At 70.4% G+C, this 42,169-nt stretch carries 44 protein-coding genes and 1 tRNA gene (1 of these 45 only partly in view); 25 read left to right on the forward strand and 20 right to left on the reverse strand.

Features of this window, described 5'->3' with window-relative positions; all coding sequences use genetic code 11:
* On the forward strand, positions 1–15 hold the final stretch of the coding sequence (locus ACTIE9_RS05255) for an exodeoxyribonuclease III (RefSeq protein WP_439564527.1). Its footprint begins 822 nt before the window's first position; 15 of the gene's 837 nt are visible here — the last part of the coding sequence; its start codon lies beyond the left edge, outside the window; the stop codon is at positions 13–15.
* A 39-nt stretch (positions 16–54) separates the two neighbouring features.
* Positions 55–705 (forward strand): DedA family protein, encoded by a 651-nt coding sequence (locus ACTIE9_RS05260; protein ID WP_439564528.1) that lies wholly within the window; start codon positions 55–57, stop codon positions 703–705.
* Here ACTIE9_RS05260 and ACTIE9_RS05265 read toward each other — a convergent pair.
* On the reverse strand, positions 702–1,628 hold the full coding sequence (locus tag ACTIE9_RS05265) for an AEC family transporter (RefSeq protein WP_439564529.1): 927 nt from the start codon (positions 1,626–1,628) through the stop codon (positions 702–704). The genes ACTIE9_RS05260 and ACTIE9_RS05265 overlap by 4 nt on opposite strands.
* Positions 1,629–1,723: 95 nt before the next feature.
* Here ACTIE9_RS05265 and ACTIE9_RS05270 point away from each other — a divergent pair, with 95 nt between their 5' ends.
* A complete protein-coding gene (locus ACTIE9_RS05270) occupies positions 1,724–2,194 on the forward strand; it encodes a hypothetical protein (RefSeq protein WP_439564530.1) in 471 nt (156 codons plus the stop codon).
* 110 nt (positions 2,195–2,304) lie between these two features.
* On the opposite strand, the gene ACTIE9_RS05275 is transcribed toward ACTIE9_RS05270, so the two are convergent.
* A complete protein-coding gene (locus tag ACTIE9_RS05275) occupies positions 2,305–4,881 on the reverse strand; it encodes a LuxR C-terminal-related transcriptional regulator (RefSeq protein WP_439564531.1) in 2,577 nt (858 codons plus the stop codon).
* Positions 4,882–5,140: 259 nt separating this feature from the next.
* Between ACTIE9_RS05275 and ACTIE9_RS05280 the strand changes: the two genes are divergently transcribed.
* From ACTIE9_RS05280 to ACTIE9_RS05335, 12 genes are all read left to right on the forward strand, one after another.
* Positions 5,141–6,613 (forward strand): DUF6421 family protein, encoded by a 1,473-nt coding sequence (locus tag ACTIE9_RS05280; RefSeq protein WP_439564532.1) that lies wholly within the window; start codon positions 5,141–5,143, stop codon positions 6,611–6,613.
* Complete coding sequence (locus ACTIE9_RS05285) at positions 6,610–7,266, forward strand: SDR family NAD(P)-dependent oxidoreductase (RefSeq protein ID WP_439564533.1); 657 nt, start codon at positions 6,610–6,612, stop codon at positions 7,264–7,266. Before ACTIE9_RS05280 ends, ACTIE9_RS05285 begins: the two co-directional genes overlap by 4 nt.
* 40 nt (positions 7,267–7,306) lie before the next feature.
* Positions 7,307–8,689, forward strand: a complete 1,383-nt coding sequence (locus ACTIE9_RS05290) for a sensor histidine kinase (protein ID WP_439564534.1) — start codon at positions 7,307–7,309, stop codon at positions 8,687–8,689.
* Entirely contained in the window at positions 8,686–9,366 is a 681-nt protein-coding gene (locus tag ACTIE9_RS05295) for a response regulator (protein WP_439564535.1), read from the forward strand. Before ACTIE9_RS05290 ends, ACTIE9_RS05295 begins: the two co-directional genes overlap by 4 nt.
* Before the next feature lie 89 nt (positions 9,367–9,455).
* Complete coding sequence (locus ACTIE9_RS05300; protein ID WP_439564536.1) at positions 9,456–10,337, forward strand: ABC transporter ATP-binding protein; 882 nt, start codon at positions 9,456–9,458, stop codon at positions 10,335–10,337.
* A complete protein-coding gene (locus ACTIE9_RS05305) occupies positions 10,337–11,452 on the forward strand; it encodes an ABC transporter permease (protein ID WP_439564569.1) in 1,116 nt (371 codons plus the stop codon). Before ACTIE9_RS05300 ends, ACTIE9_RS05305 begins: the two co-directional genes overlap by 1 nt.
* A gap of 43 nt (positions 11,453–11,495) precedes the next feature.
* Positions 11,496–12,569 carry a threonine aldolase family protein gene (locus tag ACTIE9_RS05310; protein ID WP_439564537.1) on the forward strand — a complete coding sequence of 358 codons (1,074 nt, stop codon included), beginning with the start codon at positions 11,496–11,498 and terminating at the stop codon, positions 12,567–12,569.
* Positions 12,570–12,758: 189 nt separating this feature from the next.
* Positions 12,759–13,238, forward strand: a complete 480-nt coding sequence (locus ACTIE9_RS05315) for a DUF2975 domain-containing protein (RefSeq protein ID WP_439564538.1) — start codon at positions 12,759–12,761, stop codon at positions 13,236–13,238.
* A complete protein-coding gene (locus tag ACTIE9_RS05320; RefSeq protein ID WP_439564539.1) occupies positions 13,238–13,450 on the forward strand; it encodes a helix-turn-helix domain-containing protein in 213 nt (70 codons plus the stop codon). Before ACTIE9_RS05315 ends, ACTIE9_RS05320 begins: the two co-directional genes overlap by 1 nt.
* A gap of 51 nt (positions 13,451–13,501) precedes the next feature.
* The gene (locus ACTIE9_RS05325; protein ID WP_439564540.1) at positions 13,502–13,882 is read left to right on the forward strand and encodes a PGPGW domain-containing protein; all 381 of its coding nucleotides are present in this window, start codon (positions 13,502–13,504) and stop codon (positions 13,880–13,882) included.
* 10 nt (positions 13,883–13,892) lie between these two features.
* Positions 13,893–14,882 (forward strand): LLM class F420-dependent oxidoreductase, encoded by a 990-nt coding sequence (locus tag ACTIE9_RS05330; RefSeq protein ID WP_439564541.1) that lies wholly within the window; start codon positions 13,893–13,895, stop codon positions 14,880–14,882.
* Between the two features lie 43 nt (positions 14,883–14,925).
* Positions 14,926–15,582 carry a LysE family transporter gene (locus ACTIE9_RS05335; RefSeq protein WP_439564542.1) on the forward strand — a complete coding sequence of 219 codons (657 nt, stop codon included), beginning with the start codon at positions 14,926–14,928 and terminating at the stop codon, positions 15,580–15,582.
* 14 nt (positions 15,583–15,596) lie between these two features.
* On the opposite strand, the gene ACTIE9_RS05340 is transcribed toward ACTIE9_RS05335, so the two are convergent.
* Entirely contained in the window at positions 15,597–16,649 is a 1,053-nt protein-coding gene (locus tag ACTIE9_RS05340; protein WP_439564543.1) for a zinc-dependent alcohol dehydrogenase family protein, read from the reverse strand.
* A 228-nt stretch (positions 16,650–16,877) separates the two neighbouring features.
* Positions 16,878–19,034 (reverse strand): ATP-dependent Clp protease ATP-binding subunit, encoded by a 2,157-nt coding sequence (locus tag ACTIE9_RS05345; protein ID WP_439564544.1) that lies wholly within the window; start codon positions 19,032–19,034, stop codon positions 16,878–16,880.
* A gap of 172 nt (positions 19,035–19,206) precedes the next feature.
* Between ACTIE9_RS05345 and ACTIE9_RS05350 the strand changes: the two genes are divergently transcribed.
* Entirely contained in the window at positions 19,207–19,857 is a 651-nt protein-coding gene (locus ACTIE9_RS05350; RefSeq protein ID WP_439564545.1) for an NADPH-dependent F420 reductase, read from the forward strand.
* Positions 19,858–19,868: 11 nt separating this feature from the next.
* Here ACTIE9_RS05350 and ACTIE9_RS05355 read toward each other — a convergent pair whose 3' ends face one another.
* On the reverse strand, positions 19,869–20,978 hold the full coding sequence (locus ACTIE9_RS05355; RefSeq protein WP_439564546.1) for a class I SAM-dependent methyltransferase: 1,110 nt from the start codon (positions 20,976–20,978) through the stop codon (positions 19,869–19,871).
* Positions 20,975–21,343 carry a response regulator transcription factor gene (locus tag ACTIE9_RS05360; protein ID WP_439564547.1) on the reverse strand — a complete coding sequence of 123 codons (369 nt, stop codon included), beginning with the start codon at positions 21,341–21,343 and terminating at the stop codon, positions 20,975–20,977. The genes ACTIE9_RS05355 and ACTIE9_RS05360 overlap by 4 nt, the downstream gene beginning before the upstream one ends.
* 43 nt (positions 21,344–21,386) lie before the next feature.
* Here ACTIE9_RS05360 and ACTIE9_RS05365 point away from each other — a divergent pair, with 43 nt between their 5' ends.
* Positions 21,387–23,426 (forward strand): ATP-binding protein, encoded by a 2,040-nt coding sequence (locus ACTIE9_RS05365; RefSeq protein ID WP_439564548.1) that lies wholly within the window; start codon positions 21,387–21,389, stop codon positions 23,424–23,426.
* Positions 23,427–23,450: 24 nt separating this feature from the next.
* On the opposite strand, the gene ACTIE9_RS05370 is transcribed toward ACTIE9_RS05365, so the two are convergent.
* The 4 genes from ACTIE9_RS05370 to dnaK are packed head-to-tail and all read right to left on the reverse strand — an operon-like array spanning position 23,451 to position 27,340.
* A complete protein-coding gene (locus ACTIE9_RS05370; protein ID WP_439564549.1) occupies positions 23,451–23,867 on the reverse strand; it encodes a heat shock protein transcriptional repressor HspR in 417 nt (138 codons plus the stop codon).
* A gap of 5 nt (positions 23,868–23,872) precedes the next feature.
* On the reverse strand, positions 23,873–24,844 hold the full coding sequence (locus ACTIE9_RS05375) for a DnaJ C-terminal domain-containing protein (protein WP_439564550.1): 972 nt from the start codon (positions 24,842–24,844) through the stop codon (positions 23,873–23,875).
* Between the two features lie 7 nt (positions 24,845–24,851).
* Positions 24,852–25,463 (reverse strand): nucleotide exchange factor GrpE, encoded by a 612-nt coding sequence (locus ACTIE9_RS05380; protein ID WP_439564551.1) that lies wholly within the window; start codon positions 25,461–25,463, stop codon positions 24,852–24,854.
* Positions 25,464–25,465: 2 nt separating this feature from the next.
* Positions 25,466–27,340, reverse strand: a complete 1,875-nt coding sequence (dnaK, locus tag ACTIE9_RS05385) for a molecular chaperone DnaK (protein WP_439564552.1) — start codon at positions 27,338–27,340, stop codon at positions 25,466–25,468.
* A 196-nt stretch (positions 27,341–27,536) separates the two neighbouring features.
* On the opposite strand from dnaK, the gene ACTIE9_RS05390 reads away from it, so the two are divergent.
* Entirely contained in the window at positions 27,537–28,118 is a 582-nt protein-coding gene (locus ACTIE9_RS05390) for a DUF2165 domain-containing protein (protein ID WP_439564553.1), read from the forward strand.
* Between the two features lie 109 nt (positions 28,119–28,227).
* Positions 28,228–29,619, forward strand: coding sequence for an MFS transporter (locus ACTIE9_RS05395; protein ID WP_439564554.1), 1,392 nt, complete (start codon positions 28,228–28,230; stop codon positions 29,617–29,619).
* 7 nt (positions 29,620–29,626) lie between these two features.
* Here the strand turns inward: ACTIE9_RS05395 and ACTIE9_RS05400 are convergent, their stop codons facing one another.
* Together ACTIE9_RS05400 and ACTIE9_RS05405 are read right to left on the reverse strand one after the other, a co-directional pair.
* Positions 29,627–30,910, reverse strand: a complete 1,284-nt coding sequence (locus ACTIE9_RS05400; RefSeq protein WP_439564555.1) for an ATP-binding protein — start codon at positions 30,908–30,910, stop codon at positions 29,627–29,629.
* Between the two features lie 70 nt (positions 30,911–30,980).
* Entirely contained in the window at positions 30,981–31,475 is a 495-nt protein-coding gene (locus ACTIE9_RS05405; protein ID WP_439564556.1) for a MarR family winged helix-turn-helix transcriptional regulator, read from the reverse strand.
* A 126-nt stretch (positions 31,476–31,601) separates the two neighbouring features.
* On the opposite strand from ACTIE9_RS05405, the gene ACTIE9_RS05410 reads away from it, so the two are divergent.
* The 3 genes from ACTIE9_RS05410 to ACTIE9_RS05420 are packed head-to-tail and all read left to right on the forward strand — an operon-like array spanning position 31,602 to position 33,231.
* Positions 31,602–31,940: a hypothetical protein gene (locus ACTIE9_RS05410; protein WP_439564557.1), complete on the forward strand. Its 339-nt coding sequence runs from the start codon at positions 31,602–31,604 to the stop codon at positions 31,938–31,940.
* On the forward strand, positions 31,937–32,734 hold the full coding sequence (locus tag ACTIE9_RS05415) for an isocitrate lyase/PEP mutase family protein (protein ID WP_439564558.1): 798 nt from the start codon (positions 31,937–31,939) through the stop codon (positions 32,732–32,734). Before ACTIE9_RS05410 ends, ACTIE9_RS05415 begins: the two co-directional genes overlap by 4 nt.
* Positions 32,731–33,231 (forward strand): hypothetical protein, encoded by a 501-nt coding sequence (locus ACTIE9_RS05420; RefSeq protein ID WP_439564559.1) that lies wholly within the window; start codon positions 32,731–32,733, stop codon positions 33,229–33,231. The genes ACTIE9_RS05415 and ACTIE9_RS05420 overlap by 4 nt, the downstream gene beginning before the upstream one ends.
* Before the next feature lie 9 nt (positions 33,232–33,240).
* Here the strand turns inward: ACTIE9_RS05420 and ACTIE9_RS05425 are convergent, their stop codons facing one another.
* From ACTIE9_RS05425 to ACTIE9_RS05450, 6 genes are read right to left on the reverse strand one after another with little or no spacing between them, the layout of a single operon-like run.
* A complete protein-coding gene (locus tag ACTIE9_RS05425; protein WP_439564560.1) occupies positions 33,241–34,104 on the reverse strand; it encodes a prenyltransferase in 864 nt (287 codons plus the stop codon).
* Positions 34,101–34,418, reverse strand: a complete 318-nt coding sequence (locus ACTIE9_RS05430) for a lycopene cyclase domain-containing protein (RefSeq protein ID WP_439564561.1) — start codon at positions 34,416–34,418, stop codon at positions 34,101–34,103. Before ACTIE9_RS05430 ends, ACTIE9_RS05425 begins: the two co-directional genes overlap by 4 nt.
* Positions 34,415–34,777: a lycopene cyclase domain-containing protein gene (locus tag ACTIE9_RS05435; RefSeq protein ID WP_439564570.1), complete on the reverse strand. Its 363-nt coding sequence runs from the start codon at positions 34,775–34,777 to the stop codon at positions 34,415–34,417. The genes ACTIE9_RS05430 and ACTIE9_RS05435 overlap by 4 nt, the downstream gene beginning before the upstream one ends.
* Before the next feature lie 23 nt (positions 34,778–34,800).
* Positions 34,801–36,390 carry a phytoene desaturase family protein gene (gene crtI, locus ACTIE9_RS05440; RefSeq protein ID WP_439564562.1) on the reverse strand — a complete coding sequence of 530 codons (1,590 nt, stop codon included), beginning with the start codon at positions 36,388–36,390 and terminating at the stop codon, positions 34,801–34,803.
* Positions 36,387–37,292 (reverse strand): phytoene/squalene synthase family protein, encoded by a 906-nt coding sequence (locus tag ACTIE9_RS05445; RefSeq protein ID WP_439564563.1) that lies wholly within the window; start codon positions 37,290–37,292, stop codon positions 36,387–36,389. Before ACTIE9_RS05445 ends, crtI begins: the two co-directional genes overlap by 4 nt.
* On the reverse strand, positions 37,289–38,359 hold the full coding sequence (locus tag ACTIE9_RS05450) for a polyprenyl synthetase family protein (protein ID WP_439564564.1): 1,071 nt from the start codon (positions 38,357–38,359) through the stop codon (positions 37,289–37,291). The genes ACTIE9_RS05445 and ACTIE9_RS05450 overlap by 4 nt, the downstream gene beginning before the upstream one ends.
* 20 nt (positions 38,360–38,379) lie before the next feature.
* Between ACTIE9_RS05450 and idi the strand changes: the two genes are divergently transcribed.
* Positions 38,380–38,919: an isopentenyl-diphosphate Delta-isomerase gene (gene idi / locus ACTIE9_RS05455; protein WP_439564565.1), complete on the forward strand. Its 540-nt coding sequence runs from the start codon at positions 38,380–38,382 to the stop codon at positions 38,917–38,919.
* On the opposite strand, the gene ACTIE9_RS05460 is transcribed toward idi, so the two are convergent.
* Positions 38,901–40,934, reverse strand: a complete 2,034-nt coding sequence (locus ACTIE9_RS05460) for an ATP-binding protein (RefSeq protein ID WP_439564566.1) — start codon at positions 40,932–40,934, stop codon at positions 38,901–38,903. The two genes, idi and ACTIE9_RS05460, sit on opposite strands and share 19 nt — an antisense overlap.
* Before the next feature lie 80 nt (positions 40,935–41,014).
* Here ACTIE9_RS05460 and ACTIE9_RS05465 point away from each other — a divergent pair, with 80 nt between their 5' ends.
* Positions 41,015–41,380: a response regulator transcription factor gene (locus ACTIE9_RS05465; protein WP_439564567.1), complete on the forward strand. Its 366-nt coding sequence runs from the start codon at positions 41,015–41,017 to the stop codon at positions 41,378–41,380.
* A 9-nt stretch (positions 41,381–41,389) separates the two neighbouring features.
* On the opposite strand, the gene dcd is transcribed toward ACTIE9_RS05465, so the two are convergent.
* A complete protein-coding gene (gene dcd, locus ACTIE9_RS05470; RefSeq protein ID WP_439564568.1) occupies positions 41,390–41,980 on the reverse strand; it encodes a dCTP deaminase in 591 nt (196 codons plus the stop codon).
* A 62-nt stretch (positions 41,981–42,042) separates the two neighbouring features.
* Between dcd and ACTIE9_RS05475 the strand changes: the two genes are divergently transcribed.
* A tRNA-Gly gene (locus ACTIE9_RS05475) sits at positions 42,043–42,113 on the forward strand.
* Positions 42,114–42,169: the final 56 nt, after the last annotated feature.

Consider the following 42,169-nt stretch of genomic DNA (forward strand, 5'->3'; position numbering starts at 1 on the left):
CCGATGATCTTCTAGACGCGCACGGCTCTGCCGGGCCGGGTAGGGTCGAACCCCGTGAGCATCGACCAGTGGGCCATCAGCGTCATGGAGACCCTCGGCGTGGCCGGGGCTGCTCTCCTCGTTGCGATCGAGAGCCTGTTCCCGCCGATCCCGAGCGAGCTGATCCTGCCGCTCGCGGGCTTCACCGCGAGCCAGGGCTCGTTCGACCTCGTGAGCGTCATTGTCGCTGCGACGATCGGGTCGGTATCGGGAGCGCTCGCGCTCTACTATCTCGGCTACGGGGTGGGCGCCGAGCGTCTCGCGCACTTCTCCGATCGCGTCCCGCTCATGAGCGGTGCCGACGTGCACAAGGCGATGGCGTGGTTCCACCGCTTCGGCCCGATCGCGGTGCTCATCGGGCGCTTCATCCCGATCGTGCGCAGCCTCATCTCGATCCCGGCCGGCGTCGACCGCATGCGGCTGTGGCTCTTCCTACTGCTCACGACCATCGGCAGCGGCATCTGGAACACGATCTTCGTCGTGCTCGGCTACGTGCTCGGCGAGAACTGGGTCGTGGTCGAAGACATCGCCTCGCGCTACAGCCGCGCCGTGCTCGTCATCGCGATCATCGTCGTCGTGGCGTTCATCGTCTGGCGAGCGGTGCGGGTCGTGCGGCGCCGGCGGGCCGCCGAGCAGGCGGGGTCGGCGACCGACGAGCAGGTCTAGCGCGGGGCGAGCAGGGCGGCGATCACCACGAGCGCCGGAACCGAGAGCACGGTCGTGATGAGCACGGCATCCCGCGCCACCGGAACAGCGCGTTCGAACCGCACCGCGTAGTTGAAGACGTTCTGGGCGGTCGGCAGTGCCGCGAGCACGACGACCGCGAAGAGCGGCAGCCCGGTGAGCCCCACCACGAAGGCGCCGATCACCCACGCGATCACCGGCATCGCGACGATCTTGAGACCGACGGCGAGCAGGATGTCGCGGCGGCCCGATCCCGGTTCGAGGATGCGCCGACCGTGGAGGGACATGCCGAAGAGCAGCAGCACGGTCGGCACCGCTGCCGCGCCGATGAGGTGGAACGGCTCCATGACCGGCTCGGGCAGCACCACGCCCGTGACGGAGAGCACGAGACCGAGCGCCGAGCCGATGATGAGCGGGTTGCGGATGGGCTGGCTGAGTACGCGACCGATCGAGAGCGTGCCGCTCGTCGTCACGTCGAGGATGGTGAGCGCGATCGGGGTGAGGATCACGAGCTGCAGCAGGATGATCGGCGCGGCGAACGCCGGATCACCGAGCACGTAGGCCGCGATCGGCAGCCCGATGTTGTTGGCGTTGGCGTATCCGGAGGCGAGAGAGCCGATCGTGGTCTCCGGAACGGCGCGCCGCCAGACGAATCGTGCGACGATCGCGAACACCGCCATGCAGCTGAGGGCGGCGATGGCGGAGACCGGAAGGAGCGCGGAGAACAGCTGCCGCGCGTCGGCCTCGGCGAGCACGGTGAAGAGCAGCGCGGGTGAGAGCACGAAGAAGGCGAAGCGGCCGAGGACGAACTCGGCGTGCGGGCCGAGGATGCCGAGCCGGCCCACGAGGTAGCCCGCGGCGATCACTGCGCCGATGATCGCGAACCCGATGAGCACCCCAGCCATAGGGACAGTGTCTCGCAAGTAGTGACTACTCATGGAATCGCGCGTCGTTGAGGAGCACACTGGGAGCACAGCATCCCGAACGACTGGAGTCCGCCATGCGTCGCACCGTTCCCGCCATCGCCGCTCTGAGCCTGGGCGTCGCCCTCACGCTCAGCGGCTGCTTCGCCAACCCGCTCGAGCAGCTCACCGACGGTCTTGTCGAGGGCGGCGTCGAGCAGATCATCGAAGACCAGACCGGTGTCGACGTCGACATCGACGGCACGGGCGCGAGCCTGCCGGACAGCTGGCCGGCCGACGTTCCGACGGTGCCGGGCGAGGTCGTGTTCTCGGCGGCCGCTAACGACACCTACACCGCCGCGATCACAGTCGCGAGCCTCGCCGACGCACAACAGGCCTTCACCGACCTTCTCGACGCCGGCTACACCCAGGTCTCCGAGATCCAGCTCGGTGACGGCGCGGAGACTCGCGCGTTCGAGAACGGAACCTGGAACGTTGCCGTCATCATCGCCGAGAACGCCGAAGGAACGGGCCAGGTTCAGTACACCATCGCGCCCGTCTCGCAGTAGCGCCCAGCGCGCTCCGAAAGCCCGGGGGCGCGGGCGGCGATGACACCCGTCAGAGCCGCCCGCGCAGCTCGACCGCGCTGATCGGCGTCACCCCGCCGGGCTCGCGTCGGCTAGAGCCGCCCGCGCAACTCGTCCTCGAGCTCGGCCCGACCGCTGATGCCGAGCTTGCGGTACACGCTCGCGAGGTGGTTGTCGACCGTGCGCACCGAGACGCCGAGCCGGTCGGCGATCTCCCGGCTGCGCTCGCGACGCGCCGCCGCCTGAGCGATCACCCACTCCCGCTCGGTCAATCCCGTCTCGCTGCGCGCCGAGCGCGCCGTGCGCACGGGCACGATCGTGAGCCCCAGCTCGGCGGCCCGCACTCGCGCGCGCCGCTCGAGCATGCGGTCGTCGCCCGCCCACTCCGCCGCCCGCTCGAGCGTCGCCTGCACCGTTGCGACGAGCCCCGCGCGTTCCAGGTCGGGCGCCAGGTCAACCACCGCGCTTGCATCGCGATCGGCCGCGGCCGCGGCAAGCTGCGCAACGCCGGTGATCAGCGGCGAACCGGATGCGGAGGCCGCGGCCGCGAGAAGCCCGCGCACCTCTGCCGCCGGGCCGATGCGCACAGCCACCGAGGCCGTCAGGGCTGCGAGCAGCAGGTGGCCCAGCTCGACGCCGCGCGCGACGGCGGGTACGAGCATCCCCGTCGCCCGACCGGGATCGTCCGCGACGACGGCGAGCCACGCCTCGGCCTCCGCCGCCTGCAGCACGACCTTGACGTCGTCGCGGTGCGCGGGTTGCAGCGCGTCGAGCAGCGCACGAGCAGGCTCGACCTCGCCGAGCTGTGCGTGCACCGTCGCGCCCAAGGCGATCGCCGGGCCGACGAGACCGGTGAAATCGCGCCAGCGCAGCTGCTCGATGGCGAGCAGGGCGAGCGGCAGCGCGTCGTGCAGGCGGCCGGCGTGGAGGTGCACGAGGGCGAGGGCGTACGACCAGACACCGGCCGAGTCGGCGAACGGCTGACGTCGGCGCTGCTCGGCGAACTCCCGGGCCTCGGCGATGCGACCCTCGGCGACATGCGCCAAGAACTCGGAGAGGTCGAGCAGCCCGCCGGCGAAGGGCTGCACGGCGGCGAAGCGGTCGGCGAGCGGTCGCCCGGCAGCGACGGCCTGGCGAGCGTCGTCGACGCGCCCGGCCATCGTCGCCATCATGGCCATGCCGATCGCCGCATTGAGGGCGGCGGCCGGGTCCGCGTCGGTCTGCGGGGCGAGCGGGGTGTCGAGGGCGGTCGCGTCGCCCGCCATGAGGCGCCACTTCGCGAGGTCCGGCGTGAGCAGGCCCGCCGCGTCGCCGAGCGCGGGCAGCACGGCGCTCGCGCGCTCGACCGCGCGCGCGGGGTCGTGAGCGCGCAGCGCCGTGTGCTGACCCCAGCGCACCTCGACACGCGCGCGCGCCTCGGCATCGACGGCGAGCTCGGCGGCCTGGGCGAAGGCGGCATCGGTCGCGGCGGGGTCGCCGCCCAGGGCGCTCAGAGCGCTCGCGCGGATGAGCGCGGCGTGGGCATCCGGAGCGAGATCGAGGGCACGTTCGGCCGCCTGCACGGCGCGACCGTGGTCGCCCGCGAGGTGCGCGTACTCGGCGGCCCAGACCAGGTCGGCCGGGCTCAGCACGCCGCCGCCGTCGCTCAGCAGGCAGAGGGCCGTGAACCGCAGCGGCTCCTCGTCGAGAGCGAGCAGCCGCGTCGCGGCCGTGCGCCGGCGCTCGGCCCGCTCGTCGGCGCTGAGGCCCGCGAGCAGCGCCTCGACGTAAACCGGGTGAGCGAGGTGCAGGTATCCGGCGTCCGCCGGCTCGGCGAGCGCGAGCACGCCCGCGTCGAGCAGATCGCTCACGATGCCCTGCTCGTCCGGCCGCGTCGCGGCAGGCGGCCACGGCTGCGCGAGGGCGATGAGCTCGGCGAGCCGACGCTGCTCGGGGCGCAGGTCGGCCAGGCGGCCCGCGACGGTCTCGAGCACGTGCGCGGGCAGGCGCACCGGGTCGATCTCGATGCCGTACGGCCCCGGGCGCACGCGGTCAGATCGCTCGGCCGCCAGCGTGAGCTCGCGCAAGAAGAGCGGGTTGCCCGACGTCGCCCCGAAGAGCCGTTGCAGCGACTCGGGTCGCGGGTCGGCCCCGAGATGACGGCGCAGCACCGTGCGGGTCTCGTCGAGCGACAGCCCCTCGAGCTCGGTCACGGTCACGAGATCCTCGTGCAGCAGGCGGGCGGCGGCGCCGGTGAGAGCATGCTCATCCCGCGCCGTGAGCAGGGTCGGCACGGCGAACACGCGCACCAGCTGGTACAGCGCCGCCGCCGACGCGGGGTCGAGCAGCGGCGCATCGTCGACGACGAGCAGGTACGAGTCGGCGTGCCGCCCGACGATCGCGACGAGCTCGCTCAGCCGCACGGCGATGTCGGCGTGCTCGGCGACGCTCGACGATGCGAGGAGGGGAGCGAGCGCACCGAGCGGCACCTCACGCAGTTCGGCGAGGGCGACGACCGGCACGATCGTGCGGCCCCGCGCGGCGAGAGCAGCGGAGACCGCAGCGGCGAGCGTGGTTTTGCCGACGCCGCTCGGGCCGCGCAGCAGCTGCGAGCGGGGCGGCGTGCGCGTGAGCCCCTCGACGAGCGTGTCGAGCAGCGCGCCGCGCGCAACGATCGGCCACGTCCCCATCCCGCGTCTCCTCCGGGTGCCTGCCGTCGTCGAGGTGGGCTGAGAGGTGCTTGTCGCCCGCTGGGTCACGCTAACACGGGGCGTCGATTTCCGGCTGAGGCGAGCATCCTGCGCCCTCTCGGCTGCTCCGCACGGATTGCACGCGCGAATCCCGGCGTCTGCGCACGTTTCGTGCGTTGATCACAACCACGTGCGGCGATCGCCTGCATAGGCTCGAGAGGCACGTCATCCGCGCGATCTCGACGAAGGAGGGAACCCCATGACCGACACCGCCGCCGCTGGCACCCGCACCATCATCGGAGAGCCCGAGGTCGTCGAAGACACCGCTCGTGCGCACGGGGATGCCGCCCTCACGAGCGCACAGATCGTCGCCGACCCCGCGTGGTCGCGCCTCAAGCGCGCCGCCGAGGCGCTGCGCCCGATGCAGGTGCACGACGGCAGCATCCCCGAGTCGGTTCACCACGCCGAAGCCGCCCAGCACGTCGCCGAGATCGCGAGCGCGCTGCGTCACTTCGGCCCCCTGATCCCCTACGACGCCGCGTACCTCACGGCGTGCGCGCTCGACTTCGAGCGCTGGGCCGATGGCGGCTTCACCGTGCCCGACTTCTACGACGCCCTCGACGCGTTCCGGCCGGCCGCTGAGCGCCGCGACGGCGTCGCGCACCTCGTCGTCTTCCCCATGTACACGCAGAACGGCTCGGCCGACCGGCTCGTCGAAGCCGTCGTGTTCGAGGTCATCTGGCCCGACTTCATCGCCGAGCTGGAAGCGAGCGCCTACGGCAACGCGCTGTACCTCGGCCTTCGGTTCGCCGACTTCACGCCCGGCTACGACACGAACTCGGCCGTGCTGTTCCCCGAATCGGTCGCGGTCACCCCGCGCGTGCCCGCCGGCGCCCCGGAGGGCACACCCGCCCAGCTGCCCGTCTTCACGTGGGGCGCGATCTTCGCCGACCGCGAGGCCGCGCGCTACCGCCGCGTCGTGCGCGCTGCCGCCGAGATCACCAAGCTCGCCCTGCCCGACGATGCGCTCGCCCTGCTCGACGACCAGGCGCTCGCCGAGCGCACCTTCGTGATGTGGGACATGATCCACGACCGGGCGCACATGCGCGGTGACCTGCCGTTCGACCCGTTCATGATCAAGCAGCGCATGCCGTTCTTCCTCTATACGCTCGAAGAGTTGCGCTGCGACCTCACGGCGTTCCGTGAGGCCGTCGCGCTGTGGCGGGCCGACGGCACCGACGAGGTCACGCGCCAGCACGCGCGCCTCGTGCAGTATGCCGTCATCTTCGACCGCATCTTCCGGTTCGCGATCACGGGCACGCGCGTGCGCAACTACGACGGTGTCGGCGGTCAGCTGCTGTTCGCGTGGATGCACCAGAAGGGCGTGCTGCACTGGACCGACACGCAGCTCGCGATTGACTGGGAGGCCGTGCCCGACGTCGTCGTCGCGCTCTCTGACGCGATCAACGACCTCTACTGGGCGTCGATCGACCGGCCCAAGGCGGTGCACTGGCTCACGGCCTACGAGCTCGTCTCGAGCACGCTCGCGCCGCACCCCGCGAGCGTCTGGGCGCGCGGCCTAAGCGACGAGGTGCTCGCCGGCCCGCTCAAGGGCTACACCGATCTCGTGCACGATGACGAGTTCCCCCTGTCGATGTTCTACGAGGCCCTGCACAAGAAGATGGCGCAGGTCATCGAATCGACGGCGGGCATCACCGGTCGCGACGCGTGAGCGGCGCGACCGACCGCACGGTCGTCGTCGCGGGCGCGGGCGGCATCGGGGGGCGCGCGGTGTGCGCGGCCCTGACCGCCGCGGGCGCCCACGTCGTGGCCGTCGGCTCGCGTGCCGAGTCGCTGACCGACGTGGATGCGGCCGAGACTGCGGTCGTCGACCTCGCCGACCCGGCCGCCGTCGCCGAGTGGGCGGATGCACTGCGCGCCCGGCGGCCGAGCATCGACGGCCTGCTGCACCTCGTCGGCGGGTGGCGCGGCGGCTCGGCACCCGACGACTGGGAGTGGCTCGAGCGCCGCGTTCTCACGACCCTGCGGGTCGCCAGCCGCGAGCTGCGCGACGACCTCAGCGCGTCGAGTGCGGGGCGTCTGGCGATCGTGAGCTCCGCATCCGTCGCCCAGCCGAAATGGGGCATGGCCAACTACGTCACCCTCAAATCGGCGGCCGAAACCTGGGTGCAAGCGCTCGCGAGCGGCTGGCGCACGAAGGGCACGCCCACAGCAGCCGTGACCTTCGTCGTCGGAGCGCTCGACGAACCCGGCGCCGTCGACGACCTCGCGGCGGCCTGCACGGCGCTCTGGTCGGTCGAGGCCGACCAGCTCAACGGCGCGCTCGTCGAGCTGACGAGCGCGCCGTCAACGAATCCGTCGTAGGACGGATGCCGTCGCGCGGTGCGGCGGCTACCGTGCTGGGGTGACTGCCTCCGCTCGCGCCGCGCTCCCCGTCGATGCCGATGGGCACTGGATGCGGCCCTCGCCGGGGCGCGCCGGCCTGCGCGCCGATGCGATCGTAGCCCTCGTCATCGCCGTCGGCGCCTCGGCCACCGTGACCCTCTACTCGGTTGCCGAGTTCTTCGACGAGCCGGCCGAGCCGTGGAAGGCCGTGCTCGTGGTGCTCGGCATTTCGGGCCCGCTGGTCTGGCGACGGCTCTACCCGGTCACCGTCACCGTCACCGTCTCGGCCGTCTACATCATCGGTGTCAACAACGCCGTGCCCGAAGTGCTCTTCAGCAACATCGCGATCTTCGCGGCCATGTACTCGATCGGCGCCTGGTCGCAGTCGCGGCGACGAGCGTTCATCGCGCGCGTCATCATCGTCGGCGGCATGTTCCTCTGGCTGTTCTGGGGGCTCACGCGAGCGGCCTTCGACACCTCGCTCGCGCCCGAGGGTTCCGGCGTCGGCCTCATCGCCCCGGGGGTCGCGTTCGGGCTCATCAGCGTCATCACCAACATCCTCTACTTCGCCGGCGCGTGGGCGTTCGGCGACCGCGCCTGGGCTGCGGCACGTGAGCGCGCGCAGCTGCAGGCGCGCACCGATGAGCTCGCCCGTGAGCGGGAACGCACCGCCGAGCAAGCCGTGGCCCTCGATCGCGTGCGCATCGGCCGCGAGTTGCACGATGTCGTCGCCCACCACGTCTCGGTCATGGGAATCCAGGCCGGTGCGGCTCGGCGCGCGCTCGGCAGCGGGCGGGCGGGCGCAGAGCACGAGGCGGCCGCGTCGCTCACCGCGATCGAGCAATCGGCGAGACAGGCGGTCGACGAGCTGCACCGGCTCGTCTCCACCCTGCGCTCCCCCGGCGACGTCGACGGCGAGGCCGACGATTCGCCGAGCACGCGCACGACGGCGCACTTGCCCGCACTCGTCGACGAGGTGCGCGCCACCGGTCGGCCGGCCGCGCTCACCACGGTCGGCGACCCGGTGCCGCTCGGCCCGCTCGTCGACACCACCCTCTACCGAGTGGCTCGCGAAGCCGTGACGAACAGCCTCAAGCACGCGGGAGCGAGCGCCGCCCTCGAGGTGCGGCTGCGCTTCACGCCCGAGGTCGTCGAGCTCGAGGTCTCCGACTCGGGCGTCGGCGCCCGCGCGGCGCGGGGCGGCGCGTCGGGCGGCGCGGGCGGCGGGCTCGGGCAGGTCGGCATGCGCGAGCGGCTCGCGGCGATCGGCGGCACACTCGAGGCCGGGCCACGTAGCCGCGGGGGCTACCTCGTGCGAGCATCCGTGCCCCTGGTCGTTCAGGAACGCAGCGGTGATGACCACCGTAGCGATGAACGCGGTGTCGAGGAGGGCGCGTCGTGAGCGTGCGTGTTCTGCTGGTCGACGATCACGATCTCGTGCGCACGGGGTTCCGCACGATCCTCGAATCGGAACCGGGCATCGACGTCGTCGGCGAAGCGCGCGACGGAGCCGAGGCGATCACGCAGGTCGCGGCGTTGCGGCCCGATGTGGTGTGCATGGATGTGCAGATGCCCGGCATGGACGGCCTCGAGGCGACGCGGCGCATCGTGGCGGGGCGGGATGCCCGGCCCGAGCACTCCGTCGGCGTGCTGGTGCTGACGACGTTCGATCGCGACGACTACCTGTTCGCCGCGCTCGACGCCGGGGCGAGCGGGTTCCTGCTCAAGAACGCGAGCCCCGAGAAGCTCGTCGAAGCCGTGCTCGTCGTCGCTCAGGGCGACGCGCTGCTCGCGCCCGACGTGACCCGACGCGTCATCGAGCGCGCGACCGTTGCCCGGGAGGGGTCGCCATCGGTCGATGAGCGGCTCGCCGACCTCACCGAACGCGAGACCGAGGTGCTGCGCTTGCTCGCCCGCGGCTTCAGCAACGCCGAGATCGCTCGTGAGCTGTGGCTCGGTGAGGCGACCATCAAGACGCACGTGTCGAAGGTGCTGCTCAAGCTGGGGCTGCGCGACCGCGTGCACGCCGTCGTGTTCGCCTACGAGAACGGTGTCGCTGTTCCGGGAGACGTCGCGTAGTCACCCGTGCGGGGGATGCCCACCCGTCGCGCGGGGGATGCCCGGCCGGGCGGCTCTGCCTAGCGTGGGGGCTGACGGAAGGAGCATCCATGCTCACGATCAGCAACGTGACCAAGCACTACGGCGAGCGCCGCGTGCTCGACGATGTGTCGTTCGAGGTCGGCCGAGGTCGGCTCACCGGTTTCGTCGGCGGCAACGGCGCCGGCAAGACCACGACCATGCGCATCATCCTCGGCGTGCTCGGCGCCGACGCGGGCGAGGTGTCGCTCGACGGCAGCCCCCTCACGCGCGAGGGCCGCCGCCGCTTCGGCTACATGCCCGAAGAGCGCGGGCTGTACCCGAAGATGAAAGTGCACGAGCAGCTCGTGTACCTCGCCCGCCTGCGCGGCATGCGCGCGGGCGTCGCCGCCCAGAAGGCTGACGAGCTGCTCGAGCGCCTCGAACTGCACGAGCGGCGTGATGAGCCCATCGAGAAGCTCTCGCTCGGCAATCAGCAGCGCGCGCAGATCGCGGCCGCCCTCGTGCACGACCCCGAGGTGCTCGTGCTCGACGAGCCGTTCTCGGGCCTCGACCCGATGGCGGTCGAGACCGTGCTCGGCGTGCTCTCCGAGCGCGCCGCCCAGGGGGTTCCCGTGCTGTTCTCGAGCCACCAGCTCGACGTCGTCGAGCGCCTCTGCGACGACATCGTCGTGATCGCCGACGGTGCCATCCGTGCGGCGGGCACACGGGATGCCCTGCGCGAGGCGAACGCCGGGTCGCAGTGGGAGCTGCAGGTGGCCGACGACGCCGCCTGGGTGCGCGCGCTGCCCGACGTGGCCGTCATCGAGTTCGATGGCGGATACGTGCTCTTCGAGTCCGACACCGCGGGCGCGCAGGCCGTGCTGCAGCAGGCCGCTCGCCGCGGCGAGGTGCGCCGCTTCGCGCCGCGCCGCCCCACCCTGACCGAGATCTTCCGAGAGGTCGTGCAGTGATGACCACCACCGTTCCCGCACCACACTCGGCGCTGAGCACCCGCGCCGCAGTGGGCCTCGTCGCCAGCCGCGAGATCACCTCGCGCGTGCGCTCGAAGTCGTTCCTGATCTCCACCGCGATCCTCGTCGTGATCGTGGCGGCAGGCATCATCATCTCCAACCTCGTCGCCGGAAGCGGTACGACCACGTCGGTCGCCGCTATCGGGCCGGTCGCCGAGTCGCTCGAGACAGTCGAGGGCATCGAGGTCGAGACCGTGTCGACCGTCGCCGAGGCCGAACGGCTCGTGCGCGACGGCGAGGTCGACGCGGCCGTGCTGCCCCTCGAGGGCTCAGCGGTCGGCGAAGCGGCACTGGAGATCGTCGCTCTCGACGATGCTCCCGGACTGCTCGTGCAGGTGCTGTCGGTGCAGCCCGAGATTCGACTGCTGCAAGAGGCTCCGGTTGACTCGGGGCTGGGTTTCCTCATCGCGTTCGCGTTCGGCATCGTCTTCTTCACGGCGGCGATCACGTTCGGTGGCACGATCGCGCAGAGCGTCGTGGAGGAGAAGCAGACCCGCATCGTCGAGATCTTGCTCACGGCCGTACCCGCGCGTGCGCTGCTCGCCGGCAAGGTCGTGGGCAACTCGGTGCTCGCGCTCGGGCAGATCGTGCTCATCGCCCTGACCGCGGCGCTCGCGCTCATGCTGACCGGGCAAGACGTTCTGCTGAGCGACCTCGGCCCTGCGGCGATCTGGTTCATCGTGTTCTTCGCCGTCGGGTTCGTGCTGCTCGCGGCGATGTTCGCCGCGTCGGCATCGCTCGTGTCGCGCATGGAGGACACGGGAACGGTGCTGCAACCGGTGACGTGGCTCGTGATGCTGCCCTACTTCTTGATCGTCTTCTTCAACGACAACGATCTCGTCGTCGGCATCATGTCGTATGTGCCGTTCTCGTCGCCGGTCGGCATGCCCACGCGCATCTTCCTCGAGCAGGCGCAGTGGTGGGAGCCCTACGTCTCGCTCGCGCTGCTCGCCGTCAGTGCTGTGGTGATCGTCGGCATCGGCGCGCGCATCTACGAGAACTCGCTGCTGCGCACGGGCGGCCGAGTGAAGCTGACCGAGGCCCTGAAGGGCTGACCTCCGGGCTCGGCATCACCGCGGCGGGTGGGAGGATGGAGGGGTGACCCGCATCCATGACACCACCCGCCGCGGCTTCGCGAGCGACAACTACGCCGGCGTGCATCCCGAGGTGCTCGCCGCTCTCGCCGAGGTCAACGGCGGTCATCAGATCGCCTACGGGGAGGACGAGTACACGGCTCGCCTCGCCGAGGTGATCAAGGCCGAGTTCGGCGAGCAGGCCGAGGTGTTCCCCGTCTTCAACGGCACCGGTGCCAACGTGCTCTCGCTCACGGCGCTCATGCCGCGCTGGGGTGCCGTCATCGCGAGCGGCACGGCGCACATCCACACCGACGAGGGCGGCGCGCCCGAGCGCGTGAGCGGCCTCAAGCTCTTCACCGTGCCGACCCCCGACGGCAAGCTCACCCCCGAACTTGTCGACACCGAGGCCTTCGGCTGGGGCGACGAGCACCGTGCGCAGCCCCTCGCCGTCAGCATCACCAACACCACCGAGGTCGGCACGGTCTACACGCCCGACGAGGTTCGCGCGCTCGCCGATCACGCGCACGCGCACGGCATGGCCCTGCACCTCGACGGCGCCCGGGTCTGGAACGCCGCCGCCGCCCTCGGCACGAGCCTGCGCACCTTCACCGCCGATGCTGGCGTCGACATCCTCTCGCTCGGCGGCACCAAGAACGGGCTCATGGGCGCCGAGGCGATCGTCGTGCTCGACCCCGCGCGCGTCGACGGGCTCATCTACCTGCGCAAGATGAACATGCAGCTCGCGAGCAAGATGCGCTTCATCTCGGCGCAGCTTCTGACGCTCTTCGACGAGGGCCTGGGGATCCGCTCGGCGATGCACGCGAACGCCATGGCCGCACGGCTGCGGGCAGGCCTCGAGGGGATGCTCGCCAACGGCTCGGTGCCCGCCGGGTCGCTCGGCTTCAGCCAGGCCACCCAGGCCAATGCCGTGTTCGCGCTGCTCTCCAACGACGCCGCCGACCGGATCCGCGAGCGCGTGCGCTTCTACGACTGGGACCGCGCCCGCGGCGAAGTGCGCTGGATGTGCGCCTTCGACACGACCGAGGCCGACATCGACGGCTTCCTGGAGGTCGTGCGGCAGGAGCTCACGCGCTAGAGCCGGCGCACCCCAGCCCTTGTCCCGCCGTGCTGTTCGCTCGTTCGGACGCACGGACGTGGAACCCGGCGTGTCGGCTCTGAGCGACGGCGTGTCTCGCGGCTGCTCAGAACGAGGGCCCACGCACCCTCGACAACACCTATCGATGAACGATAGCTTTCTCTCGTATATCGATAGACAGGAGTCATTGTGGCCCGCTGGACCCGGATCCCCCTGCTGGCACTCCTGACACTGATCAGGCTGATCGTTCTGGCCCTGCAGACGATCGCGCTCCCGGTTCTGGCCACCGAGTGGGCCCGCGAAGCCCCGGAGTTCGAATTCCTCGCCATCCCACTCGCCGTGTCCGCCGTCGGCGCCGGGGTCTGCGTGCAACTCGCCCTCGTCGTCACCGGGCGGCTCGTTGTCTTCGTGCACAGCGGCCGCATCTTCGGGCGTGACGCCGTGCCCTGGGTCGACAGCCTGGTGGCGTGTGCGGCCGTGGCGACGACGATCGTGCTCGGCACCTTCCTCGCGCTCATCGCCGTCGGCACTGGAGGGCCGCCCGCGTTGAGCATCCTGATGCTCACGGCGATCGTCGGCGGCACCACGGTAACCCTGCTCCTCATCACCATGCGCGCGCTGCTGCGGCAGGCGGTCGCGCTCGACGCCGAGCTGTGCGAGGTCGTCTGATGGCCATCGTCATCACGATCGACCGGATGCTCACCGAACGCCGCATGAGCGTCGGCGAGTTCGCCGACCGCATCGGCATCACCCCCGCGAACGTCGCCGTGCTGAAGAACGGCCGCGCCAAGGCCGTGCGCTTCACGACGCTCGACGCCATCTGCCGGGTGCTCGAGTGCCAGCCAGGCGACGTGCTGCGGTGGGAGCCCGACGAGGGCTGACGCGAGCCTGATTCCGGGCGGTCTCCAAGCCGCACCCCGCAGGCTGGAGGGGTGAACCAGCCCGACCCGCGCATCCTGCAGCCCGGCGACCCCGGGTACGAGGCCGCGGGCGCGGCGCCGCGCATCACGAAGCCGCGTTCGGCGGCCGCCTCGGCACGCGAGGCGATCCGCCGCCGACCGAAGCTCGAGAAGGCCTACCGCACGGGCGTGACGGTCGTCGGCGGCACGACGGTCGGGCTCGGCGTCGTGCTCATGCCGCTGCCCGGCCCCGGCACGCTCATCGCGCTCGGCGGCCTCGCGATCCTCGGCACCGAGAGCGAGCGGGCGAAGAAGCTCAACCAGCAGGGTGTCGACCTCGTGAAGCGCGCCGGCACCGCGGCCAAGGCGGCGAAGGCGAAGCGCGACGCCCGGAGGAGTGCCCCGCAGGCGTAGCGTGGAGTCCATGCGATTCGGACTCTTCATCCCCCAGGGCTGGCGCCACGACCTCGTCGACATCGAGCCGACCGAGCAGTGGGCGGTGATGAAGCGGCTCGCTCTGCACGCCGACGCGGGCCAGTGGGAGTCGATCTGGGTCTACGACCACTTCCACACCGTGCCCGTGCCGAGCGATGAAGCCACGCACGAGGCCTGGACCCTGATGTCGGCATTCGGTGCCGTGACCGAGCGCGTGCGCCTCGGCCAAATGTGCACGTGCATGGGGTACCGCAACCCGGCCTACCTCGCCAAGTTGGCGGCGACGGTCGATCACGTCTCGGGCGGTCGCGTCGAGATGGGCATCGGCGGCGGCTGGTACGAGCACGAGTGGCGCGCCTACGGCTACGGGTTCCCCGAAATCGGCGATCGCCTGCGTGCGCTCGACGAAGGCGTGCAGATCATGCGGCAGGCCTGGTCGCAGGGCACGGCGACGCTCGACGGCCGCTACTTCCAGGTCGACGGCGCGATCGTGCGGCCGCTGCCGGTGCAGAAGGAGGGCATCCCGCTGTGGATCGCGGGAGGCGGCGAGAAGGTGACGCTGCGCATCGCCGCGCAATACGGGCAGTACACGAACTTCGCCGGCACGCCCGAGGAGTTCACGGCCAAGAGCGAGATCCTCCGCGGTCACTGCGAACGGCTCGGCACGAGCTTCGAGGCCATCACGCGCTCGTCGAACTACAACACCGTCGTCGGCCGCGACGAGGCCGAGGTGGCCGAGCGCATCGCCGCGATCGAGGCGCGCCTGACGCGGTTCATCGGCGCCGAGCGCGCGGCGAAGGCCGTCGCCGACCTGCGCAGTGGCGCGGGGCTCGCGGGCACGCCCGAGCAGCTGATCGAGCGGCTGCAGGCCATGCAGGCTCTCGGCATGACCTACGCGATCACCTACTTCGCCGAGGCCGCCTACGACACGAGCGGCATCGAGCTGTTCGAGAACGAGGTCATGCCGGCGCTGCGGTAATCTCGTCGATCCGGCCTGCCGGCCGCCGATCGAGAGGAGCACTGTGCTGGATGCGCTGATCGCGGGCGTCATCGCCGGCTACGCCATCGCAGTGCCCGTCGGCGCGATTGCGGCCCTGCTCATCACGCTCGGCGCGCAGCATGGGGCCCGTGTCGCCGCCGGTGGCGCGTTCGGCGCCGCCACGGTCGACGGCGTGTACGCGACCATCGCCGTGACGGCAGGGGCGGTGATCGCTCCGCTCATCGCGCAGATCGCCGAGCCCCTGCGCTGGATCTCGGTGGCCGTGCTGCTCGTGCTGGGCGTCGTGCTCGCCCTTCCCGGGCTGCGGCCGCGCACGGGCTCCGTCACCGCGGCATCGATCGAGAGCACGGATGCGGAGCCGGGGCCGCGCGTGCGCACCATGACCTTCCGGCGCCTGTTCGTGACGGTCGGCGCACTGACGCTCGTCAACCCCGTGACGGTCGTCTACTTCGCGGCGCTCGTCGGCAGCTCGACGCTCGCGGTCGATGCAGGGGTGCCCGAGCGCGTCGTGTTCGTGCTTGCCGCGTTCGCCGCATCGCTCAGTTGGCAGCTGCTGCTCACGACGGCAGGGTCACTCGTCGGGCGCGTGCTCACGGGGCCGACGGGCTCGCGCGTCACGGCACTCGTCGGGGGCGCACTGGTCATCGCCCTCGCGGTGCGCGCGGCGCTCGCGCCCTGACGCGACGACCGCCTCTACGGCCGCACGAGCACCTTGATCGCGCGGCGCTCGTCCATGGCTGCATAAGCCTCAGCGACGTCGGCGAGCGGCAGCTCGAGGTCGAAGACGAGACCGGGCTCGATCGTGCCGTCGAGCACGTCGATCAGCAGCTCGTCCACGTAGTTGCGCACAGGGGCCACGCCACCGTTCACCCCGACGTTGGAACCGAACAGCGTGCGAATCGGCAGCTCGGCTCCCCCGTTGGGCACGCCGACGTAGCCGACCATGCCGCCAGGGCGCGCGCTGCGGATCGCCTGGTCCATCGACTCGGCCGTGCCGACGCACTCGAGCACAGCATCCGGCCCGATCCCGTCGAAAAGTGCGTGCACGGCAGCGATGCCCTCGTCGCCGCGCTGCTCGACGATGTCGGTCGCGCCGAAGCGGATCGCGAGTGCCTGGCGGTCGGAGTGCCGCGACATCATGACGATGCGGGCTGCTCCGAGGCGCTTCGCCGCGATGACGGCACACAGGCCGACAGCCCCGTCGCCCACGACAGCCACTGTCGCGCCCGGCCCGACCCCGGCCGACACGGCAGCGTGTTGGCCGGTGCCCATGACATCACTCAACGCGAGCAGGTGCGGCACCATCGCGTCGTCGACCGGGCCGGGCACCGCCACGAGCGATCCGTCGGCGGTCGGCACGCGCACGAGCTCACCCTGTGCGCCGTCGGCGAAGTGGCCGTCGCGGTCGTCGCGGCCCCACCAGTTGCCGTTCAGGCACGAAGGGCTCACCCCGTTGCGACAGTTCGCGCACGTCATGTCGCAGTCGTAGAACGGGGCGATCACGAAATCGCCGGGCGTCACGGCAGTGACGTCGGCGCCGACCTGCTCGACGATGCCGACGAATTCGTGGCCGATCCGGCGTGGCTCCTTCGTCTCGGTGACGCCACGGTAGGGCCACAGATCGCTGCCGCACACGCATGCGGCGACGACGCGCACGATCGCGTCACGGCCCGTGCCGCTCAGCTGCGGGTCAGGCACCTGCTCGAGGCGGATGTCGCGGGGGCCGTAGATCACCGTTGCACGCATGGGCTCGAGGCTACCGACTCGTCGTGAACGGTCAGTGGATGCTGAGCGCAGACGGTCGCGGAACGCTGCGTGCGCAGGAGGGGTTGCGGGGTTCCGCGCGCGGGTACGTTCGATCGTCGATCGGTCACTCGTTGGGTCGGTCGACGGAATCAACCACAACGAGTGACCGATCGAGCACCTCACGCGCACGTGCGTGCGCCGTGGCAGGGTAGCGAGCGCAGCCGCGACCTACAGGGTCGGCAGGTCCTCCATGCGCGTCACAGCGAGCCCCTCACCCTCGACGTCGACCCGCACGACATCGCCGTCACTGATGGTGCCCGACAGGATGGCGCGGGCGAGCGCGTCGTCGATCTCGTGCTGCATGAGCCGGCGCAGCGGTCGCGCGCCGTACACGGGGTCGTAGCCGCGCTCGGCGAGCCAGGTGCGGGCATCCGGCGTCACGGCCAGCTGCAGGCGCCGCTCGCTGAGGCGGCGCTCGAGGCGGTCGATCTGCAGCGAGACGATCTGCCCGAGGTCGTCGGTCGACAGCGGCGAGAAGACCACGATGTCGTCGAGGCGGTTGACGAACTCGGGCTTGAAGGCCTGCCGCACGATGTCGTTCACCCCGGCGACCTTCGCGGGCCAGTCGAGCGACGGGTCGATGAGCAGCTGCGAACCGAGGTTCGAGGTGAGGATGAGGATCGTGTTGCGGAAGTCGACCGTGCGGCCCTGGCCGTCGGTCAGCCGGCCGTCGTCGAGCACCTGCAGCAGCAGATCGAAGACCTCGGGGTGCGCCTTCTCGACCTCGTCGAGCAGGATCACCGAATACGGCCGACGGCGCACGGCCTCGGTCAACTGGCCGCCCTGCTCGTAGCCGACATAGCCGGGAGGGGCACCGATGAGGCGCGAGACGCTGAACTTCTCGCCGTATTCGCTCATGTCGATGCGCACCATCGACTTCTCGTCATCGAACAGGTAGTCGGCGAGCGCCTTGGCGAGCTCGGTCTTGCCGACGCCCGTGGGGCCGAGGAAGAGGAACGAGCCGGTCGGGCGGTCGGGGTCGCTGATGCCCGCGCGCGTGCGGCGCACCGCTTCGCTCACGGCGGCGACGGCGTCGCGCTGGCCGATGATGCGCTTGCCCAGCTCAGCCTCGAGGGTCAGAAGCTTCTCGGTCTCGCCCTGCGTGAGCTTGTCGACGGGGATGCCCGTCCACGCGGCGACGACCGCCGCGATGTCGTCGTCGGTGACCTGGTCGTTGACCATGCGCGGGCCGCTCTCGACGCTCTCGGCGTCGGCGAGCTGCTTCTCGATGCCCGGGATGATCTCGTAGTTGAGCTTCGAGGCCTGCTGGTACTCGCCCTCGCGCATGGCCTTGTCGAGCGCGATGCGCGCGTCGTTGAGGCGCGTCTTGAGCTCGCCGACGGCGGTGAGCCCCGACTTCTCGATGCTCCAGCGCTGCTGCAGGGCATCCCGCTGGGCGGTCTTCTCCTTCAGCTCGTCGCGCAGCTTCGCGAGGCGGGCCTTCGAGGCCTCGTCCTTCTCCTTCTTGAGCGCGAGCTCCTCGATCTCGAGGCGCGTCACGGCGCGCTTGAGCTCGTCGAGTTCGACCGGGCTCGACTCGATCTCCATCTTCAGCCGGCTGGCGGCCTCGTCGACGAGGTCGATGGCCTTGTCGGGCAGCTGGCGGCTCGTGATGTAGCGGTTGCTGAGGGATGCCGCGGCGACGAGCGCGCTGTCGGCGATCGACACCTTGTGGTGGGCCTCGTAGCGCTCCTTGAGGCCGCGCAAGATCGCGACCGTGTCTTCCACGCTCGGCTCGCCGACGAAGACCTGCTGGAACCGGCGCTCGAGCGCGGCGTCTTTCTCGATGTGCTCGCGGTACTCGTTGAGGGTCGTCGCGCCGATCATGCGCAGCTCGCCGCGCGCCAGCATGGGCTTGAGCATGTTGGCGGCCGCGACCGAGCCTTCGCCGCCGCCCGCGCCCATGAGCGTGTGCAGCTCGTCGATGAAGGTGATGACCTGGCCGTTCGACTCGTCGATCTCCTTCAGCACGGCCTTCAGGCGCTCTTCGAACTCTCCGCGGTATTTCGCGCCCGCGACGAGCGCCGAAATGTCGAGGCTCACGAGCTGCTTGTCTTTCAGCGAGTCGGGAACATCGCCCGCGACGATGCGCTGCGCGAGCCCTTCGACGACGGCCGTCTTGCCGACGCCGGGCTCGCCGATGAGCACGGGGTTGTTCTTCGTGCGGCGGCTGAGCACCTGGCTGACACGGCGGATCTCGGCGTCGCGCCCGATGACCGGGTCGAGCTTGCCCGAGCGGGCGATCTCGGTGAGGTTGACGCCGTACTGCTCGAGGGCAGACTTCTGCTGCTCCTGGCTGGAGGGGGCGCCCTGCATGTTGGCCATCGTGTTCTCTCCTGAGACGTCGGTGACGACAAACCTGAGTCGTGACGACTCAAGTTTACGCCGAGAGGGGCCGCGGCACCAGGCCCGCGCGCACGAGCTCGTGCGCCCGTGGCGAACGCTACCCCGCGGTGTTCGGGGGAATACCGAGTGCGCCGCACAGCTTGACCCCGACATGACCTCCACGATCGGCATCATCGGTTCGGGCAACATCGGCAGCGCCCTGGCGCGCGCGTTCACGGCCGCGGGTCACCGCGTCGTCATCGCCAACTCGCGCGGCCCCGCGACCCTCGCCCCCCTCGTCGGCGAGCTGGGCGAGCTCGCCTCGGCGGGCACCGTCGAGCAGGCAGCGCAGGCCGGCGACCTCGTCGTCGTGACGATTCCGCTGGGAGCCGTCACAGGCATCCCGAGCGCCCTGCTCGACGGCCGCATCGTCATCGACACGAACAACTACTACCCGGCCCGCGACGGGCACATCGCCGAGCTCGATGACGAGAGCCTCACGACAGCCGAGTACGTCGCACGGCACTTCGCGGGGGCGACGGTCGTGAAGGCCTTCAACCACATCCCCGCGCTGCACATCGCCGAGCACGCGCAGGCCGCGGGCACGCCCGACCGTCGCGCGCTCATGGTCTACGGGGAGGATGCCGGGGCGGTCGAGCGCGTCAGCGCCCTCATCGACCAGATCGGCTTCGATGCCGTCACCGGCGGCGGGCTCGCCGAGAGCTGGCGCATCCAGCGCGACACCCCCGGCTACGGCCCGCGCTTCACGGCCGCCGAGCTCGCCGAGAAGCTCACACAGGCGCGGCGCTACCGCGACCAGTAGGCGCGGCACGGTTATCGGCGGCGCGACACCGTCACCGTGAACTTCGGGGTGCGCGCCGCCTGCCGCGTCGGGCCGACCGCCCGCTCGAGCGCTGGCGCGTAGGCGAGGTGGCTGTTCCACACCGACCACAGCTGCCCGCCCGGCCGCAGCACGCGGCCCGCTTCGGCGAACAGCCGCAGGGCGATGCCCGTGTGCACGGCCGCGCCCACGTGGAACGGCGGGTTGAGCACGATCAGGTCGGCGCTCGCGTCGGGCTGCTGCGAGAGCCCGTCGTCGTGCACCGTCTCGACAGTCACGCCGTTCGCCGCGGCCGTGAGCGCGGCGCTCTGCACCGCGACGGCTGAGACGTCGCTCGCGATGACGCGCGCCCCGGGTGCCCGGCGCGCGAGGAAGGCCGCGAGCACGCCCGAGCCGCACGCCAGGTCGATCGCGGTCGCGTAGGCGGGCAGCCCCTCGGCGGCATCGAGCAGGGCACGCGTGCCGATATCGAGGGATGCACCCGCGAACACCCCCGGCAGCGCGACGATGTGCAGCTCGTGATCGGGGTCGTAGCCACGGGCGGGCTCGACGGGCGCGAGCCGGCGCGGCCCCCGCGCGGTGAGCAGACGCGCCTTGCCGCGCGCGAGCGAGACGTCGACGCGCTCGAAGCTCGCGCGCAGCACCTCGTTCTGCGCGGGCGTCATGTGCTTGAGCAGGTTGCCCGCCACGAGCACGGCATCGGGCCCGGCGCGCGCGGCAAGCGCGCGAGCGACCGCATCGAGCCGGTCGAGCGAGCGGGGCAGGCGCAGCAGCGCGAGGGGGGCATCCGGTGTCATGACGGCGTCGAGGGAGTGCTGCTCGATCGCGGTCGCACCGCTGGCCGCGGCGTTGGCCGCGAGGGCGCGCTGCGCGACGAGGGAGTCGTGATGCACGCGCACGGCCGACGCGCCGAGGGTGAGGGAACCGAGAGCGAGCGCGCCGTGCGTGTCGTCGACGATGGCGACCGGACCGGAGGCGGCCGCGAGCATCGGGGCCGCGGTGTCGAGCAGGTAGCGGTCGGCGGCATCCCACGCGCGCAGCTCGGGCGCCTCGACGTCGGGGCGGCGCCGGAGACTGTCGAGCAGTTCATCGAGGGTCGTCATGGGCGCTCGAGCAGGGCCGCGACCCGCGCTTGCAGGTCTCCCGAGCGGAAGGGCTTGATGAGGAACTCGTCGGCTCCGGCATCGAACGCGGCCTGCAGGTCGCTCTCCTGAGCGCGCGCGGTCAGCATGAGCACGCGGACCGTGCTCGCGGTGGTGTGCGCCCGGAGGGCTGTACAGACCTCGAGGCCCGTGAGGCCGGGCATCATCCAGTCGAGAACGATGAGGTCGGGGCGTTCGTCGATCGCGAGCCGCAACCCGTCGACACCGTTGTCGGCGGTGATCAGATCGTGGCCCTCGCGGGCGAGTCGTCGCTCGACGAGGGTGAGGATATCTGCCTCATCCTCACATATCAGAATTCGCGCCACCGCCGCAACCTCTTTTCGCCGGATCCGGGCTAGTCTCTGCCGTGTGATCGCGGTTCGTCAACGTGACCTCCAGGGTGAGGATGCCGCGCTGCTGGGCGCTGTCGGGCTGGTGCAGCGATCGCGCGAGATGCGCTGGCCAGCCTACGCGGCTCTCGTCACGAGCCTCGCCCTCGTCAGCTTCACCCTCGGCTTCACCGCTCTGTACCTGACCCCGGCCGGCAGCACGACGGCGATCTGGTGGCCCGCGGCCGGCACGAGCGCCATCCTCTACCTCGTCTACCGCGGGCCGCGCTGGCAGGTGCTCGTGATCGTCGCCGCCGTCGCCGCGCTCTCGAACGTGCTGATCGGTCGCCCGCCGGAGTTCGCCCTGTGGGCGTCGATCGTCGTGGTGAGCGAGCTCGTGGTCTTCGCGTGGGTGCTCGGACCCCAGGGTCGCTCGGCGATGCTCGCGACGTCGCGCGGGCTGTTGCGGTTCATCGTGGCTGTCGTCAGCGCCGCGCTCACCGTGGGTCTCGTGGGGATGCTCGGCTTCTTCCTGCTGACCGGCGCCGAGCCGCTCGTGAGCTTCGTGGCCCTCGTGCCCTCGCACCTCTCGGCCCTGCTGCTCATCGTGCCGATCGCGCTCGTGCCGCTGCCGCGACGACCCCGCGGCCAGACCCTCGAGCTCGTGCTGCAGGTCACCCTCACGACCATGGTGACGCTCCTGGTGTTCGCGCCCTTCCAGACCGAGGCCATCGGCGCCCTGCTGTTCCCGTTCTTCGGCTGGGCCGCCGTGCGCTTCGTGCCCATCGTGGCGACCGTCGAGCTCGTCGTGCTCGGTGCCGTGGGGTCGGTGCTCACCGTGCTCGGCGGCGGGCCCTACGCCGAGCCCGACCCGGACGTCTCGGCCACCCTGCTGATCCAGGTCTACCTGCTCTCGATCGCGCTGACCGTGCAGTTCATCACCGTCGTGCGCAGCGAGCGCGCCGAGCTGCGCGCCGAGAACGAGCGGCGCGCCACCCTCCTGCGGGGCGGGTTCGTCGGCTCGCAGGTCGGCTCGATGTTCGTGCGCGCCGAGCCCGGCGCGAGCCCGCGCATCCTCGAGATCAACGAGGTCGCGGCCGAGCTCGTCGAACCCGACTGGTTCGACCCGCTCATCCTCGCCTGGCTCGACAGCGGCGTCGATGACCTCACGAGCGAGGCGCTACTCGCTGACGGCCGCACGGTGCAGCTGCACGGTCGACGCGTGCCGACCGCCGACGGCGACACGGTGCTGGGCCTGCAGATCGTCGACATCAGCGACTTCGTCGCGGCACAGGAGGCCATGGCGCACGCCGTCGAGCGCGAGCGGCGCGTCGCCGACGAGCTGCGGGAGCTCGCACGGCAGAAGGACGACTTCGTCTCCGCCGTCAGCCACGAGCTGCGCACGCCCATCACGAGCATCGTCGGTTTCGCGGAAGAGCTGCACGACACGGCGACCGACGACCAGCGGCAGGCCTCCGAGATCATCGTGCGCAACGCCGCGCGTCTGACCGAGATGGTCGAGGAGCTTCTCGAGCTCGGGCGCATGACGGCGCCCAACCCCGTGCGTGAGACGAGCAGCCTCGACTTCACGGCGATCGTGCGCGACGCCGTGATCGACCAGTCAGCAACAGCGCGAGAGGCACGCGTGACCGTCGAGACCGACTTCTGCCCTGACCCGACACTCGTCGTGGGCAACGCGAACGCCCTCGGTCGCATCGCGACCAACCTGCTCGCCAACGCCATCAAGTTCGCACCGGCGGAGGGCTCGGTGCGCGTCGCGACCGCGTGCGCCGACGGAACGGTGCGCCTGACGATCGACGACTCGGGGCCGGGAATCAGCGATGCCGATCACCCGCGGGTCTTCGAGCGGTTCTTCCGGAGCGCCGACGCGGCGAAGCGGCAGACGCCCGGCACCGGCCTCGGGCTCTCGATCGTGAAATCGCTCGTCGAGCTGCTGGAGGGGCGCATCGACATCGAGCGCTCTTCGCTCGGGGGTGCGCGCATGGTCGTCACCCTGCCGCGAGCGACGGATGCGGTCGAGAGCGATGGCGCTCCGGTCGCGGCCGCGACACCGGCCTGAGGCCGCGAGCGAGCAGCCGTCGGGCTAGCCGCGTCGCAGCGGACGCCAGACGACGAGCTGGTTCGCCTTCTGGGCCCGCGTGCCCGCCTTGATCGACACGACCTCGCCCTCGACGCCCGCGGCGAAGACGCGCCGGCCCGGGCGGGCGAGCAGCTCATCGGCGAGCGCCGTCTCGAGCTCGCGCACCCGCGCGCGCAGTGCGACGACCTCGTTCTCGAGTTCGAGGATGCGCCGGATGCCCTCGAGGTTAAGCCCCTCGGCGCTCAGCCGCGCGATCTCACGCAGCTGCACGACGTCGCGCATCGAGTAGCGGCGGCTCTGCCCGGCGGTGCGCGTGGGCGAGACGAGGCCGAGCCGGTCGTACTGCCGCAGCGTCTGCGGGTGCATGCCCGCGAGCTCTGCCGCGACAGCGATCGCGAAGATCGGGCTGTTCTCGTCCATGGCGGTCATCCTCTCGCGCGAGCGATCAGGTCGTCACGGGGGTTCTCCGGCGGCAGGGCCGCCGCGAACTGCTGCAGGTGCGTCGTCGCCTCGGCGCTCAGGTGCGACGGCACCGCGACCTGCACGGTGGCGAGCAGATCGCCCGTGCCCTTCGAGCTCGTCACGCCGCGACCCTTGACCCGCAGCACGCGCCCGCTCGGGGTGCCCGCCGCGACGCGCAGCTTGACCGGCTCGCCGCCGAGCGTCGGCACCTCGATCGTGGCACCGAGGGCCGCCTCGACGAACGTGACGGGAACATCCACTCGCAGGTGCAGACCGTCGCGCGTGAACACCGGATGCGGGCGCACCTGCACCGTCAGCACCAGATCACCCGGCTCGCCGCCGTCGTGGCTCGGCTCGCCCTTGCCGCGGAGACGGATCTTCTGCCCATCGGCGACCCCGGCGGGGATCTTCACCTGGATGGGCTTGCCCCCGCCCGGTCGCTCGAGCGTCACGGTGTCACCGTGCACAGCGGTCGTGAACTCGAGCCCCACCGTGGCAGCGTGGTCGCGCCCCTTCGTGGGGCCTCCGTAGCGACGGCCCCCGGCCGCCCCCGGTGCCGCGTTGCCGAAGAGCCCGCCGAAGATGTCCTCGAAGCCGCCGGGGGCCGTGCGGCGGCCGCCCGGGGCGGCACCGCCGAACATGCCCCCGAACACGTCATCGAAGCCACCCGGCGCGCCGCCCGCGCTGAACCGCGCACCCGAGCCCATGGCCCGGATCTGGTCGTACTCGGCCCGCTGCGCGGGGTCGCTCAGCACCGAGTGCGCCTCGCTGATCTCTTTGAAGCGCGCCTCGGCGGCGGCATTGCCCGGATTCGAGTCGGGGTGGTACTGCCGCGCGAGCTTGCGGTACGCCTTCTTCAGTTCAGCCTCGGTGACGTCCTTCTTCACGCCGAGCACGGCGTAGAAGTCTTTGTCGAACCAGTCTTGACTGGCCATGCGTCACCTAGCCCTGCGGAACCGAGACGGCCACCTTGGCCGGCCGCACGAGGCGGTCGCCGAGGGCGTAGCCGACCTCGATGACGTCGGCCACCGTCTGCGACGTGGCCTCGGCGCTCGGCAGCTGCACGATCGCCTCGTGGAACGCCGGGTCGAAGGGCTCACCGACCACACCGACCGAGCGCAGACCGTAGCGCTCGAACGACTGCCGCAGCTTCTGCGCGACGAGCTCGAGGGGGCTGCCCTCGAGGTCACCGTGCGCGGCAGCCCGATCGAGGTCGTCGATCGCGGGCAGCAGCGAGCGGATGACATCGGCGATGACCGCCTCGCGGTTGGCCGCGCGGTCGCGCTCGACGCGCGTGCGGAAGTTCGCGAGCTCCGCTTCGGCGCGGGCAGCGCGATCGCGGTACTCCTCGATCTCGCGCTGCCCGGCCTCGGAGAGGATGTGGTCGATGTCGGCGTCGAGCGAGTTGCCGCTCTCCGACACCTCCACGTCCGCGTCCTCCGCAGCGACCAGGTCCTCGGCCGACTCCGCGTCGGTCACGGCGCCGTCCTCGGCGAGCGGCTCGGCGTGCTCGTCGAATTCCTCAGGGCTGTCGTCGCGCTTCTTGGCCGCCATGGCTACTTCTTGTCCTTGCCGCCGTCAGCGCTCTTGTCGTCCTCGTCGTCGACGATCTCGGCGTCGACCACGTCTTCATCGTTCGAGACAGGGGTCTCCTGGTCGTCCGACGGCGTCGGCTCCATCTGCGACGCGGCGTAGATGGCTTCGCCGAGCTTGGTCTGCGAGGCGTTGAGGGCGTCGAACGCCGTCTTCACGGCCGCGTCGTCGTCACCGGCGAGGGCGGTCTTGAGAGCATCCACATCGGCCTGCACCTCACCCTTGACGTCGTCAGGAAGCTTGTCCTCGTTCTCCTTGATGAGCTTCTCGATCGAGTAGACGAGCTGCTCGGAGTTGTTGCGCACCTCGGCCTTCTCACGACGCTCCTTGTCCTCCGCGGCGTGCTCCTCGGCCTCGCGCACCATGCGCTCGATGTCTTCCTTCGCGAGCGACGAACCGCCCGTGATGGTCATCGACTGTTCCTTGCCGGTGCCCTTGTCTTTCGCGCTCACGTGCACGATGCCGTTGGCGTCGATGTCGAAGGTGACCTCGATCTGCGGGATGCCCCGCGGGGCAGGGGCGATGCCGGTCAGCTCGAACGTGCCGAGGTTCTTGTTGTCGCGCGTGAACTCGCGCTCGCCCTGGAAGACCTGGATGGCGACGGAGGGCTGGTTGTCGTCGGCCGTCGTGAAGGTCTCGCTGCGCTTGGTCGGGATGGCCGTGTTGCGCTCGATGAGCTTGGTCATGATGCCGCCCTTGGTCTCGATGCCGAGGCTCAGAGGGGTGACGTCGATGAGCAGAACATCCTTGCGCTCGCCCTTCAGCACGCCGGCCTGCAGGGCCGCGCCGACAGCGACGACCTCATCGGGGTTGACGCCCTTGTTGGGCTCGCGGCCGCCCGTGAGCTTCTTGACGAGCTCGGTGACGGCGGGCATGCGGGTCGAGCCACCGACGAGCACAACGTGGGCGATGTCGCCGACCTTGACGCCGGCCTCGCGGATCACGTCGTCGAAGGGCTTCTTCGTGCGGTCGATCAGGTCGCTCGTGAGCTCTTCGAACTTGGCGCGCGTGAGCGTCTCGTCGAGGTTGGCGGGGCCGTTCTCGGTGAGCGAGAGGTACGGCAGCTGGATGTTGGTGCTCGTCGAGCTCGACAGCTCTTTCTTCGCCTGCTCGGCGGCCTCCTTGAGGCGCTGCTTGGCGATCTTGTCGTTGCTGACGTCGACGCCCGTCGACTCCTTGAACCGCTTGGCGAGGTAGTCGACCACGCGGGCATCCCAGTCGTCGCCACCGAGACGGTTGTCACCGGCGGTCGAGCGCACCTGGATGGTGCTGAAGTCGTCGTCTTTGCCCACCTCGAGCAGGCTCACGTCGAACGTGCCGCCACCGAGGTCGAAGACGAGGATGAGCTCGTCCTCCTTGCCCTTGTCGAGGCCGTAGGCGAGGGCGGCCGCGGTGGGCTCGTTGATGATGCGCAGCACGTTGAGGCCCGCGATCTCGCCGGCCTCCTTGGTGGCCTGGCGCTCGGCGTCGTTGAAGTAGGCGGGCACCGTGATGACGGCGTCGGTGACGCTCTCGCCCAGGTACTGCTCCGCATCCCGCTTCAGCTTGGCCAGGATGCGCGCGCTGATCTCCTGCGGGGTGTACTTCTTGTCGTCGATCTCCTGCTTCCAGTCGGTGCCCATGTGGCGCTTGACGCTTGCGATGGTGCGGTCGACGTTGGTGACGGCCTGGCGCTTCGCAGTCTCGCCGACGAGCACCTCGCCGTCTTTCGTGAAGGCCACGACCGAGGGGGTCGTGCGGAAGCCTTCCGCGTTGGCGATGACGGTGGGTTCTCCACCCTCGAGAACGGAGACGACGGAGTTGGTGGTTCCGAGGTCGATGCCGACGGCACGAGCCATGGTGGTGCTCCTTCTGGTTCAGTACTGCGAAGTCTGCAGGCGCGAAAGGTTGAGTCGCGATGTATCAAGTTTGAGATTCGGGATGCCCGCTGTCAAGTCGAGCGCGGCAAACCTGCGTCGCTCTGGCTCAACTCTCAGGCTCGGTTTCTCGATACGCTGAAGAGGAGGCATTGACGCCTCACGAAAGGAGTTACTGATGACCACCCCATCCACCCCCGCCGCGACCGGCGCCGCGACCCCATGGTGGCAGCGCCTCGGCTCTCTCTCGGTCGCCGCACTCGTGCTGGTGGCCACCAACGGGCTGTACATGCTGCTCGTCGCCTTCGGGAACATCACCGATTACGACACGAACTACGCGTTCGTCGAGCGGGTGCTCGCGATGGACACCACGAACTTCGGTCAGGGCCAAGACGTCAATCTCGACCCCGACATCATGTGGCGCGCCATCGACAACCCCGTGCTGGCCAACGTCGGCTACATCGGCCTGATCATCGCCGAGGCGCTCGCCGGCATCGTGCTGCTGATCGCTGTCGTCGCCTGGGTGCGTGCGATGCGCGGCTCGGTCTCGTTCGCCGCGGCCCGCTCGCTCGCGACCCTCGGTCTGATCCTCGTGATCCTGGTCTTCTTCACGGCCTTCATCACGGTCGGCGGCGAGTGGTTCAACATGTGGCGCTCGGTCGACTGGAACGGCCTCGACCCGGCCCTGCAGAACGCGGTGCTCGCGATCCTGACCCTTGTCGTGGTGCACATGGTGCGCGACGAGAAGTCGACGGCGTAGCGCCGCACCGACGGGGGTGCGGGCTTCCCGCACCCCCGTCATCCGCACCAGCGAAACCAACGCCGTTTCGCGCTACCTGCCGTTCACCCCTGCGGGGTAGCGTGAGCGCATGACAGAGAAGTCCACCGATAAATCGATCCCGGTCACCGCGAACACCGGGGCGGTGGGCATCATGGGGCTCGACCTGCAGGAGGGCGTCGCCGTTCCTCGCAAGCGGGTCTTCGCGTGGGCGTTCTGGGACTGGGCGACGCAACCGTTCAACACCGTGCTGCTCACCTTCGTGTGGGTGCCCAGCTTCCTCACGAGCACCTTCTTCATCGACCCGGCGGTCATCGGCACCGCGGGCGAAGAAGCCGCACTCGGGCAGCTCGCCAGCAACCTCGGCTACGGCATCACGGTCGCCGGCCTGCTCATCGCGCTGCTCGCGCCGGTCATGGGCCAGCGCGCCGACCGGGCCGGGCGGCAGAAGCTGCAGCTCTTCATCTTCACGGCGCTGCTCATCGTCGCTCAGCTCGGGCTGGTGTTCGTGCAGCCGGGCGCCGAGTGGTTCTGGATGGGCGTCGCGCTCATCGCGATCGGCAGCGTCTTCGGCGAGATCGCGGGCGTCAACTACAACGCCCTGCTCATCTCGGTCTCGACCCCCAAGACGATCGGCAAGGTCTCGGGCCTCGGCTGGGGCTTCGGGTACCTCGGCGGCATCGTCGCGCTCACGATCGTCGTCGGCCTGATCCTCGGCGGAGTGCTCGACGGCGAGTCCGGCACGACCTTCCAGCTCATCGCGCTCGGCGCCACGATCTGGACGATCATCTTCGTGATCCCGATCTTCCTCAGCGTTCCCGAGCCGCCCAAGACGGCCGCGGCGGAGAAGGTCGGGTTCTTCCGCAGCTACGTCGAGCTCGTGCGCGGCGTCGTGCGGCTCTACCGCGAGACCCGGCCGACCTTCTGGTTCCTGCTCGCGAGCGCGGTCTACCGCGACGGCCTCTCGGCGGTCTTCACCTTCGGCTCGGTCATCGCCGGCATCGTCTTCGGCTTCGGCTTCACCGACCTCGTGATCTTCGGCATCGCGCTCAACATCGTCGCCGGGGTCTCGACGATCCTCGCCGGGCGCCTCGACGACCGCTTCGGCCCCAAGCGGGTGATTCTCGTGTCGGTCTTCGGGCTCGTCATCTGCACGCTCATCGTCTTCTTCTTCGCCGACCTCGGCGCGGGGCTGTTCTGGGCCGTCGGCATCGTGCTCGCCGCCTTCGTCGGGCCCGCGCAGGCCGCCTCGCGCTCGTTCCTCGCCCGGGTCACTCCTGCAGGGCGCGAGGGCGAGGTCTTCGGCCTCTACGCGACCACGGGCCGCGCGGCCGGCTGGATGGCCTCGCTGCTCTGGGGCGTCTTCATCGCCGTCGCCGCCAACCAGACCCTGTTCGGAATCCTCGGCATCACGCTCGTGCTGCTCGCCGGCGGCATCATGCTGCTGTTCGTCAAGGCGCCGCCGAAGACGGTCGAGGCGTAGCGCTCGCCTAGGTGCGGGCGAGGGCCGCGATGTCTTCGCGGAACTCGCTCGCGACCTCCGACGAGACCGTCGCGCGCGTGCGGGCGATCGCCGTGAGGTAATCATCGGTCGAGGGGCCCCGGATGCCCGCCCCCGGTGCCCCGAAGACCGACTGCTCGAGTGCCGCCTGTGACGCCGATCGCGCCGCGAACTCGATGTCGGCGGGCGAGTAGCCGTCGCTGCTCGCCACGAGCTGCGGCAGGTCGACCTCGCCCTCGACCGAATCCGGCACGTAGCGCGACCAGATCGCCGCGCGCGCCGCAGCATCCGGAAGCCCGGTCGGGATGACGTAGTCGAAGCGGCCGTGGCGCAGGAAGGCGTCGTCGAGGGCGCGGATGAAGTTGGTCGCGCAGATCAGGAGCCGGCCCGGGGCATCCCGAAACGCGGGGATGATCTTGAGCAGCTCGTTGGTCACGCCCTGCATGGCCGACGGCGGCTCGCCGCCGCGCTGGGCCGCGATCTCCTCCACCTCGTCGATGAAGACGATGACGTGGTCGAGCTCGGCGATCGTCGCGAAGGTCTCGCGCAGCCCGCCCGCGAGGCCCTGCGGCCCGTGCGCGAGCCGCGAGGGGAACACCTCGACGAAGGGCCACTGCAGGCGCGAGGCCACCGCCTTCGCGAACGTGGTCTTGCCGGTGCCGGGCGGGCCGAAGAGCACGATCGAGCGCGGCGGCTCGACCCCGAACTGCTCGGCGAGCGCCGGGTCGGCGAGCGGCAGCACGAGGCGACGCTCGAGCAGCTCTTTCTCGGCCTGCATGCCCGCGATCGAGCCCCACAGATCGCGGGGCAGGATGCGCCCGCCGAGGTCGCGCAGCGCGGTCAGCTCACGCTGCTTCACGGGGATCTCGCGCTCGAAGTAGCTCAGGTGAGCGCGGTCGGCGAAGCCCGCCTTGGTCAGGGCGCCGTGCTGCTGCTGCGCATCGGGAACGAGGATCGACAAGCGCGTGAGGCCCTGGGGCGCCATGCGCTGCTCGAGCGCGGCGAGCAGCGAGCCGGCGATGCCCGCGCCGCGCGCCGACGCCGTCACGGCGAGGAAGACGATCCATCCCTGGTCGTGAGCCGCGCGCGCGACGACGATGCCGAGCACCGTCTCACCGTTCACCGCCACGACGGCATGGTCCTTCTCGCACGAGGCGAGCACCTCGGCGAGCGCGTACACGGGCTCGACGCCCTCGTGGCGCACCTCGTCCCACAGACGCAGAATCGCATCCATGTCGGAGGGCTGATAGTCGCGCAGGCGCACCGAGCTCATGCGCGATGGTGACAACCGAAACCGTGAGTCGCGCTCGGCATCGCTGACAGTGTGCCGAGGGTAGGCGCGCTCAGCTCGGCCGGCTGCCCGCGACGAAGCGCGCGAGGAGGGCGGCGAACTGCGCCCGCTCGTCAGGCGTGAAGCCGTCGAGCGCCCGCTCGACCGCGGCGCGGCGCTCGCGGCGGCGCTCCTCCAGCACGGCACGGCCGGCGTCGGTGAGGGCGATGACGCTGCGCCGGGCATCCGTCGCATCGGTCGACCGCGTCACGAGGCCGCGCTCGACGCAGTCGGCGACGACACGGCTCGCGCGCGGCTGGTCGACGCCGATGGCGGCGGCGAGCTCGCTGACGCTCGCGCCGTCGCCGAGGCGGTCGAGGGTCGAGAGCAGGCGGTAGCGGGCCATGTTGGCGAAGGGATGCTCGTGCCGTCCGCCCTTCCACCCGAACGGCCCGTGCTGCCCGGGCTGGTGGGCCGGCCTGCCGGGGCGGCCGTTCGATCGGCGCAGCTCGCTCACGGCGCGCTCGATGGCCGCGATGGGGTCGAGGTCGTCGGGCTGCGCATCCATGGATGTCACGGTACATCGAACGTGTTCGCCGAGAGCGCTCGGCGCCTCGTTGTGCTGCGGCTGGAATATATGTAGGGTGACATTCGTTGTCACATGACATACACATTCTCTGAAGGAGACTCCCCCATGAAGAACTCATCCGAACCCTCTGACCGCCCCGCGTTCGACGCCAGCACGATGACCCCGCGCCGCTGGATGCGCGTCGCCGCCTGGCGCAAGCGCGCCCTCGCTCACGAGTACTACCGCGGCCTCGACGACACCGCCCGCGAGGGCATCAGCGACGAGGACTACGCCACGACCATGGCGACGCTCGAGACGATGGCCCGCAACCTCGGCTGGGACGAGAGCCAGGGCGTGCCGCACGGGCGCCCGGGCTACGGTCGCTGGCCCGGACACGGGCACCGCCGCGGCCACCACGGCCGATGCGGCGCACACCGCGGCGATCGTGAGACCGTAGAGGCATGACCTCACCCGCCGAAAAGGCCGCCGCTATCACCGCCCTGCATGTTCCGGGCGATCCCCTGATCGTCGTGAACGTGTGGGATGCGATGACGGCTCGCATCGTCGCCCGCACCCCCGGGGTGCGGGCACTCGCGACCGCGAGCCACTCGGTGGCCTTCTCGCTCGGCGTGGACGACGGCGAGGGCATGTCGGTCGACATGGCCCTCGCCGCCGCCGCGCGCATCACCGCCTCGACCGAGCTGCCCGTGAGCGTCGACTTCGAGCGCGGCTACGCGGCCGACGCCGCGGGCGTGCGCGACAACGTCGCGCGGCTCATCGAGGCCGGCGCCGCGGGCCTCAACATCGAAGACTCACTCGCGGGCGCGACGAGCGCACGCCGACCCATCACCGAGGCAGCGGAACGCGTCGCCGCCGCCCGCGCCGCCGCCGACGCGGCGGGCGTGCCGCTCGCGATCAACGCGCGCACCGACACCCTTGCGGGCTCCCCCGACAACTGGGACGAGGCGATCGACCGCGCGAACGCCTACGTCGACGCCGGGGCCACGAGCATCTTCATGCTCGGCCTGCGCACCGAGACGATGGTGGCGGACGCCGTCGCCGCCGTGCGGGCGCCGATCGCGGTCTTCGCGCATCCCGGCTACCTGCCCCTCGCCCGCCTCGCCGAGCTCGGCGTCGGGCGCATCTCGTTCGGCCCGCAGATTCTCGGCCTCACGCTGTCGCACCTCGCCGATGCCGCGGCGCAACTGACCGCGCGCGGCGACTACCCGGTCGAGCTCGGCTACCGTTACAAGTTGTGAGCTCCGACCCCGACTCTCTCGATGACGAAGCCGACCTCGATCGATCGGGGCCCGGCTGGCAACCCCTGCTCGAGCGCCCCGGCTACGAGCAGTGGTGGGACGGCGACGCCTGGCGCGGCCGCCCGCATCGCGAGCCCGACCCGTTCTCGGCGTTCGGCCCAGAGCTCAGCCGCAGCATGCGCCCCGGGCCGAACCGTGCCGCCGCGTTCGCGCGGGCGGGCACCGGCTTCACGCTGCTGGGCTTCGTGCTGCAGACGGTGGTCGCGACGGGGGCCGTGAGCATCCCGGGCATCGACCCGATCGCGCTCACGCTCGCCTCGCTCGCTCTGGCCGCCGTCATCGCCGCGCTCACCGCCGTCGCGGCCGCTCTCGCCCTGCGGTCCGCCCCGCGCCTCGGTGGGCGGGCGATCGCGACGCTCGCGCTCGGCGTGAGCATCGTGCTCGGTCTCGCTCCCGTGCTGCTGCTCACCGCGATCGGGCTCGCGGGCAGACTGTAGACGCCAGCCTCAGCGATTGATCGCCCAATAGATCATGAGCATCGTCACGATCGCCCCGGCGATGAAGTTCAGCAGCAGGAACCGCTTCCAGCCGCGATTGGCCGTCTCGGCCGTCTCGTCGGTGATCATCCAGAACTGGGCGACGATGACGACGTACGGCACCGCGGCGAGCAGGGCGAGCGGCCCCGGCCACTCGGTGCCCAGCAGCAGCAGGCCCGCGAGCGCGTAGGCCGCGACCGCGAGCCGGGTCGTGGCGCGCGCCCCGAAGACCGTCGCGATCGACGCGAGCCCGCCCTCCCGGTCGGCGATGACGTCCTGCACCGCGCCGAAGGCGTGCGAGGCCATGCCCCAGAGGAAGAACGAGATCAGGATCAACCACAGGGCGGGCGTAAACACCGCGCCCGCGAGAACGAGGCCGTAGACCGCGGGGCTCACGAAGTGGGTCGACGACGTGATCGAGTCGAGCACCGGCTTCTCTTTGAAGCGCAGGCCTTTGGCCGAGTAAGCCACGACGGCGAAGACGCTCACGGCGAGCACGATCCACGACAGGTGCGAGCCGAGCGCGACGAGCGCGATGAGGAACGGCACGTTCGTGATGACCGCCGCCCACAGCGTCGTGCGGTGGATGCTCGGATCGAGCAGTGCCCCCTCCACACCGCCCTTGCGCGGGTTGCGCAAGTCGCTCTCGTAGTCGAAGACGTCGTTGATGCCGTACATCGCGAGGTTGTAGGGGATGAGGAAGTAGATCGTGCCGATGATGAAGGCGGCGTCGCTGCGGCCCGTCGTGAGCAGGTACGCGGCGGCGAACGGGAATGCCGTGTTGATCCAGCTCAGGGGGCGCGAGCTGACGAGCAGCTGACCGAGGGTCCTCACGGTTCCCCATCATGGCGGCTGGGTGTGCGCCGCAGCAGCTCCCACACCGAGGGCAGCAGCACGAGGGCCGCGACCGTGTAGGCGAAGTCCTCAATCGGTGCGAGGCCGATGAGCACGCCGCTGATCAGGCTGTCGTCGTAGGCCACGATGCCGGTGCCGATGATCACGTTGTCGAAGATCGCCGTGAGCGTGAGCAGCAGCACGGCGGCGAGCCCCACCGCGCGCCAGCGCGGGGCCCGGCGAGCGACGATGGCCGCGATCGCGACGAGAGCGACCACGGTGAGGAAGACGATGTTGAGGAGGGTGTAGGTCATCCCGCCGCCCCCTCATCGATCGAGGCGGTGGATGCCCGGCGCGACCATCGGCCATCCAGCCAGTCGACCGCCGCCGTGTACGCGTTCATCGTGTTGTAGCAGAGCAGGGTGAGGAAGAAGACCTCTTCGATCGGCAGCTCGGGCCCGATGAGCAGCCCGGTCATGAACTCGGTCTGCCCGCGGAAGAAGATGCCGAGCAGGATGCCGCCGAGGTCCCAGACGAGGAAGAAGGCGACGCCCAGCGGCAGGACGATCGCCGCCCGGCGCGCGTCGCGCCAGAAGAAGAGCCGGAAGCGGCGGTCGAGCAGCACCATGCCCGTGATCGACACGGCGAGCGCGGCGAGGTACGCGAAGTTGATCGGAGACATCCGCGTTCGAGAGGTCAGGCGGCGGCGGTCGCCGGATCGGCCGAGGCCGCACCGACCGTGCGCTCGAGGGGCTCGGGCAGCGGGCCCGTCGAGGTGTCGCCGCGCAGCCGCTTGACGAGGATCTCGGCGCTGATGAGGCACATGGGCAGGCCGATGCCGGGGATCGTCGAGCCGCCCGCGTAGTACAGCCCCTTGACCTTCTTGGAGACGTTGCCGGCTCGGAAGAAGGCGCTCTGCGACAGGATGTGCGCCGGCCCGAGGGCCGTGCCCCGCCACGCGTTGAGGTCGTCGTTGAAGTTGCCCGGGCCGTAGGTGCGGCGCACGACGATACGGTCGGCGAGGTCGGGGATCTTCGCCCACTCGGAGATCTGCGCGACGATGCGATCGCCGTAGACCTCGAGCGGGGTGTCGCCGTCACCGTCGACGTCGCCGCGCCCGAACGAGAGGTCGGCGGGTGCGGGAACGAGCACGAAGACGTTCTCGTGCCCGTCGGGGGCGACCGAGGGGTCGATGCCGCTGGGCTTGCAGATGTAGAGCGAGGCCGGATCGGGCAACGTCGGCTGCGGCCCGAAGATCGACTCGAAATTCTCGCGCCAGTTGGCCGTGAAGAGCAGCGTGTGGTGCTCGAGCTGCGGCAGCTCGCCCTTCACCCCCAGATACATGAGCAGGGCGCTCGGGCCCGCCGTCTTCTTGTCCCAGTACGACTGCGGGTAGGTCTGCAGCTCGGGGCTCAGCAGCTGGGTCTCGCTGTGGTGCAGGTCGGCGGCCGAGACGACGATGTCGGCCTCGATGACCTCGCCCCCCTCGAGCTCCACCCCGCGAGCCTGCCTCGTGGCCGGGTCGACGATGATGCGCGCGACGGGCGACGAGGTGCGGATGCTCACCCCCTGCTCTGCGGTCACCGCGGCGATGCGCTCGATGAGGCGCGTGAAGCCGCCCATCGGGTACAGCACCCCGTCGGTCAGATCGAGGTGCGACATGAGGTGGTACATGCTCGGCGTGAGGAACGGCGACGACCCCAGGAACACGGCGGGGTAGCCGAGGATCTGGCGCAGCCGCAGATCGCGGAACCGCCGTGCGACATAGTCGTCGAGGTTCTGCAGCAGCATCTTGACGAGCTTGGCGGTGCGAACGAGCACGTCGCCGCGCAGCAGCGGCCCGAACGAGGCGAAGCTCGTGTAGAGGAACCGCTTCTTCGCCATCTCGTAGGTGTCGAGGGCGGAGTCGAGGTACGTCGAGAGCTTCGCGCCCGCGCCGGGCTCGATCGACTCGAAGAGCGCGATGTTCTCCTCGCGCGAGGCGGCGATGTCGGTGGGGGTGTCGAAGCCCTGCGTGATCACGCGATAGCCGGGGTCGAGCTGCACGAGCTGCAGCTGCTCGGCGGCGCTCGTGCCGCACAGCTTGAAGAAGTGGTCGAACACCTCGGGCATGAGGTACCACGAGGGGCCCATGTCGAAGCGGAAACCGTCTTTCTCCCACGAGCCGGCACGGCCGCCGACCTCGGGCTGCTTCTCGACGAGGGTCACGTCGTGGCCGTCGCGCGCGAGCAGCGCGGCGCTCGCGAGGCCGGCGATCCCTCCACCGATGACGACGACGCGGCTCATGCTGATGCTCCGATCGAGGAAGCGCTCGCGGCAGCGCGCGGGCGGGGCGTGCGACCCGCGAGCGCGCCGAGCGCGATGCGGGCCTTGACGGGGTCGGGAACGCGCACGCGGGCGCGGATGAGCTCGCTCGCGGGGGTCTTGCGGAGGCGCACGGAGAGCTCGGCGAACAGACCCTGGGCCAGGGCGACTGCGCGGCGGCTGCCCTTCGGCAGTTCGGGGATCACCGCTGCCGAGACGCGCAGATCGTCGTCGATGTCGTCGAGCAGCCGCACCTTGTCACCTTCCGTGAATGAGCCGACGCTCACCCCGGGGAAGTAGCTGCGGCCGAGCGTTTCGAAGTCGGCCGAAAGATCGCGCAAGAAGTTGACCTTCTGGAAGGCCGCTCCGAGGGCGCGCGCACCGGCGACCAGGCGTTCATTCTGCTCGTCGTCGATGTCCATCCCCTGCACGAACGCCCGGAGGCACATGAGTCCGACGACCTCAGCAGAGCCGTAGACGTAGCGCTCGAAGCTCTCCTGGTCATGCTCGGTGTCGGTGAGGTCCATGCGCATCGAGTGGAAGAAGGGCTCGGTGAGCTCCTCACCGAAGCCCACCGCACGCGCCGTGCGGGCGAACGCGTGCACGACGAGATTGGTGCTGTAGCCGGAGGCCATGGCGGCGTTCGTCTCGGCCTCGAACTCGTTCAGGTAGCGCGCCGCGTGCACGGCGTCGAGGCCGGCCTCGGCCACGCCGCCGTCGACGATCTCGTCGGCGACGCGCACGAGGGCGTAGATGTTCTCGACGTGCTGGCGCACCGCCGCATCGAGCAGTCGGGAGGCGAGCCCGAACGAGGTGGAGTAGCGGCGGATGACCACCCCGGCCGTCTCGTCGGCGACGCGGTCGTACAGGCTCAAGCGGTTCATCTCACCCGTTTCAGCACGGTCTCGGCGACGGGGTGCAGCTCGTCGCGCAGAGACGAGGGAATGTGCGGCTCGGCCAGGCGGGCCAGCGCGCGGTTGGCGTACCCGCGCGCGAGGTCGTCGGCGAAGGCGCGCGCACCGCACTCGATGAGCAGCGAGCGGGCTTCGGCGGCCTCGTCGACGCTCAGGTCGGCCTTGCCGATGAGGTCGCATAGTCGCGCCCAGGCGGGCGTCGAGCAGGCGAAGGCGATCATGACGGTGCGCTTGCCCTCGCGCAGATCGCCGATCGTGGTCTTGCCGGTCGACTCCTCTTCGCCGAAGACCCCGAGCACGTCATCCACGATCTGGTAGGCGATGCCGATATCGCGCCCGAAGTCGCCGAGGCTGTCGACGGTCTGCTCGCTCGCCCCGGCGAGGATGGCGCCGGCCTGCAGCGGCGTCTCGAACGAGTAGACGGCGGTCTTGAGGCGCTCCATCGTGAGAATGTCGTCGACGAGCGGCATGTCGGGGTCGATCGAGAAGTCGACGTCGATGAGCTCGCCTGCCGCGCTCGCGAACATCGCCTCGTCGAGCACGTCGAGCAGTCGCTCGCGCAGCGGAGAACCCACGCCGCTCTTGTCGATGAGCCGGTAGGCGTTGAAGAGGGCCAGATCGCCCGCGATGACGGCGGCTGAGACGCCGCGGTGCTCGGCGATCTCGACGCTCACGCCGCGGTCAACGGCATGGTCGCGATACGCGCCAGAGATGTTCGGGATGCCCCTCCGCACGAAATCGCGATCGATCACGTCGTCGTGCACGATGAGGGCGGTGTGCAGCAGCTCGAAGGAGGCGCCCACGTAGGCCGCGGCATCCATGTCAGAACCGCCGAGGCCCGCATACGCGGCCATGACCATGCGGGGGCGGAAGCGCTTGCCGCCCTGCGTGTTGCGCTCGAGCAGACCCCAGAGGTGCTCGTAGTGCTGACCGAGAGGAGCGGCGCGCTTCTTGGATAGGCTGAAGAAGCGCTCCAGCACAGCGTCGACCATGGCCGCTCGCGACTCTGCGATCGCCTCCAGGTCGTTCCTCTTCACCCGAGCAGACTACCCGGCCCATGAGCGAATCCCCTGAGACCGTCGTTCTCCTTGCCGACGACGGCACCGTGATCGGCACGGCGCCGAAGGCGACCGTGCACACGGCCGACACGCCCCTGCACCTGGCGTTTTCGTGCCACGTGTTCGACGCGGCGGGGCGCGTGCTCGTGACCCGCCGGGCGCTCGGCAAGAAGACCTGGCCGGGGGTGTGGACGAACTCGTTCTGCGGGCATCCGGCTCCCGGTGAAGACGTCGCCGAAGCGATCGCGCGCCGGGCCGAGCGCGAGCTCGGGCTCGGTCTCACCGATGTGCGCGTCGCCCTCCCCGACTTCCGCTACCGCGCCGTCGACGCCTCGGGCGTCGTCGAGAACGAGATCTGCCCGGTCTACACCGCCCGCGCCGAGGGCGAGGTCTCGGCCGCCGCCGATGAGGTCGCCGAGTGGGCCTGGCTCGACCCGGCCGAGCTGCGAGCCGCCGTCACGGCCGCGCCCTTCGCCTTCAGCCCGTGGATCGGCTGGCAGCTCGCCGCGTGGCACGGAGACTACGCGCCCGCCCCCTGACCCGGCGTCGCCTCCGCGACCTGCACGCGCCGGCGCGGCACGCGCACCACCGCCGTCGTGCCGTGCACGCCGTCGGAGACGAGCTCGACCTCGCCGCCGATGCGCTGCCGCACGAGTGCCCGAACGATGGGCAGGCCCAGGCCCGTGCCGGGAACATCGCGATGGTGCGGCGATTGCACGCGGTAGAAGCGATCCCAGACCACCTCCTGCTCCGCGAGCGGGATGCCCGGCCCTTCGTCGGCGATGCGCAGTTCGAGCGCCTCGGCGTCCTCCGTCAGCGTCACGGTGACCGTGCCGCCGACAGGGCTGAACTTCACGGCGTTCGAGAGCAGGTTCGAGCACACGCGCGCGAGGTCCTGCTCGACGCCCAGGATGCTCACCGGATGATCCGGCAGGCGCAGGTCGACCCGCACGTCGCGGCCGGGCGTGACGAGCCCCGTCGCGTCCTCCACGCATTCCGTCAGGAGGCGCCCGACGTCGACCTCGACAGCCGGGCGAGGAGCGGCCTCTGCGCTGGAGAGCTGGCTCAGCTCGAGAACGTCTTCGATGACGTCGGCGAGGCGACGGGCGTTGCGGTGGATGATGCGCCCCGCGAGCCGGTTGGCGTCATCGAGGTCGGCCTCGGTCAACTGCTCCGCGAAGCCCAAGATGCTCGTCACCGGCGTGCGCAGCTCGTGGCTCACCGAAGCGATGAAGTCGTCCTTCTGGCGGTTGAGCTCGCGCAGCTCATCGGCGGCCGCGAGCGCCGTGCGCTCCCGGCGATCGCGCGCCGTGACATCCGTGAAGATGATCGTCACGATCGGTCGGCCCCCGGCCTGGGAGAAGGTGGCGACATCGACGTCGTAGCGCCGTGACCCCCGCACGAGCTCGACCCGCCCCGACTGCTCGGCCCGCACGAGATCGTCGATCGCCGAGAAGCCCAGCAGGGGTTGATCGGCCCGAGCCGTCAGCATCCGGTTCTCCCACTCGCCCGGCAGATCGTTCCAGCCGAGCGCTTCGAGCGCAACCGGGTTGACCCCGACGATGCGGATGCGGCCCGAGTCGAGGCGCTCGCCGATGAAGATGCCCGTGTCGGCGCTCACGATGCCTCCGCGCAAGAGCGCCTGGCGGGCCTCGAACTGCGTCACCACGTTGGCCCACTCGTTGCGGGCGGCTGACACGAAGAGCGCGGCGGTCGCGTTGACGATGAAGAACAGTTGCAAGAGCTCGATGGTCGTGCGGGTGCCGTCGTCGGCGTACAGGGCGAAGGGCCCACCCCCGAGCGCGGTGAGCACGGTGACGGCGAGCGCCATGACGATGAGCTCGATCGCGAGGAGGAGGGTCGAGAGGCGGAAGGCCGCCCAGAGCAGGGCGACGAACGGCACGAAGGCGATCGGCATCGTGGTGCCCGGCCAGAAGACGACCGCGATGACGGCCGCGAGCAGCAGCGCCTGGGCCACCGACTCGCCCACCCCCGCCAGCCGGCCGAGGCGCCGACTCACCAGCCCGAGCGGCACGACGATGACGAGGGCCGAGAAGTGCGAGGCGATGAGCGACAGGAAGATCGGCACGAAGTCATCGCCGCGCAGAAGGGTCGCGGTGAGGCCCGCGAGAACGCCGATCGCGAGAGACCCGAGCAGCGACGCGAGGATGAGCCGACTCACATCGCGCGGGCTGTCGAGTCGCGAATCCGGGCCGCCCCCCGTGAGCACCCGCGCGACGATCCAGGCCTCGGTGGCGTTGGCGATGCCGAACAGCACGGCCACCAGCAACTCGCGCCCGCCGAGCACATTGCCCGCCGCCGTGATCGCGGCGATGCCCCCCGCCGCGACGAGCCGCGTGCCGCGCGAGGCGAGCAGGGCGATGACGCTCAAGCCCGCCGCCGGCCACCACGCCGCCACCGTCGCGTTCAGCGGGCTGAGACTCACCGAGGCGAAGCTCACTGCGCCCGCGACGACGATGAGCCCGACGACGCCGACGCGACGGGCGGGGGTCGTCGACCGCCAGAGCGTCGATGCGAAGCCTTCGTGGCCCATTGAGATTCCTCCCCTGAACGCTCCTGTCGCCGCGCCTCTTTCGTGAGAGACTACGCACCAGATGCCGGGGAGGGAATCGCATGGCTCATGTGCTGATCGTCGAGGATGAGCCCGACGTGCTGCTGCTCCTCGAGAATCGCATGCGGGGCGCCGGCCACGAGGTCGAGAGCGTCACCGACGGAGAGCAGGCGCTCGAGGCCATCGCGCATCGCGAGCCCGCGGTGATCATCCTCGACTGGATGATGCCCAAGCTCGACGGCCTCGAAGTTCTGGAGCGCTTACGCACCACCGACACCGAGCGCCGCATGAAAGTGCTCATGCTCACCGCGAAGTCGCAGCAGCACGACATCGATCGGGCCTACGCCGCGGGCGCCGACGACTACATCGTCAAGCCCTTCAGCTCGCGCGACCTGATCGACCGGGTCGCGGCGCTCGCCGGGGGCTGACCGCCGCGACTACTCCCCGGCGGGCGCGATCTCGGTGCGGTGGAAGTTCTGCCACGAGCGCGACGCGGTCGGCCCGCGCTGCCCCTGGTAGCGGTTGAGGTACTGCCCCGTGCCGTAGGGGTTCTCGGCCGGCGACGAGAGCCGGAAGAAGCACAGCTGCCCGATCTTCATGCCGGGCCAGAGCGTGATCGGCAGCGTCGCGACATTGCTGAGCTCGAGCGTCACATGCCCCGTGAAACCGGGATCGATAAAGCCCGCCGTCGAATGGGTGAGCAGACCCAGCCGCCCGAGCGAGCTCTTGCCCTCCAGGCGCGCCGCGACGTCATCCGGCAGCGTCACCTGCTCGTACGTCGACCCCAGCACGAACTCGCCCGGGTGCAGGATGAACGGCTCGCCCGCCTTCGCCTCGACCAGTCGCGTGAGGTCGGGCTGCTCCTCCGCCGGGTCGATGAACGGGTACTTGTGGTTGTCGAACAGCCGGAACAGCGAGTCGAGTCGCACGTCGACGCTCGACGGCTGCACCATCCCCAGGTCGAGCGGATCGAGGCCGATGCGGCCCGACGTGAGTTCGGCCCGGATGTCGCGATCGCTCAGCAGCATGCGGCCAGCCTAGCGAGGCGGTCAGGTTCGCTACACTGACAAGGCACCTCTGCGGTGCGACTGGGGATGTAGTTCAATGGCAGAACTTCAGCTTCCCAAGCTGATAGCGCGGGTTCGATTCCCGTCATCCCCTCGGTGTGATGTCTCACGACATCGTGGACGGGTGAACCCCCAATTTCGGGGTTCGCC

The organism is Microcella sp. (genome assembly GCF_051860105.1).
Classification (GTDB): Bacteria; Actinomycetota; Actinomycetes; order Actinomycetales; family Microbacteriaceae; genus Microcella.

What these genes read in the sequence shown, in the direction of transcription:
- ACTIE9_RS05390 (WP_439564553.1), top strand. Translation starts at nt 27,537, where the DNA reads ATGACCACCCCATCCACCCCCGCCGCGACCGGCGCCGCGACCCCATGG.
- ACTIE9_RS05395 (WP_439564554.1), top strand. Translation starts at nt 28,228, where the DNA reads ATGACAGAGAAGTCCACCGATAAATCGATCCCGGTCACCGCGAACACC.
- ACTIE9_RS05460 (WP_439564566.1), bottom strand. Translation starts at nt 40,934, where the DNA reads ATGGGCCACGAAGGCTTCGCATCGACGCTCTGGCGGTCGACGACCCCC.
- ACTIE9_RS05275 (WP_439564531.1), bottom strand. Translation starts at nt 4,881, where the DNA reads ATGGGGACGTGGCCGATCGTTGCGCGCGGCGCGCTGCTCGACACGCTC.
- ACTIE9_RS05355 (WP_439564546.1), bottom strand. Translation starts at nt 20,978, where the DNA reads ATGACGACCCTCGATGAACTGCTCGACAGTCTCCGGCGCCGCCCCGAC.
- ACTIE9_RS05430 (WP_439564561.1), bottom strand. Translation starts at nt 34,418, where the DNA reads ATGACCTACACCCTCCTCAACATCGTCTTCCTCACCGTGGTCGCTCTC.
- dnaK (WP_439564552.1), bottom strand. Translation starts at nt 27,340, where the DNA reads ATGGCTCGTGCCGTCGGCATCGACCTCGGAACCACCAACTCCGTCGTC.
- crtI (WP_439564562.1), bottom strand. Translation starts at nt 36,390, where the DNA reads ATGAGCCGCGTCGTCGTCATCGGTGGAGGGATCGCCGGCCTCGCGAGC.
- ACTIE9_RS05330 (WP_439564541.1), top strand. Translation starts at nt 13,893, where the DNA reads ATGCGATTCGGACTCTTCATCCCCCAGGGCTGGCGCCACGACCTCGTC.
- ACTIE9_RS05270 (WP_439564530.1), top strand. Translation starts at nt 1,724, where the DNA reads ATGCGTCGCACCGTTCCCGCCATCGCCGCTCTGAGCCTGGGCGTCGCC.
- ACTIE9_RS05280 (WP_439564532.1), top strand. Translation starts at nt 5,141, where the DNA reads ATGACCGACACCGCCGCCGCTGGCACCCGCACCATCATCGGAGAGCCC.
- ACTIE9_RS05380 (WP_439564551.1), bottom strand. Translation starts at nt 25,463, where the DNA reads ATGGCGGCCAAGAAGCGCGACGACAGCCCTGAGGAATTCGACGAGCAC.
- ACTIE9_RS05340 (WP_439564543.1), bottom strand. Translation starts at nt 16,649, where the DNA reads ATGCGTGCAACGGTGATCTACGGCCCCCGCGACATCCGCCTCGAGCAG.
- ACTIE9_RS05300 (WP_439564536.1), top strand. Translation starts at nt 9,456, where the DNA reads ATGCTCACGATCAGCAACGTGACCAAGCACTACGGCGAGCGCCGCGTG.
- dcd (WP_439564568.1), bottom strand. Translation starts at nt 41,980, where the DNA reads ATGCTGCTGAGCGATCGCGACATCCGGGCCGAACTCACGTCGGGCCGC.
- ACTIE9_RS05410 (WP_439564557.1), top strand. Translation starts at nt 31,602, where the DNA reads ATGAAGAACTCATCCGAACCCTCTGACCGCCCCGCGTTCGACGCCAGC.
- idi (WP_439564565.1), top strand. Translation starts at nt 38,380, where the DNA reads ATGAGCGAATCCCCTGAGACCGTCGTTCTCCTTGCCGACGACGGCACC.
- ACTIE9_RS05305 (WP_439564569.1), top strand. Translation starts at nt 10,337, where the DNA reads ATGACCACCACCGTTCCCGCACCACACTCGGCGCTGAGCACCCGCGCC.
- ACTIE9_RS05375 (WP_439564550.1), bottom strand. Translation starts at nt 24,844, where the DNA reads ATGGCCAGTCAAGACTGGTTCGACAAAGACTTCTACGCCGTGCTCGGC.
- ACTIE9_RS05345 (WP_439564544.1), bottom strand. Translation starts at nt 19,034, where the DNA reads ATGGCCAACATGCAGGGCGCCCCCTCCAGCCAGGAGCAGCAGAAGTCT.
- ACTIE9_RS05370 (WP_439564549.1), bottom strand. Translation starts at nt 23,867, where the DNA reads ATGGACGAGAACAGCCCGATCTTCGCGATCGCTGTCGCGGCAGAGCTC.
- ACTIE9_RS05265 (WP_439564529.1), bottom strand. Translation starts at nt 1,628, where the DNA reads ATGGCTGGGGTGCTCATCGGGTTCGCGATCATCGGCGCAGTGATCGCC.
- ACTIE9_RS05415 (WP_439564558.1), top strand. Translation starts at nt 31,937, where the DNA reads ATGACCTCACCCGCCGAAAAGGCCGCCGCTATCACCGCCCTGCATGTT.
- ACTIE9_RS05400 (WP_439564555.1), bottom strand. Translation starts at nt 30,910, where the DNA reads ATGAGCTCGGTGCGCCTGCGCGACTATCAGCCCTCCGACATGGATGCG.
- ACTIE9_RS05405 (WP_439564556.1), bottom strand. Translation starts at nt 31,475, where the DNA reads ATGGATGCGCAGCCCGACGACCTCGACCCCATCGCGGCCATCGAGCGC.
- ACTIE9_RS05445 (WP_439564563.1), bottom strand. Translation starts at nt 37,292, where the DNA reads ATGAACCGCTTGAGCCTGTACGACCGCGTCGCCGACGAGACGGCCGGG.
- ACTIE9_RS05350 (WP_439564545.1), top strand. Translation starts at nt 19,207, where the DNA reads ATGACCTCCACGATCGGCATCATCGGTTCGGGCAACATCGGCAGCGCC.
- ACTIE9_RS05465 (WP_439564567.1), top strand. Translation starts at nt 41,015, where the DNA reads ATGGCTCATGTGCTGATCGTCGAGGATGAGCCCGACGTGCTGCTGCTC.
- ACTIE9_RS05320 (WP_439564539.1), top strand. Translation starts at nt 13,238, where the DNA reads ATGGCCATCGTCATCACGATCGACCGGATGCTCACCGAACGCCGCATG.